The sequence below is a fragment of the Paenibacillus sp. USHLN196 genome, from assembly GCF_037144955.1.
Lineage (GTDB): Bacteria > Bacillota > Bacilli > Paenibacillales > Paenibacillaceae > Paenibacillus > Paenibacillus xylanexedens_C.
In genome coordinates this window covers 1-57,671 of the sequence record NZ_JBBCYH010000025.1, presented here as the reverse complement: position 1 = coordinate 57,671, position 57,671 = coordinate 1, and the positions used below count along the sequence as shown (strand labels likewise).

General features: G+C 39.1%; 52 protein-coding genes and 2 pseudogenes (1 of these 54 running past the window's edge). 45 read left to right on the top strand and 9 right to left on the bottom strand.

Going from position 1 to position 57,671, the window contains the following annotated elements:
* The 7 genes from coxB to WFI24_RS32440 all read left to right on the top strand — a co-directional run.
* On the top strand, positions 1-69 hold the final stretch of the coding sequence (coxB, locus tag WFI24_RS32470) for a cytochrome c oxidase subunit II (protein ID WP_145325548.1). 984 nt of this gene lie to the left of the window's left edge; the window shows 69 of its 1,053 coding nt (coding positions 985-1,053); its start codon lies off the left edge, out of view; the stop codon is at positions 67-69.
* Positions 70-140: 71 nt separating this feature from the next.
* Positions 141-1,991, top strand: a complete 1,851-nt coding sequence (gene ctaD / locus WFI24_RS32465; RefSeq protein WP_442956288.1) for a cytochrome c oxidase subunit I — start codon at positions 141-143, stop codon at positions 1,989-1,991.
* Positions 1,988-2,614 (top strand): cytochrome c oxidase subunit 3, encoded by a 627-nt coding sequence (locus tag WFI24_RS32460; protein ID WP_047840264.1) that lies wholly within the window; start codon positions 1,988-1,990, stop codon positions 2,612-2,614. The genes ctaD and WFI24_RS32460 overlap by 4 nt, the downstream gene beginning before the upstream one ends.
* 3 nt (positions 2,615-2,617) lie before the next feature.
* Positions 2,618-2,938 carry a cytochrome C oxidase subunit IV family protein gene (locus WFI24_RS32455; protein WP_076332731.1) on the top strand — a complete coding sequence of 107 codons (321 nt, stop codon included), beginning with the start codon at positions 2,618-2,620 and terminating at the stop codon, positions 2,936-2,938.
* Between the two features lie 108 nt (positions 2,939-3,046).
* The gene (gene ctaG, locus WFI24_RS32450) at positions 3,047-3,970 is read left to right on the top strand and encodes a cytochrome c oxidase assembly factor CtaG (protein ID WP_336765958.1); all 924 of its coding nucleotides are present in this window, start codon (positions 3,047-3,049) and stop codon (positions 3,968-3,970) included.
* A gap of 35 nt (positions 3,971-4,005) precedes the next feature.
* Complete coding sequence (locus WFI24_RS32445) at positions 4,006-4,470, top strand: DUF420 domain-containing protein (protein WP_336765957.1); 465 nt, start codon at positions 4,006-4,008, stop codon at positions 4,468-4,470.
* 142 nt (positions 4,471-4,612) lie between these two features.
* Positions 4,613-4,984, top strand: a complete 372-nt coding sequence (locus tag WFI24_RS32440; RefSeq protein ID WP_145325544.1) for a hypothetical protein — start codon at positions 4,613-4,615, stop codon at positions 4,982-4,984.
* 109 nt (positions 4,985-5,093) lie between these two features.
* Here the strand turns inward: WFI24_RS32440 and WFI24_RS32435 are convergent, their stop codons facing one another.
* Positions 5,094-5,366 (bottom strand): hypothetical protein, encoded by a 273-nt coding sequence (locus tag WFI24_RS32435; RefSeq protein ID WP_336765956.1) that lies wholly within the window; start codon positions 5,364-5,366, stop codon positions 5,094-5,096.
* Positions 5,367-5,545: 179 nt separating this feature from the next.
* Between WFI24_RS32435 and WFI24_RS32430 the strand changes: the two genes are divergently transcribed.
* The 6 genes from WFI24_RS32430 (at position 5,546) to WFI24_RS32405 (ending at position 11,426) form a co-directional block, all read left to right on the top strand.
* Positions 5,546-6,259 carry a hypothetical protein gene (locus WFI24_RS32430; RefSeq protein WP_336765955.1) on the top strand — a complete coding sequence of 238 codons (714 nt, stop codon included), beginning with the start codon at positions 5,546-5,548 and terminating at the stop codon, positions 6,257-6,259.
* A gap of 89 nt (positions 6,260-6,348) precedes the next feature.
* A complete protein-coding gene (locus WFI24_RS32425; protein WP_036613231.1) occupies positions 6,349-6,738 on the top strand; it encodes a GntR family transcriptional regulator in 390 nt (129 codons plus the stop codon).
* Between the two features lie 14 nt (positions 6,739-6,752).
* On the top strand, positions 6,753-7,649 hold the full coding sequence (locus WFI24_RS32420; protein WP_336765953.1) for an ABC transporter ATP-binding protein: 897 nt from the start codon (positions 6,753-6,755) through the stop codon (positions 7,647-7,649).
* Positions 7,650-7,669: 20 nt separating this feature from the next.
* Positions 7,670-8,572, top strand: a complete 903-nt coding sequence (locus WFI24_RS32415; RefSeq protein ID WP_036668607.1) for an ABC transporter ATP-binding protein — start codon at positions 7,670-7,672, stop codon at positions 8,570-8,572.
* Positions 8,565-9,860, top strand: coding sequence for an ABC transporter permease (locus tag WFI24_RS32410; RefSeq protein WP_336765952.1), 1,296 nt, complete (start codon positions 8,565-8,567; stop codon positions 9,858-9,860). Before WFI24_RS32415 ends, WFI24_RS32410 begins: the two co-directional genes overlap by 8 nt.
* Before the next feature lie 348 nt (positions 9,861-10,208).
* Positions 10,209-11,426 carry a TraB/GumN family protein gene (locus WFI24_RS32405; protein ID WP_336765951.1) on the top strand — a complete coding sequence of 406 codons (1,218 nt, stop codon included), beginning with the start codon at positions 10,209-10,211 and terminating at the stop codon, positions 11,424-11,426.
* A 364-nt stretch (positions 11,427-11,790) separates the two neighbouring features.
* Here the strand turns inward: WFI24_RS32405 and WFI24_RS32400 are convergent, their stop codons facing one another.
* Both WFI24_RS32400 and WFI24_RS32395 read right to left on the bottom strand, forming a co-directional pair.
* Positions 11,791-12,447 carry an endonuclease III domain-containing protein gene (locus tag WFI24_RS32400; RefSeq protein ID WP_336765950.1) on the bottom strand — a complete coding sequence of 219 codons (657 nt, stop codon included), beginning with the start codon at positions 12,445-12,447 and terminating at the stop codon, positions 11,791-11,793.
* Positions 12,447-13,064, bottom strand: coding sequence for a CarD family transcriptional regulator (locus tag WFI24_RS32395; RefSeq protein WP_336765948.1), 618 nt, complete (start codon positions 13,062-13,064; stop codon positions 12,447-12,449). Before WFI24_RS32395 ends, WFI24_RS32400 begins: the two co-directional genes overlap by 1 nt.
* Before the next feature lie 341 nt (positions 13,065-13,405).
* On the opposite strand from WFI24_RS32395, the gene gyrA reads away from it, so the two are divergent.
* The 11 genes from gyrA to WFI24_RS32340 all read left to right on the top strand — a co-directional run bounded on the left by gyrA (position 13,406) and on the right by WFI24_RS32340 (position 25,315).
* Positions 13,406-15,838 carry a DNA gyrase subunit A gene (gyrA, locus tag WFI24_RS32390; protein WP_336765946.1) on the top strand — a complete coding sequence of 811 codons (2,433 nt, stop codon included), beginning with the start codon at positions 13,406-13,408 and terminating at the stop codon, positions 15,836-15,838.
* 188 nt (positions 15,839-16,026) lie between these two features.
* The gene (locus WFI24_RS32385) at positions 16,027-16,272 is read left to right on the top strand and encodes a hypothetical protein (RefSeq protein WP_336765944.1); all 246 of its coding nucleotides are present in this window, start codon (positions 16,027-16,029) and stop codon (positions 16,270-16,272) included.
* Positions 16,273-16,373: 101 nt separating this feature from the next.
* Positions 16,374-18,911 (top strand): excinuclease ABC subunit UvrA, encoded by a 2,538-nt coding sequence (gene uvrA / locus WFI24_RS32380; RefSeq protein ID WP_336765943.1) that lies wholly within the window; start codon positions 16,374-16,376, stop codon positions 18,909-18,911.
* Positions 18,912-18,916: 5 nt separating this feature from the next.
* Complete coding sequence (locus WFI24_RS32375; protein ID WP_336765942.1) at positions 18,917-19,264, top strand: hypothetical protein; 348 nt, start codon at positions 18,917-18,919, stop codon at positions 19,262-19,264.
* A 507-nt stretch (positions 19,265-19,771) separates the two neighbouring features.
* Positions 19,772-20,872: a recombinase RecA gene (gene recA, locus WFI24_RS32370; protein ID WP_336765941.1), complete on the top strand. Its 1,101-nt coding sequence runs from the start codon at positions 19,772-19,774 to the stop codon at positions 20,870-20,872.
* A gap of 185 nt (positions 20,873-21,057) precedes the next feature.
* A complete protein-coding gene (locus WFI24_RS32365; RefSeq protein ID WP_336765940.1) occupies positions 21,058-21,975 on the top strand; it encodes a sigma-70 family RNA polymerase sigma factor in 918 nt (305 codons plus the stop codon).
* 64 nt (positions 21,976-22,039) lie between these two features.
* Positions 22,040-22,543 carry a CarD family transcriptional regulator gene (locus WFI24_RS32360; RefSeq protein WP_336765938.1) on the top strand — a complete coding sequence of 168 codons (504 nt, stop codon included), beginning with the start codon at positions 22,040-22,042 and terminating at the stop codon, positions 22,541-22,543.
* A gap of 110 nt (positions 22,544-22,653) precedes the next feature.
* Positions 22,654-22,893 carry a hypothetical protein gene (locus WFI24_RS32355; protein WP_336765937.1) on the top strand — a complete coding sequence of 80 codons (240 nt, stop codon included), beginning with the start codon at positions 22,654-22,656 and terminating at the stop codon, positions 22,891-22,893.
* A 254-nt stretch (positions 22,894-23,147) separates the two neighbouring features.
* Positions 23,148-24,434: a Y-family DNA polymerase gene (locus WFI24_RS32350; RefSeq protein WP_336765935.1), complete on the top strand. Its 1,287-nt coding sequence runs from the start codon at positions 23,148-23,150 to the stop codon at positions 24,432-24,434.
* A complete protein-coding gene (locus WFI24_RS32345; RefSeq protein ID WP_336765933.1) occupies positions 24,427-24,765 on the top strand; it encodes a YolD-like family protein in 339 nt (112 codons plus the stop codon). Before WFI24_RS32350 ends, WFI24_RS32345 begins: the two co-directional genes overlap by 8 nt.
* Before the next feature lie 88 nt (positions 24,766-24,853).
* Positions 24,854-25,315: a hypothetical protein gene (locus WFI24_RS32340; protein WP_336765932.1), complete on the top strand. Its 462-nt coding sequence runs from the start codon at positions 24,854-24,856 to the stop codon at positions 25,313-25,315.
* A 181-nt stretch (positions 25,316-25,496) separates the two neighbouring features.
* Here the strand turns inward: WFI24_RS32340 and WFI24_RS32335 are convergent.
* Together WFI24_RS32335 and WFI24_RS32330 are read right to left on the bottom strand one after the other, a co-directional pair.
* Positions 25,497-25,651, bottom strand: a pseudogene (locus tag WFI24_RS32335) (family 1 glycosylhydrolase); the annotation flags it as partial.
* Between the two features lie 703 nt (positions 25,652-26,354).
* Positions 26,355-28,505, bottom strand: coding sequence for an MFS transporter (locus WFI24_RS32330; protein ID WP_336765930.1), 2,151 nt, complete (start codon positions 28,503-28,505; stop codon positions 26,355-26,357).
* A 687-nt stretch (positions 28,506-29,192) separates the two neighbouring features.
* On the opposite strand from WFI24_RS32330, the gene WFI24_RS32325 reads away from it, so the two are divergent.
* The 6 genes from WFI24_RS32325 (at position 29,193) to WFI24_RS32300 (ending at position 34,264) form a co-directional block, all read left to right on the top strand.
* A complete protein-coding gene (locus WFI24_RS32325) occupies positions 29,193-29,567 on the top strand; it encodes an ArsR/SmtB family transcription factor (protein WP_336765929.1) in 375 nt (124 codons plus the stop codon).
* Positions 29,568-29,676: 109 nt separating this feature from the next.
* On the top strand, positions 29,677-30,471 hold the full coding sequence (locus WFI24_RS32320) for an SDR family NAD(P)-dependent oxidoreductase (RefSeq protein WP_336765927.1): 795 nt from the start codon (positions 29,677-29,679) through the stop codon (positions 30,469-30,471).
* Between the two features lie 909 nt (positions 30,472-31,380).
* Positions 31,381-31,527, top strand: a complete 147-nt coding sequence (locus WFI24_RS32315; protein ID WP_336765926.1) for a hypothetical protein — start codon at positions 31,381-31,383, stop codon at positions 31,525-31,527.
* A complete protein-coding gene (locus WFI24_RS32310) occupies positions 31,505-31,918 on the top strand; it encodes a hypothetical protein (RefSeq protein ID WP_336765925.1) in 414 nt (137 codons plus the stop codon). The genes WFI24_RS32315 and WFI24_RS32310 overlap by 23 nt, the downstream gene beginning before the upstream one ends.
* Before the next feature lie 555 nt (positions 31,919-32,473).
* Positions 32,474-32,908: a MarR family winged helix-turn-helix transcriptional regulator gene (locus WFI24_RS32305; RefSeq protein ID WP_336765924.1), complete on the top strand. Its 435-nt coding sequence runs from the start codon at positions 32,474-32,476 to the stop codon at positions 32,906-32,908.
* 15 nt (positions 32,909-32,923) lie between these two features.
* Complete coding sequence (locus WFI24_RS32300; RefSeq protein WP_336765923.1) at positions 32,924-34,264, top strand: MFS transporter; 1,341 nt, start codon at positions 32,924-32,926, stop codon at positions 34,262-34,264.
* Between the two features lie 233 nt (positions 34,265-34,497).
* Here the strand turns inward: WFI24_RS32300 and WFI24_RS32295 are convergent, their stop codons facing one another.
* Both WFI24_RS32295 and WFI24_RS32290 read right to left on the bottom strand, forming a co-directional pair.
* On the bottom strand, positions 34,498-35,958 hold the full coding sequence (locus WFI24_RS32295; RefSeq protein WP_336765922.1) for a glycoside hydrolase family 1 protein: 1,461 nt from the start codon (positions 35,956-35,958) through the stop codon (positions 34,498-34,500).
* Between the two features lie 19 nt (positions 35,959-35,977).
* The gene (locus tag WFI24_RS32290) at positions 35,978-37,870 is read right to left on the bottom strand and encodes a beta-glucoside-specific PTS transporter subunit IIABC (RefSeq protein ID WP_336765921.1); all 1,893 of its coding nucleotides are present in this window, start codon (positions 37,868-37,870) and stop codon (positions 35,978-35,980) included.
* Between the two features lie 390 nt (positions 37,871-38,260).
* Here WFI24_RS32290 and licT point away from each other — a divergent pair, with 390 nt between their 5' ends.
* The 8 genes from licT (at position 38,261) to WFI24_RS32250 (ending at position 46,828) form a co-directional block, all read left to right on the top strand.
* Positions 38,261-39,100 (top strand): BglG family transcription antiterminator LicT, encoded by an 840-nt coding sequence (gene licT / locus WFI24_RS32285; RefSeq protein WP_336765920.1) that lies wholly within the window; start codon positions 38,261-38,263, stop codon positions 39,098-39,100.
* A 1,024-nt stretch (positions 39,101-40,124) separates the two neighbouring features.
* The gene (locus WFI24_RS32280) at positions 40,125-40,277 is read left to right on the top strand and encodes a hypothetical protein (protein ID WP_336765919.1); all 153 of its coding nucleotides are present in this window, start codon (positions 40,125-40,127) and stop codon (positions 40,275-40,277) included.
* 519 nt (positions 40,278-40,796) lie between these two features.
* Complete coding sequence (locus WFI24_RS32275) at positions 40,797-41,054, top strand: DMT family transporter (RefSeq protein WP_336765917.1); 258 nt, start codon at positions 40,797-40,799, stop codon at positions 41,052-41,054.
* Positions 41,055-41,302: 248 nt separating this feature from the next.
* The gene (locus WFI24_RS32270) at positions 41,303-41,677 is read left to right on the top strand and encodes a hypothetical protein (RefSeq protein WP_336765915.1); all 375 of its coding nucleotides are present in this window, start codon (positions 41,303-41,305) and stop codon (positions 41,675-41,677) included.
* Positions 41,678-41,914: 237 nt separating this feature from the next.
* Positions 41,915-42,493 (top strand): hypothetical protein, encoded by a 579-nt coding sequence (locus WFI24_RS32265; RefSeq protein WP_336765913.1) that lies wholly within the window; start codon positions 41,915-41,917, stop codon positions 42,491-42,493.
* A 552-nt stretch (positions 42,494-43,045) separates the two neighbouring features.
* On the top strand, positions 43,046-43,807 hold the full coding sequence (locus WFI24_RS32260) for a TnsA endonuclease N-terminal domain-containing protein (RefSeq protein ID WP_336765911.1): 762 nt from the start codon (positions 43,046-43,048) through the stop codon (positions 43,805-43,807).
* Positions 43,804-45,879 (top strand): Mu transposase C-terminal domain-containing protein, encoded by a 2,076-nt coding sequence (locus WFI24_RS32255; protein ID WP_336765910.1) that lies wholly within the window; start codon positions 43,804-43,806, stop codon positions 45,877-45,879. The genes WFI24_RS32260 and WFI24_RS32255 overlap by 4 nt, the downstream gene beginning before the upstream one ends.
* A gap of 4 nt (positions 45,880-45,883) precedes the next feature.
* Positions 45,884-46,828, top strand: a complete 945-nt coding sequence (locus tag WFI24_RS32250; protein WP_336765909.1) for a TniB family NTP-binding protein — start codon at positions 45,884-45,886, stop codon at positions 46,826-46,828.
* 38 nt (positions 46,829-46,866) lie between these two features.
* Here the strand turns inward: WFI24_RS32250 and WFI24_RS32245 are convergent, their stop codons facing one another.
* Positions 46,867-47,193 carry a helix-turn-helix domain-containing protein gene (locus tag WFI24_RS32245; RefSeq protein WP_336765907.1) on the bottom strand — a complete coding sequence of 109 codons (327 nt, stop codon included), beginning with the start codon at positions 47,191-47,193 and terminating at the stop codon, positions 46,867-46,869.
* Positions 47,194-47,314: 121 nt separating this feature from the next.
* Here WFI24_RS32245 and WFI24_RS32240 point away from each other — a divergent pair, with 121 nt between their 5' ends.
* From WFI24_RS32240 to WFI24_RS32230, 3 genes are read left to right on the top strand one after another with little or no spacing between them, the layout of a single operon-like run.
* Complete coding sequence (locus tag WFI24_RS32240) at positions 47,315-47,707, top strand: hypothetical protein (RefSeq protein WP_336765905.1); 393 nt, start codon at positions 47,315-47,317, stop codon at positions 47,705-47,707.
* A gap of 34 nt (positions 47,708-47,741) precedes the next feature.
* Positions 47,742-48,734, top strand: coding sequence for a DGQHR domain-containing protein (locus WFI24_RS32235; protein WP_336765903.1), 993 nt, complete (start codon positions 47,742-47,744; stop codon positions 48,732-48,734).
* A 27-nt stretch (positions 48,735-48,761) separates the two neighbouring features.
* Entirely contained in the window at positions 48,762-50,540 is a 1,779-nt protein-coding gene (locus WFI24_RS32230) for a TniQ family protein (protein WP_336765901.1), read from the top strand.
* 87 nt (positions 50,541-50,627) lie between these two features.
* Here WFI24_RS32230 and WFI24_RS32225 read toward each other — a convergent pair.
* Positions 50,628-51,344 (bottom strand): annotated as a pseudogene (locus WFI24_RS32225) (IS3 family transposase).
* Between the two features lie 116 nt (positions 51,345-51,460).
* Between WFI24_RS32225 and WFI24_RS32220 the strand changes: the two are divergent.
* The 4 genes from WFI24_RS32220 to WFI24_RS32205 all read left to right on the top strand — a co-directional run bounded on the left by WFI24_RS32220 (position 51,461) and on the right by WFI24_RS32205 (position 57,096).
* On the top strand, positions 51,461-53,284 hold the full coding sequence (locus WFI24_RS32220) for a TniQ family protein (RefSeq protein ID WP_336765900.1): 1,824 nt from the start codon (positions 51,461-51,463) through the stop codon (positions 53,282-53,284).
* Between the two features lie 212 nt (positions 53,285-53,496).
* A complete protein-coding gene (locus WFI24_RS32215) occupies positions 53,497-55,044 on the top strand; it encodes an SIR2 family protein (RefSeq protein ID WP_336765899.1) in 1,548 nt (515 codons plus the stop codon).
* A gap of 370 nt (positions 55,045-55,414) precedes the next feature.
* A complete protein-coding gene (locus WFI24_RS32210) occupies positions 55,415-55,699 on the top strand; it encodes a hypothetical protein (RefSeq protein ID WP_336765898.1) in 285 nt (94 codons plus the stop codon).
* 176 nt (positions 55,700-55,875) lie between these two features.
* Positions 55,876-57,096: a TraB/GumN family protein gene (locus WFI24_RS32205; protein WP_336765897.1), complete on the top strand. Its 1,221-nt coding sequence runs from the start codon at positions 55,876-55,878 to the stop codon at positions 57,094-57,096.
* Positions 57,097-57,671 lie beyond the last annotated feature (575 nt).

Here is a 57,671-nt window from a genome sequence, read left to right as displayed (position 1 = left end):
GGGTTGACGGATGAAGAAATCGACGGAATTGCCGAATATCTGGCCAATTACAAATTGGACTATGAATAGAACAGCAAGGACGAAGAAGGGGGTACACAACCTTGGCTCATGCGCATAGCGTCAAGAGGTACAGGGGCTTGATGGATTGGATCACCACCGTCGATCACAAAAAAATCGCCATTCTTTATTTGGTTGCGGGTGGATTTTTCTTTGGAATCGGCGGCATTGAAGCCATTTTGATTCGGATTCAGCTGATGAAACCGATGAATAATTTTGTATCAGCACAGGTCTTCAACGAATTGATTACCATGCACGGAACAACGATGATTTTTCTTGGTGTCATGCCGCTTATTTTTGCCATTATGAATGCTGTTGTGCCTTTACAGATCGGGGCACGGGACGTAGCTTTTCCGTTTCTTAACGCGCTCGGTTTCTGGACATTCCTGTTTGGTGGACTGTTACTGAACTTGAGCTGGGTTATGGGCGGAGCACCGGATGCGGGCTGGACTTCATATACGCCGCTTTCGGGCAGTGAATATAGTGGAACGCATGGCGTGGATTTCTACACCATAGGCCTTCAGATCGCGGGTCTGGGAACACTCATTGGGGGCATTAACTTTCTCGCGACAATTATTACAATGCGTGCTCCAGGCATGTCATACATGCGGATGCCGATGTTTACATGGACGACATTTATTACATCTGCCATTATCCTTTTTGCTTTTCCTGCCATCACGGTAGGGCTTGTACTCTTAACGTTTGACCGTATTCTGGGAGCGAATTTCTTCGATGTCGCAGGTGGCGGTAACCCGGTACTCTGGCAGCACATCTTCTGGATCTTCGGACACCCGGAGGTATACATTCTTATCTTGCCAGCATTTGGTATTATCTCGGAGGTTATTCCGACCTTCTCGCGTAAACGGTTGTTCGGATACAGCTCCATGGTATTTGCTACCATCCTGATTGCCTTCCTGGGCTTCATGGTATGGGCGCATCACATGTTTACAACCGGTCTGGGTAATGTAGCCAACGCGCTTTTCTCCATCTCCACGATGTTGATCGCCGTACCTACAGGAATCAAGATCTTTAACTGGCTCTTTACGATGTGGGGTGGACAGATCCGTTTTACAGCGGCAAACCTGTTCGCAGTTGGATTCGTCCCAACCTTCGTAATGGGTGGCGTTACAGGCGTTATGCTGGCATCTGCTCCGGCAGACTTCCAGTTCCATGATACGTACTTTGTTGTAGCCCACTTCCACTACGTTATTGTAGGGGGGCTCGTACTTGGATTGTTCTCAGGATTACATTACTGGTGGCCAAAGATGTTCGGACGTATTCTCAGCGAAACACTGGGCAAATGGACATTCTGGACATTTATGATCGGGTTCCAATTAACGTTCTTTGTACAGCATTTCCTCGGTCTGATGGGGATGCAGCGCCGGATCGTTACATACTTGCCGAATCAGGACTTTGACCTGCTCAATCTGATCAGCTCCGTCGGTGCATTTCTAATGGGTGTTGGGGTTATCATGTTCCTCGTGAACATCGTGATCACAACGAGAAAACCAGCTGGTGCACCGAACGATCCGTGGGAAGACGGCCGTACACTGGAATGGTCTATTCCATCTCCGCCGCCGGAATATAACTTCAAGCAGACGCCGCTGGTACGCGGAATTGATGCTTATTGGAAGGAAAAAATGGCAGGACATACGGAGATGACACCGGCAGAACCTGTAGGTTCGATTCATATGCCTTCAGCAACACCATTGCCATTTGTGATGTCTGTGGGTATCTTTATCGCAGGACTTGGCTTGATGTTCAGCAAGGATGAATTTGGTAATGCGTTTATGAATGTCATCTTTAACAATTATATTGTAGTTATTATTGGTCTCGTGATCACATTCGGCGCAATGGCACTTCGTTCACTTTATGATGATCATGGCTGGCATATTGAACCGGAGGATCAGGATGAGAAGGGGGCTAGAACATGACAACCTCACATGCCGAACCGGTGAACGACAAATTGCCGCATGAACCGGAGAAAGCAACGCTGGAAGGACGTAACAAGCTTATAGCCTTCTGGTTGTTCCTTGGCGGCGAGACGGTGTTGTTCGGTACACTCTTTGCTACCTTCCTGGCTCTTCGTGGCCAAACGAATGATGGACCTACGGCGAATGAACTGTTCCACCTGCCACTCGTGGCAGCTGCAACGTTCATTCTCCTGGTCAGCAGTTTGACAAGTGTATTTGCCATTCAGGCCATGCATAAAGGCAAACGAGATGCACTGGCATTGTGGCTGGGTATCACAGTGGTACTAGGAATGGGATTTCTCGCACTGGAAATATACGAGTTCTATGAGTATGTGAAACATAAAGAGTTCGGCATGACCACAAGTGCATTCAGTTCAGCATTTTATACACTGGTCGGGTTCCACGGAGCCCACGTTGCTTTCGGTATTGTATGGATCGGAATCATTATCGGGCAACTGTTCAAAAAAGGATTGACGGTCGTAACTGCACCTAAAGTATACGTCTCCGCAATGTACTGGCACTTTATTGACGTGGTCTGGGTGTTCATCTTTACGGTCGTGTACCTGCTCGGAAAGGTGGGCTAAGACATGTCGGCACAGGATAAGACAGATCAACAACCTGTGAAACACCGTCACCGGACGGAAGGGCCACAGAAACACGTCGTGGTGTTTATCTTCTCCATTATTCTCACGCTGATTGCGTTTGCGGCTGCTTCTGCCGGAGGGGTCAACACAACCTTTACGATTATTATTTTGCTCGTTATGGCTATTCTTCAGGTATTTGTTCAATTAGGTTACTGGATGCACATGAAGGACAAAGGGCATTTGATGCCAATTCTGTTCATGGCTTTTGGCTTTTTCGTAGCCTTTACGTGCATCATTATGGCACTCTATTGGGTCTGGTGGTAAAAGAGATGGCGGCGGCGCATTGCCGCCGTCTTTTCCCCTTTTTGGGGAATGGAACTTCTCAGAAAGATATTGGCTACAATCAAATTAGGTCACGGGGAGGTTTCCCGTATGCTCGGGTTGCAATACTTTAGCTTCAACGACTTGTGGAGTCCGCTTATATTGGCTTTATTTCTGATCATTGCTGCAGGATACTTATTGCTTGTCGGACCGTTAAGTGAGCAAATAAAGGATGCAGAGCCAGCGACTGCTGCACAGAAAATCATGTTTATTACAGGGCTGTTCGTCCTGTATCTGGCTCAAGCGGGCCCCTTTAATCTGCTTGGTCACGTGATGTTTAGCTTCCATATGGTGAGCATGGCGTTCTCTTATCTGGTAGCCCCGCCGCTGATGATGAAAGGATTGCCGATCTGGGTATGGAGGAGAATCGTGCGCTGGTTGCCAAAACGTCAGCTATCGTTCCTCGCTCATCCGATCGTTGCGGCAGTGCTCTTTAACGGGCTGTTCTCGCTGTATCACCTGCCGATTGTACATGACTACGTTATGCTGAATTTTACCGTTCACCGGTTGTATTACATTGCACTGTTCATCACTTCCATGCTCATGTGGTGGACATTGCTGAATCCGTTACCAGAAGGCAGACAAGCATCGGGTTTATCCAAGATCGGTTTTATTTTCTTGAATATGGTGCTGCTTACGCCTGCGTGCGGATTGATTATCTTTGCGTCCGAGCCATTGTATCAGACATACAGCAACCCGGCGGTATGGGCTGAGGCAATGCGGTATTGTGTGTCCGGAGATTCTACGGCATTACTTCGCTCATTCGGTGGGCCTGCCTTCTTCAACTTTTTGTCTTCGGCAAAGGAAGATCAGCAGGTTGGTGGCATTGTAATGAAGTTTATTCAGGAGGTAATCTTTGCCTCCATGCTGGCTTATGTCTTTTTCCAATGGTATCGGAAAGAGAAACAGGAAGATGACGATGATTCATATCCCGCAGGAGGCACAGGAGGGCCGCTCAATCCGGCTGCCAAATAATTAAGGAAATGTTCTGACAAGAGGGGGAACACACGATGGATATATATTTTTGGCTACCCACGATCAGCACTTCTTTCATTGTGATTAGTGCAGTACTGGTGGGGATTGGGTGGGCACTGATTATTCGGGGCAAACGTGAGGCGCACCAGTCCGCCATGGTCGCAGGAGCAATTGCGGCTCTGATCTTCTTTGTGATCTATATGTCGCGCACGGTATTTGTGGGCAATACGGCTTGGGGCGGAGACCCGGATCTGGAGATCTTTTACCGGATATTCCTGATCTTTCATATCATTCTGGCTACTGTGGCTGCCATATTCGGGATCTCCACACTGGTGCTGGGATTCAAAAAGAAGTTCGGAACACATCGCCGTTGGGGCAAGTTCACGTCCATGATCTGGTTCGGCTCGGCACTGACAGGTGTTATCGTGTATGTCCTGTTGTATCTGTTATATCCTGGTGGTCATACACGTCCGGTATGGGAAGCAATTCTCGGCGTATAAAGAAGACATCTAACTATCGGCTTTCTTGGATGTATGCCACTCATTTCTTCTGAAAATATGAAAATGGACGAATCTAGCAGACGATTCGTCCACGCTTCCTCTCTCATTCATTCATAGAATGAGTTCGAGAGGGGGAAACAAAATGAAAAAAACAGTCAACGTCAGTCAAACGTATCCACGTCTTACGGTGTATTCAGAAGAGAACTACAGAGGGAGAAGCCGCATCTATCGCGGCAACACGGGTCTTCGTAACCTGGACAATATTTTGGACGGGGTGGAGAGCCTGCGCTTTTTCTCAACAAGTTCGAATGCAACACTGGTTGTGTTTACACGTCCTAACTTCCAAGGTGGATTCCGGGTCTTCCGAGGCAACACCAACTTGAGAGATTTGGATGATCTGATCCGTGGCAATGACGTGGAATCCCTGATCTCCACGAATCAGCGGTTGACTCTGGCCGAGATTCGTGCGATCCGCCGCAACCGCAGTTTGCCTAGTGGTTATAACCTCGTTTAATCGCAAGGCCTCTTCTTCTAACAGGTGCTAGAGAACGGCAAAGGGCTGTACCCGAATTGTGTTTACACAATAACGGGTACAGCCCTCTTTTTGTGATTGCGGAATGAGTCTAATCCCCGCCACCCCCACTGTCTCCGCCGCCACTATCTCCACCACTGTCGTTGCTGCTACCATGATTACTGTTGTGATGAGAATGTGTGCCTGATGAAGAATCCGCATCGTGATGTTTGAGATCCGGTGTGTGTCTGGCATGTCGTTCATAGGAGTCATCTCCTGTAATGACCGGATATCCCGAAGCAGAGTCCGTATAACCGTTGTTACGGCGAATGCGGTGTCTGCCTTTTTTGGCAGAATGACGATGAGGCTCATCCTGGAGGATCAACCAGCCAATCCATATCTACAACCCATCCTATCTTCCTGATTCAGGAAATTTAGGGGTTGACGGGATGAGAATTTGGTCTGTATACTGTGTATATTGATATATACAGTAAACACAGTAAACACAGTGAACACAGTAAGCAAGATGAGTGAGTGAATGACAGGTGAAAGGCAGGCATGCATATGAACGAATGGAAGCAGGCGTGGTGGTTGACCCGCAGCCAGACGAGTAAGGATAAGCTCCAATGGCTATGGTCTGCATTATTCATGATATACACTGGCGGCATGAGCGGTGTGATGTTTTTAGGACAACAACAGACAGATATCATTAATCCAGTAGTGGATTCCTTCTTTTTGATCATGTTGCCATTTCAAGGGTTCATGTTCTGCAGGCGCTCCTTCCGTTACATACAGGAGGATTCTTATACGCAGATGCTGGCCTACTATCGTAGAATTCCCATCCCTGAACAAGTGGTGATGTGGTCCAGGCTACAGCAGTCTCTGATGGCGTTTGCGTACAATGGTATCTTTTTCTACGGATCATTATATGTGGTTAACTTTCATGCCGAAGGATTCCGATGGGATCAATATCTGGCCTTTAGCCTCACCTGTACAGGTTATGGGCTTATGGTAACAGGGTTGTATATTTACGGAGAGTTTCTGCATAGTGGCAAGAAATACTTGGTTCTCAGTACGCTTTTTATACCCATCGCCATCGGCATATCCTTACTGATTCGAATGTCAGGCAGTTACGGATTGCGGTTTGTAATGGATGGAAGTAAATCATGGGGGCTGCTTTCCCCGATCATGTGGATTGCTCTGGTGGCTGGAGTAGTGGGATTATGGCTGTTTAGTCGCTTAACGCTGAAGAAGCTGGTTCGTCGGGATTTGAATTAAAATGAGATATAAGCTTATGTACGAATACAGGATGAAGCCGGCTCGGTCAGGTAACAGACTGGAGTGTACCGGAGGGCGAGGTGCAAGATGTGAAAATACCCATTCAAATTAATGAAAATAGCGCTGAACCTTTATACCACCAAATTGAAAATCAGTTAAGATCTTTAATAATTACGGGTCAGTTGGGGGAGGGAACACATTTGCCGTCCATTCGTGAGTTCGCCGGAGCACTGAATTGCAGTGTTATTACGGTTAGACGGGTCTATCAGGATCTGGAGAATGAAGGCTTGCTTCGTACGAAGCAGGGGACAGGTACATTTGTGGCACAAGTAGAAGCCGGCGACAGAGAAAATTATAGATTAAAGGCCGCACAGGAAGCGATGCAGGCAGCGGTGCAGTCCGGGAAATCGGTAGGCTGTACGGAAGAAGAGATGGAGAGCCTGTTCCGGGAAGTTCTGAAGGCTATTTACGTGAAGTAGGGAGTGATTCATACGTGGAACCCATAGCAATCCAGTTGAATGGCGTATCCAAAATGCGAAAACGCAGAGTTATTGGCCCAATTGATCTAACCATCCCGGAAGGGTACGTCATTGCCATTCTGGGGCATAACGGTTCGGGCAAAAGCACGCTTCTCAATATGCTGCAACAAGTGGTGCTGCCAGATAGTGGACAGATTACATGGTTTGGTACGGAGCATGAGGGAGCGCTCCCCATTGAACTGAGACAGCAAATCGGTTTTGTGGCTGATAATGCTGGGCTCGAGGAGAACCGGATTACTGCACAGGAAGCAGCCAATTTTCGAGCCTACTGGTATCCGCGCTGGGATATGGAGTTGTTCAACCAACTCATGAATGAGATGGATGTGCCGAATGATGTGAAGTTAATCAAGATGTCCAAAGGAGAAAGACGGAAATTCGAGATTGCAGCTGCACTCGCAGCTCGCCCGAGACTATTGCTTTTGGATGAGCCTTCGTCCGGTCTGGACCCCTTTGCCTGGAAGGTCATGGTTGAACAGTTTCGAAGCTTTATGGCAGGAGGAGATACCACGATTCTGATTGCCACGCACATTGCGGATGAAGTCAAGAGGCTTGCGGATTACATTGTATTGATGCACCGTGGTCAGTCATTGGGGATGGCTGAGAAAGATATCGTGCTCGATCAGTGGAAAGAGATCTGGTATGAAGGGGATCTGCGGCCCGAGAGTATTCCTGGCATTGTAGAGTCACATCTGGAAGAAAATGGTTTGATTCGCGTGATAACAACCCGAGTCACTGAGGCGCAGGAAAGACTGGAGCTGGCAGGCAGCCGGGTATTGAAAATCCGCAACCTGGAATTGGATGAAGTGTTGGCATTCTGGATTGCCGGGTATGCACCCGTACAGTGGAAATAACCGAAGGGAGACGATAAATGATGAACCGATTGGAATTGAAGCAAGTCGTCAAGCAATATGCAGACAAAACAGCCGTTAATGGAGTCACGCTCAATGTAAAAGAGGGGGAGATTTACGGATTGCTCGGAGCCAATGGTGCAGGTAAAACAACAACAATGCGCATGGTGCTCGGACTGATTCACCCGGACGGAGGGAATATCCTGTACAACGGCAAGCCCTATAATACGGAACTGCAACAGATTATGGGTTATCTTCCGGAAGAGCGCGGATTGTACCCGAAGGTGAAAGTCAGCGAACAGATTAATTACCTGGCACGACTTCGTGGCATGAATGGTAAGGACGCAGATCAGAGCCTCAAGTACTGGCTGAATCGGTTTGAGGTACCTGAGTATTACGATAAAAAGATCGAGGAGTTATCCAAAGGTAATCAGCAGAAAATGGGCTTTATCGCGGCTGTAGTGCATAGACCGCAGATTCTCATTCTGGATGAAGCGTTCAGTGGACTGGATCCTGTAAACGTGGAATTACTCAAGTCCACCGTCAAAGAATTGCGTGACGAAGGTACAGCAATCCTGTTCTCAACACACCGTATGGAGCACGTTGAAGAGTTGTGTCGTCAGATTACTATTCTGCATCGTTCCAACACGGTCGTACAAGGAGAGATCAAGGAGATCAAGAGCCGGTATCCGCGTGAACAGGTATTCCTGGGTACGATTGGTAGTGTGGAAGGACTCGAACAGTTGTCTGGTGTGAAGAAAGTCGAGCGGAATGAGCGCGGTTACTTGATACATATTAGTCAGGTGGAAGCGGCTCAAGAGATTCTAAGAACAGCCATGACTCAGACGACAGTGGAACACTTTGAACTGAAGGAACCAACGCTTAACCAAATCTTTATTCGTGAGGTAGGTGAGTCAAATGAATAAAATGGGGACGATTACGGGATTTACTTTTAAAAACAAGGTTAAAACGAAATCATTCATGGTGACGACCATTGTACTTGCACTTTTAATTTCTATAGGACTCAATGTTCCATATTTCATTACCTTATTTAATGGGGGTTCCATTGGTGGAGCTTCAAGCAGTAATCCTGTAAATATTGGTCTTCTGAGTACAGGGCAGCCTGAGGTTTCGGAGAAACTGGAGAGCTTCTCTTCAGCCCAAGGGGATCAGGCCTATCGATTCATCACCAGTGGTGACAAAGATGAGGCGGCTTTCAAAGCAGATGCAGAAGCTGGGCTTACCGATGGCTATCTGAAGTTTGAAGCTATTGCAGGGCAGGAGTTCCCTCAGCCGATTCTCTATTCAACCGAAGAGGTCTCACCTCAGATCATTGCATCCATTGAAGCTGCGCTGCAAAGTGTGAAGTTGGATGTGGTTGTAAAGGATGTGCTCACAGCGGAGCAGAAGGAACTGATTACTACACCTGTGAAGCTTACCGAGCAAAGTCTGAGCACAGATGAGAGTGGAGCCGGCACTGAGTCTGAAGGTGCAATGAGCCCGATTAATTATATTGTGGTGTACCTGTTGATTATCCTGCTATTCACCTCGACCATGATGACAGGTAATATGATTGCCTCTGAGATCACAGCTGAGAAGAGCTCACGTATTATGGAGATTCTGATTACTAGTGTATCTCCGCTCAGCCAGATGTTTGGTAAAATCATCGGTATCTTCATGGTGGGTATGCTGCAAATCGGGATTTTCGGCGCAGTGGTTGCCGGAAATGTCTTGCTGCCACATAACCGTGCAGTGCTAGGTGACTTCAATATGAATCTCACGGATGTGAATATTGCGGTTATTGTGTATGGACTCATATTCTACATTCTGGGTTACTTCCTGTATGCCGTGTTGTTCGCTGCCATTGGTTCAATGGTAAGTCGTACTGAAGAACTCGGTCAGGCTGTTCTGCCAATCACGATGCTGTCGCTCGTTTCCTTCTATATTGCGATCTTCAGTATTGCTACACCGAACATTCTGTTGTTGAAAGTCGCAAGCTTCATTCCGTTCACGTCGCCGACCGCGATTCTGGTACGAATCGGCGCAGGAGTTGCACCGACTTGGGAGATTCTAACTTCATTAGCGATTCTCATCGTATCCATTATCATCTTCGGATGGCTTGCAGCCAAAATCTATCGCACAGGTGTGCTGATGTACGGTAAACGTCCAACCTTTAAGGAATTGTTCAAAGCCATGAAGGCATATAAGATCTAAGATGAGTGCTGATTTATAGTGTTAACTTTAATTTAGAATGTCGCTAAGTTGATGGTATTCTGTCGGTAGTTTTAAATGAAAATGTCGGTTTTTCTTGATACATCAAGGTTTTTCAACAGAGCCTCCATGAAATGAGGACTAAATTAGATTTACGGTATTATGTCGTTTGTATAAATCTAAAGAACCTCAAATACTGACTGTGGCTGGTTTAAGGATTAGTGTAAGGAATTAAAATGAAAAGGTGTTGCTGTGTAACCAGGTAGGCGCATCTTTTCATCTTAATTCGTAGTGACTAAGATAATAAAGTTATATTTAAACTAATATTTTTCTTAAAGGAGAATACATAATATGAAAAACTGGAAACGTTCGCTTTTGTCTTTCACCATCTCGGTTGGTTTGCTCGTTTCCGCTGCGCCGGCCATGGCTTCACCTCAAGGGACTTCCGTTAAAGTCAATGACCAGGCAGTGGAGTACACTGTAGGAGCACCAATTAATAATAAGGGAACTACATTGGTTCCGCTTCGCTCCACACTTGACGCGATGGATGTGAAGCTAACAACTGCGACAGATGATACGATTTCGGCAGTAGTGGATGGCAAAACGATTACTCTCAAAAGCAAGCTTACACGCATTAATGGCGTAACGTATGCACCGATCCGTATTATTGGGGACGCTACAGGTTATGAAGTAAACTGGAATGCGAAGACGCGTACGGTTCTACTCGTCTCCAAAGGAACAGAAACAGCCGTGCAAACGGGTGGCCGCGGCTTCATGTGGGAAGTGGAGAGCAACGGAAACACGGTATATCTGGTAGGCTCCATGCATATTGCAGACGATAGCTTCTACCCATTGCGTGAGGAGTTTGAAGAAGCTTTTGCTGAAGCGGATTACCTGGGCGTAGAGATCGATATCAGCAAAGCAGCTGACGAGGCACAACAGAAGTTGATCTTGGATCTGGGATCTTACCAGGATGGAACAACGTTGAAGGATCATGTTTCAAGCGAGACGTATACCAAGCTAGGGGATATTCTGAAGAAAAACGGACTGGAGCCTAATGCGCTGGACGCATTCAAGCCTTGGGTTGCAGAGAGTACACTTGCTAGCCTGAAGTCGGCGACAGCTGGATATGAGGCTTCGGCAGGAGTGGATCTGTATTTCATTCAAAAGGCTATTGAGAGCAAACTGCCCATTATCGAGCTGGAATCTTATGAGTCTCAACTGGGCATGTTTAATGACTTCTCCAAAGAGCTACAAGAGGAAACGCTGAAAGCAACATTGGACAACTTTGATGTTCTTGATGATAGTGTAAACCAAATGGCTGAAATGTGGAAAACGGGCAATGACAAGCGGTTGTTGAACTTTACAAATGACTTCTCTGATAATGAGGAATACAACAAAGCAATGCTGATCGACCGTAACATTGGCATGGCCGACAAGATTAATGGATACCTGAAGAGTGATAAGAAAGAGGAATACTTTATTATTGTAGGGGCCGCTCACTACCTGGGCGAGCATGGTATCGTCAAGTTGCTGGAGGATAAAGGGTATAAGGTGGATAGAAAATAATATTGGTTTTATTCATCCATTATAAGTGAAAAAGATGAACGTGAACGCACCATATGTAAAGGTCGAGTGAAGCTCACGGCCTTTTTCTATATTCTGTTCCCTGTGGTTTTCTTCGTGGAATTGTTTTAAGAATCTACATGAAGTGCATTTAGCATTCCAAAAGTTAAATCGGACTCTCCCTGAATAGAGCTGCATAATCCACTCTTTAAGTGATCCTACAACTCTATTTTTATCTTTTTACAACTCATTGGAAGGAATCAACCACCAAGGCAGGCTTGTTATTCGGGATATCTTTTTTTGCCTTTCCGTTGATCTATCAACGCTATAAACTCCTACTTCGTGAAGCAACGCTATTATTAAACTGTTACTTCACTTCATTTTGATAGTGATCGCAAAAATCAGTTAATGAGCATTCTGAACATTTTGGCTTACGTGCGATGCAAATTTTCATGCCGTGTTGAATAATCCATTCATGGGCATGATGTTTGAATTTAAGTGGAGTTATTTGATTTATTGCATCTGCGGTGTCCTCTCTTGAAATTGTGTGTGTCATTCCCAGACGATTCACAACCCTATGAACGTGTGTATCCACAGCAATGGTTGGCTCGCTAAAAGTGAAGTGCATCAGGATATCCGTACATTTACGCCCAACGCCAGTTAAAGCAAGCAGTTCATCTCTAGTGCAAGGAACTTCTCCATTATGTCTTTCAATTAACTGTTGACACATTTTTTTTAAGTTTTTTGTTTTTCTATTGTAATGGGCTGCGGGTTTGATCAAGGAAGATAATTCTTCATCCTCAAGTTGAAGTAATTGTTGGGGGGTAGAGATTTTGTCATAAAGAGCTGTACAAGCGTCAATAGTTCTTTTTTCAGTAGTCATGGTAGAAATTGCTACGGATACTAATGCTTTAAAAGGGGTGCTGGACAAGCCCTTGGCAATCCAATCATTATCGGTTTCAACAAAAGTTGGTTGTGTTTTGCGCAATCGTTCATATATTAGAATTATTCTTTGCTGATCCATCAGTTCTTGTTCCTTCCTGTTATACTCTCCGTATATTCTATCCTAGTCTGTTTTCTAGTATTCTTTAAATTTTGAAGACTTATTTCACGAACGAGAGAGGTAAAATCGCTCTTTTTACCATTCAGTCGTAGGTCTATACTTTTTTTTACATTACTTTTTGCTTTCTCGAGGGGTAATTTTGCAACATACATAAGTTCATTTATGCACAGATCACAAGCTCTTTTTAGTGAATATTTGTCATGTGAAGTAAGTTTGAGTTCATACTTTGATGCGCATACTAAATCGCGAATTACCTCCGTTAAGTTGAAAATTTCTCCTGACTTCAACTTAGAATCTAAAAGTTTCCTTCTATCTGAAACAAGAACAGGTAATTTGCTGAATTTATTGAAAAAATGAATATGAGATGTTTCTAAAATGGATAAGCTAGAGAGAGGGCGGACTCCAAGTTGTTCCGCTGATTTCTGAGGAACTAAAATGCTCATCTTGAGCTCGCTAAAATAGAGTTTATAATAGTGCCTTTGTTGATTCTCGACCCAGAGTGTAACTTCTTCTTCTTCTAAAATCCCAACACCATGCAATGGATAGAAAAGTAATTCTCCAACCTTGATATCAATCATGTATTTTCCCTCACGTTCAGTCAGTCATTAACTTATTATAACATCCCCCTGTCAACCCCCATCCGGACAGAATTTTGTCAATATATTTTTTGAGCAATAACATCATTATCAAAAGTAAAAGAAACTTGAATTAAAAAAAGCTTGACTAGTACGACAATAAAAAGTGTATGCTTACAAAATAACTTGTAAGTATTGATCTTAGGTATAATTTGAAGTGACAAAGTCCAATGTAGCTTGTTATTCTCTTATACCAAGTAAATTGGTATGTTTACTATGAATTATTTCTCTATCTTAGTCACTTTAAAATTGACAATGTTTTAAAAGAAAAAGAGGTCATGAATATGAACAAACCTGATGGACAAATAGTAGAGCGTGACATCAGCACAGAAATGCGAGAATCTTTCATTGGCTATGCGATGAGCGTCATTGTAAGTCGAGCTCTGCCTGATGTGAGAGATGGACTAAAACCAGTACATCGTCGCATCCTGTATGCAATGTCTGAGCTTGGTATAACCTCTGATAAACCATATAAGAAATCTGCAAGGATTGTTGGAGAGGTCATTGGTAAGTATCATCCACATGGAGATGTCGCGGTGTATGAAACAATGGTGCGAATGGCTCAAGACTTTTCCCTCCGTTACATGCTTGTTGATGGGCATGGTAACTTTGGCTCTATAGACGGAGATAGGGCTGCTGCGATGCGCTACACGGAAGCTAGGTTATCTAAAATTGCCACGGAGATGCTACGTGATATCAACAAAGACACAATAGACTTTCAGCCTAACTACGATGGTGAGGAGCAAGAACCACTTGTGTTGCCTGCAAGATACCCTAATCTTCTTGTTAATGGTGTGGGTGGTATTGCAGTGGGAATGGCAACGAATATCCCTCCCCATAATTTAGGAGAGGTTATTGATGCTTTGAATGCCATGATAGATAACCCAAGCATTACTACGCTAGAATTAATGAATTACATTTCAGGACCAGATTTCCCCACAGCAGGTTATATTATGGGGTATTCTGGAATCCGGCAAGCTTATGAAACTGGTCGAGGCTCGATAACGATGCGGGCCAAAACAACCATAGAAGAAATTGAAAACAAGTCAAGAATTGTCGTGCATGAAATACCTTATCAAGTAAACAAAGCTCGTCTTGTGGAAAAGATTGCAGAACTTGTTCGAGATAAAAAAATTGATGGTATCACTGATCTACGTGATGAGTCCGATCGTATGGGTATGAGGATAGTCATTGAAATACGACGTGGTGTTAATCCAAATGTTTTACTAAACAACTTGTTGAAAAATACATCGTTACAAACTAATTTCGGCATCAATATGCTTGCAATTGTAAACAATGAACCTAAAATTTTGAGCTTACGAGAGATTTTACATCATTACTTACAACATCAAATCGTAGTCATACGACGTCGTACTGAGTACGAACTACGTAAAGCAGAGGCAAGAGCCCATATATTGATAGGTATGCGAATTGGTTTAGATCATATTGATGAAATCATAGATTTAATTAGATCATCTGCTTCAAGTGATATTGCTAGAGAAAGTTTGATTGAACGTTATAATCTAAGTCTTGATCAGTCACAGGCCATTCTTGATTTACGATTGCAGAGACTAACTGGTTTAGAACGGGAGAGAATTGAAAGTGAGTACAATGAGATTTCAGCAAAAATATCAGATTATCGTGAAATTCTGGCTAGTGATTCGCTGGTTCTAGAGATCATTCGAGAAGAAGTGATAAGCATCAAAGATCGTTTTTCTGATGCTAGACGCACTGAAATTTTATCAAATACTGAGGATATTCTTGATGAAGATTTGATCCCTCGTGAGGATGTGATCGTCACGATTACTCACACTGGATACATTAAACGTTTACCAGTTTCAACTTACCGTTCGCAGAAACGCGGTGGTAGAGGAGTTGTGGGTACGGATACCAAAAGTAATGATTTTGTAGAGCATCTGTTCATAACACATTCACATAGCTATTTGTTATTTTTCACAAATAAAGGCAAGGTCTATCGACTAAAAGCATATGAGATTCCTGAACTTGGACGTACAGCTCGTGGAACAGCAATAATTAACCTCCTTCAAATTGAACTAGGTGAAGTCATCAATGCAGTTATTGAGGTTGAGAACTTTGAAAGTAATGATTTTATTGTTTTTGCGACAAAACAAGGCGTAGTAAAGAAAACTTCTTTAAATGATTACAAGAATGTTAGAAAGTCTGGATTAATTGCTATCTATCTGCGTGACGAGGACTCACTTGTAGATGTAAAACTCACTGATGGCACAAAAGAAATAATATTGGGGACTACGAAGGGGATGTCCATTCGTTTCTCCGAAAAAAATGTGCGCGCAATGGGACGAACAGCGGTAGGGGTCAAGGGTATTGATCTAAACAAAGAAGATATTGTTGTGGGCATGGATATTATGGAACCTAATCAAGATGTTCTCGTTGTAACTACTAATGGATATGGTAAACGGACCCCGACAAAGGAATATCGCATTCAAAGTCGTGGTGGTAAAGGAATCAAAACGATAAATACCACTGAAAAGAATGGTCTGTTGGTTAGTTTAAAAGTGGTCAGCAGTGAAGAAGATTTGATGATTATAACTTCTAGCGGTACGCTTATTCGAATGAGTATGAAAAGTATATCAACGATGGGACGCTCCACTCAAGGTGTTAAGCTTATTAACACGCGCGATGATGACTCCGTGGCCACTGTATGCCGATCTAATCAATCTGAAACGGAAGATTAGTATTTATTTACAAATTCCATCAGAACCTAAGGTGGTAAAGGTGAGATGTCGATATTACATTGTTATCGTCCAACTTGTTCGTAACGTATAACAACGTTAAATCGACATATACCATACAAGTCAGTGGCACTTTAGAGCCATCATAAGGTCTTTTTACATCAAGCAAAGCAATAGAGGAGTACGTGATAATGAATAATTACAAATTTGAGATAAGTGTGAATGATTTCCTTCTTAAGGTACACTTTTGTGCTACTGAACAAAGCGGGCTTAATTATACTAAAAATTATATTTCTAGATTTCAAAGAGAAGTGGCTAACTTAGAAATGAAAGTTGAAATATACAAAAGAGATCAGCAAAATCAGCGTAGGCATTATAACCAAAAGCCATATTTGTTCACAAAAACACTGAATCAGAAGGCTTGCGTATCTGTTTAATTACATTCTCATATCCTATTACTAATAATTCGTGTACTAAGCTCAAGAAATAACACTTAGTTTAGAGCAATCTATTGTGTCTTTAAAAGGGAGGTTCAACAGTGCAAAATTATATTTATGTCAGAGGTGCAAGAGAGAATAATTTAAAAAATATCAACGTTGATGTGCCTCGTGATCAGATGGTTGTTTTCACAGGAGTGAGTGGCTCGGGAAAATCAAGCTTGGCATTTGATACACTGTATGCTGAGGGTCAAAAGAGATACGTGGAGTCATTGTCGGCCTATGCACGGCAATTTTTAGGCCAAAATACTACTCCAGACGTAGATTCCATAGAGGGACTTTCCCCAGCTGTGGCTATTGAACAGAAAACAACCTCACGTAATCCTCGATCAACTGTAGGGACTATGACAGAAATCTATGATTATCTGCGTCTTCTCTGGGCAAGAGCAGGTACACCGCATTGTCCGAATTGTAAAATAGAAATAGGCCGTCAATCTGTTGACGAGATTGTCGAGCACATTTTTCAGTTACCACAAGGAGCAAAATTTGCTGTACTGGCGCCAATCATCCGTGGACAAAAAGGAGAACACCGTGACGTATTTGATCAAGCACGAAAGGATGGCTTCGCACGTGTTCGTGTAAACGGAACACATTATACCTTGTCGGATGAGATAGAAATCGACAAGGGTCAGAAGTATACCATCGACATCGTTGTTGATAGGCTAACTGTCAGAGATGAGGATGCTCAACGCTTGGCAGACTCCATTGAATTGGCTCTCTCTCTTTCAGGAGATATTGTCACAATTTATGAGTATGAGAATATGCAAGAAACAAGCTTCTCTCAAAGCTACAGCTGTTCAAAATGTGGAACGTCACTTCATGAATTATCCCCGCGGTTATTTTCCTTTAATCATCAACTAGGGGCTTGCCAAACTTGTCATGGGCTAGGAATTCAACTCAAACCTGAGGATTATGAACACTTAAAGAATTCGCAGTTTGAAACCTATGGCGAGCTTACTACTCTATCTTGCCCGGATTGCCAAGGAGATCGCTTGTCCGCGCAGCCTCTTGCTGTCACGGTTGGAGGAATGAACATTGCTGAATTTTGCAAGTTATCCATTAATGATGCTATTGATGCAATAAATAATCTAGAGTTAAGAGGAGCCAAAAGCACCATTGCAAAGCCTATAAATGACGAAATAATTACTCGGCTTCTTTTTATGAAAAAAGTAGGTTTGACTTATTTAACACTTTCTCGTGTTTCAAGCACACTTTCTGGTGGGGAGAGTCAGCGGATTCGATTGGCTTCACAAATTGGCTCAGGTTTGGCCGGTGTGCTTTACGTCCTAGATGAACCTTCCATTGGATTACATCAACGTGACCATTCCCTCCTGTTAGCGGCACTACGTGATTTGCGAGATCAGGGGAATTCGCTCCTTATTGTGGAGCATGATGAAGAAACAATTCGTCAGGCAGACTGGATTGTAGACATTGGTCCTGGAGCAGGAAAACACGGCGGAGAACTTGTGGCGCAGGGCACACTGAAAATGATCATGAATGAGCCAAATTCTTTAACTGGTCAATATCTATCGGGTAAAAAAAGAATCCGTGTGCCTGAAAATAGACGTTCTGGAAATGGGAATACATTAGGGATAATTGGTGCGACCGAAAATAGTTTGAAAGGTATTGATGTCCACATTCCTTTAGGGACACTAACCTGTGTTACAGGTGTCTCGGGCTCAGGAAAATCTAGTTTAATCAATGAGATCTTGTATAAGAAATTAGCTGCTCAACTTAACCGAGCTCAGACAAGGCCTGGAAAACATAAAGAAATTGTAGGTGCTGAATTTCTCAACAAAGTAATCCACATTGATCAAAGCCCAATTGGGCGTTCGCCGCGATCTAATCCTGCGACATACACAGGTTTGTTTGACCTTATCCGTTCCCATTATGCACTTACAAGTGAAGCAAAAGTACGTGGGTACGAAGCGAGAAGATTCTCTTTCAATGTAAAGGGGGGACGATGTGAAGCTTGTGCTGGAGATGGTGTAATGAAAATTCGAATGCATTTTCTTCCTGATGTATTTGTTCCTTGTGAGGTGTGCAAAGGGAAACGATTTAACCGTGAAACTTTGGAAATCTATTACAAGGGAAAAAATATTGCGGATGTGTTGGCGATGACCGCTGAAGAAGCTGTAACGTTCTTCGAAAACATGCCGAAAATTCGTAAAAGAATTGAAGCAATTTGCAAAGTGGGGCTGGGTTATGTCCAACTGGGACAAGCATCCACAACATTGTCTGGAGGAGAAGCTCAGCGGGTAAAGCTTGCTGCAGAACTTTTAAAGCCAGCCACTGGGAAAACCCTATATGTGATGGACGAACCGACCACAGGCTTGCATGTAGATGATGTCAATCAATTGATAAATATCATGCATGAACTGGTCGATAGTGGGAACACCGTGATCGTCATCGAGCACAGCATGGAAGTGATCAAAAACGCTGATTACATCATTGATTTGGGACCAGAAGGTGGGATAAACGGAGGGGAGCTTGTTTGCGTCGGTTCACCAGAGGAAGTTTCCAGATGCGAAACAAGTCACACTGGGAGATTTTTAAAAAAAGTGTTGGAGGAGTCTTGAAAGCTATGGAACTGATTAGCCAAAAAGTAACGCATATTCGTTTCGGTGAAGGATTTATCGTAAACAAAACAGACAATCGAATCAGCATTCATTTTTCAGATCCGATAGGTCTAAAAGTATTCGTTTTTCCAGATGCTTTTGTACAGTATTTATGGATGGAAGATCATAACGTTCAAGAATATGTGATTAACCAATATTATCAAAGTCAAAAGGAAATTGAAGCTGAGAAACAACGGCAACATCAGCTTCAAAAAGAAGAAGAGGAACGACAAATGGCCGCCGAAATGGCTAGTAAAGCAACAACTCGTAAAGCTGCGGCATTAAAGAGAAAGGCACTAAAAAGAAAGACGTGAGTTTAATCACTGCCGCATGGAGATTAGGCAAGACATTTGCGTTTCAAAATTAAAAGTCCAAATGATCCACATGCATTTATTATGAGTTTTAATTCTGAGATTGTACGTGCAAGGTGCTCATATCCCTGAATGGCCTTTTAGTGCTGTATTAAGATGCGAATTTTGTTATCTAATACGGAAAAATTAATGAGAAAACGAAGAAGTTGATAGCTAGTCGCTAATCTAATAAGAAGAGATTATAGGCATATAATTCACAAAATAGACATAATTTACGGGCCATAACCTCTTGACATGCATGTGATATAATTAATTCATGAATTGATTACTAATGCTTGCCGGTATTTCTTCAGGTAAGAATGTCGCGATGCACAAAAAACATCAACAAAAAAACCAAGTATACAGATAAGTTTTGTGAAATATTTGACTTTATATCTTTACACTAAAAAAGGAAAAAATGCTTTTACTAACTTACTCAACTTTTGAAGATAACTTAAGGAGGGTTCAACTATGAACACTGAATTACCATCGACATCAAAGATTGAAAAACAAAAAATGTTAGAAAAGGCATTGGCGGAGATTGAGCGAACTTTCGGAAAAGGATCTATCATGCGCTTAGGTGAACATTCAACTAATAGAGTAACAGAAACAATTTCAACAGGTTCTATTGGTCTTGATCTGGCATTGGGAATAGGTGGTGTACCAAAAGGTAGGGTGATTGAAATATATGGTCCAGAGTCGTCAGGTAAAACTACTCTTGCTCTCCATGTCGTTGCAGAGATTCAAAAAGTAGGTGGAACGGGAGCATATATAGACGCAGAACATGCATTGGATCCAACCTATGCAAGAGCATTAGGTGTTGATGTTGATTCAATGCTTATTTCCCAGCCTGACACCGGAGAGCAGGCTCTAGAGATCACAGAAGCATTAGTAAGATCTGGCTCTGTGGATGTGATTGTTGTAGATTCTGTGGCAGCTCTCGTTCCTCGTGCAGAAATTGAAGGGGAAATGGGAGATGTCCATATGGGACTCCAAGCGCGTTTAATGAGTCAAGCATTAAGAAAGCTGACAGGTACAATCTCAAAAACACAAAGTATTATCATTTTTATAAATCAACTTAGAGAAAAAATTGGTGTCATGTTTGGTAGTCCGGAAGTAACTTCAGGAGGGCGAGCATTAAAATTTTTTTCCTCTATACGCCTTGATATTCGTCGGATAGAATCCATAAAAAATGGATCTGAAATTGTAGGAAATCATGTACGTGTCAAAGTTGTGAAAAACAAGTTAGCTCCACCATTTCGGATGACTGAGTTTGACATCATGTATGGTGAGGGTATCTCAAAGATGGGAGAACTTATCGATATAGGAATTGAACGTGGATTGATTCAGAAATCTGGTTCTTGGTTTTTTCAAGGAGAATTGAGACTTGGACAAGGGAGAGATTCAGCGAAGAAATATTTTATGGATCATCCTGATGAAGCTAAAACATTAGAAGATGAAATTCGAAAATGGGAGCACGCTTCTGTAGATGATAATGAGAAAAATTCAGTACAGGACAAACATCTATTATTGGATGCTAGGGATGATGTGGCCAAATTGAATAATGATTAAGTTCTGTGTGGGACACAAGATGTTATTCGTTAAAGCTTCTTGTAACTTCTTGATTTCGTGATTGAAGTTCAACTAAAACATCGATTAGTTCTTAAAACATGCGCTATAATAATTGAATTTTTTTGGTTTTGATGTATCTAAATGAACATCTGCAATGAGTAACATTATGAGAGTAAAGGGACCATATGAATAAAGAATATTTTAATGAATCAATTGCAATGAATGAAAATAATAAAGACATCCATGTCCGACAATTACGGAAAGAAAGTTCGATGAAGGATTCTCTACAATTTTATTTAGACAACATAGGAAAAGTACCGCTTCTTTCTAAAGAGGATGAAACAATTTTGGCAAGCCAAGTCAAACAAGGCAATGAAAAAGCTAAGCTGAAATTCATAGAGGCGAATTTGCGTTTAGTTGTCAATATTGCAAGCAAGTATAAATGGAATGACTTGCCTCTTCTTGATCTCATTCAAGAGGGGAACCTAGGTCTAATAAGAGCAGTTGAAAAATTCGATTTTCAGAAGGGTTTCAAATTCAGTACCTATGCGACTTGGTGGATCCGCCGAGCAATAGAACAGGCTATCGTAGAAAAAGGACGGATTATTAGATTTCCAACTCACATTGTTGAATTATTGAGAAGATGGCAAAAAATTTACCAAGTCTTTTTTTCAGAATTTGGTCGTGATCCTACTCTTGAAGAGATGGTACACAAAATGAACATGCCAATGAACAAGATAATTGAAATAAAAAAACTGGCTGAAAAACTAGTTTTGTCTCTAGACTTAGAGGTTGGGGTAGACAAGGATACAAAACTCGGAGACTTGCTTGAATGTACTAACGAAAAAAGTACCGTTAAACTTGTAGAACAAAAATTTCTAGAGGAAAGGATAAACAATGTTCTTCATACTTTGAGCGAGCGGGAAGAAGGTATAATTCGTTTTCGCTACGGATTTGATGACGGAGAATTGCATAGTTTTCAAGAAATAGGTGAGGTGTATGGTGTTTCGCGTCAACGTATTTACCAAATTGAAATTAAAGCATTAAAAAAAATAAGCGAATATTTTCGTGAAGAACGACTTCAGGACTTTCTTGAGGTCTGAGAGTTTGGTATTTAAAGAATTTAATTTATTATAGCAAATTCTAGGGATCTTATGGGGGTAAAACATGAATGGAGTCAAGACAGGAGAAATGGTTTTTTATCCATTTCATGGGGTAGGGCTCTTAAAAGAAAAAGTAACGCGTCCATGTGAAGATAAACAAAAGAATTACCTCAAAGTCTATTTTCATGAACTAAAAATGGAGATTTTCATACCTGTGGACTCGGCTGAACAGAAGGGAATAAGGGCACTGACAAGTCGAGAAACTTTAGAGAAATCAAAAAAACATTTCTTTAAAAAATACAATAAATTACCTCTTCTAGCCTCTGAAAGAAAGAAATCATTGGACCGAAAGCTAAAATCAGGAGAAGTCCTTAACATAATTGAGGTGATTCGAGATTTAGTCTGTGCATCTCAATATGATCTTAGATTAGGTTTCCAGGATAAACAGTTACTTGAAGTAGCAAGTAACTTACTGAAAGACGAATTGATGCATGTTCTCAATTTATCGAGTGAAGAAGTATCTGAAATTCTGAAGCGTACTATTAAGTCAAGATCAAAGAACAAATAATTATTATTGTTATGATCAAAATTGATTTGCTTAACGTATTTGTGCTGAATTTAGGTATCACTAAGTTGCAGTACACTAAGAGAATTTAAAGACAAGGTGGTAAGAAGCACATGAAACGTGTACTTTATGCGTGTATTGAACAAACCATACATTTTCGTTTGAAAGAGGATGCCGAGAGTGAGGTTGCACTACGGACTGTTCGAGCAGAATTAGAAGATTTCAAATCAACTTTACAACGAAAGAAAAAAAAATACAAAATTATTGAGGAAATCCATCAAATCGATGGGTCTATTATTGTGAAAATAAAAAGACAGCACAATAACTATGATTGCGGCAGTTACTTGGACTAGTTAGGCAGTGTCGAGAGTGATTGTTAGTTTACCTGTGTTTTACTATCAACTTAAAGAACGGAGTCTCTCAATAAAATTAAGTTAATCCTTTAGTCAGGGACTCTAAAAAAACTCTCAATATTTTATAACAGGACTATAAATATTCAGTACGAAGAGCAATAAACATTGTACTGAAAATGTGTCTTTAGGTTAATAACCTCCTTTTCCACGTGTCAGATAGTATTTTTCGTGGTATCATACAGGAACAAATGTTCTTGTTTAAAGGAGTAGAGAAAATGTTACCACCAAGACAAAAGTGGCCCAATCATAGTGTTCTGGCCATTGACGCAAAAAGTTTCTACGCTTCAGTTGAGCTATCTGACCGGTCTTTGGATCCATTGAAGACCAAACTTGCTGTAGTCAGCGATTTGTCGAAACGCGGTAGTGTAGTGCTCGCAGCATCACCCGAATTAAAACTCCAACACAATATCAAAACGGGTAGCAGGCTTTTCCAGATTCCTAACCGTGAAGATATCATATTGGCTCAATCCCGTATGGGAAGATATGTAGATGTATCTATGGGTATCATGGATATTTTATATAAATATGCACCATCAGAAGCTATACATGCTTATTCTATTGATGAGTGGATGATTACAATAGATGGTACTGAACATATGCATGGCTCGCATAAACAGGTCGCCATGAAGATTAAGCATGATATATACAAAGTGTTTGGAATTCCTGTAAGTATAGGTTGGGGGCAAAATAAAGTTGTCGCTAAGATAACGATGGACTTAATTGGTAAAAAGAGTGGTTATGCTGAATGTAGTTATGATCAAATTGAAACACTTCTGTGGCCACATTCAGTGAGGGACGTTTGGGGCATTGGAGGTCGATATGCGAGAAGACTCAATGCAATGGGAATCTATACACTGGGTCAATTAGCCCAGAAACCGCTACATGTGCTGCGACAAGAGTTTGGTCCAGCCATGGGAGAACAATTCTATTATCATGCAAACGGATTAGATTATAGTCCTGTTTTTGTTGATCCAATATTGGAGGCTCGTAAAGGGTTTTCCAATGGGATTACCTTCATGACTGATTACTCGTGGGAAGACACAAAAGTAGTTATTCACGAATTATCTGATTTACTTGCTGCTCGGCTTCGCTCTTATCATATGGCAGCTTTTACAGTGAATTTGTCAATGCGTTATACGAGTGATTATAATGGTCGGCGCTTTTCTCAATCGATCACTTTAGCATCCGCGACCAATTTATCCATTCATTTATTCGAAGCCTGTATGACTATGAATTCTAAGAATGAGATACCGGCACCAATTCGACAAATTTCCATGTCAGTAACGAATGTCATTCATGAATCAGAAATCCAGTTGGATTTATTTAGTTGGGAAGAGGATGACAAACAACGGGCTCTTGAATCAGCTTTAGACAAAATAGTAGCCAAATTCGGAACCACAGGAATCTTCCGAGCAACATCACTTACCAAGGCTGGTACCCTTCAAGATCGTGCTAAGAAAATAGGTGGACATTATGAGTAGAGAGTATCCTTTGCCGTATGACCGGGGAAATAAAAAATGGACTTCTCTTTTACTTTCAGAACATCGTGAACGTCTGTTGCAATGGAAAACGAGTCATGGAAAGCAGGAAAGACCTGTTCTTACCCCAGAACGCAGTAACGAGCTTGCATTTCTAATTCAAGAAGCATTTTACGAACAAAGTTATATCACAATAACTTATTTTAGTGATGATGAATATCAACAGTTACATGGCAAAATTAAAAATTGCAGGTTAGATATAAAATCAATTGAAGTAAGTAGTAAAGACGGTCCTGCCAGTATCCTTTTTAGTGACATCATTGATATCCTATAAAGAGATAAAAAAACATAAATTTTGTGCACGTGCCATTTTGATTATCTTTTACGGTTCGCAATTCAAATCATCTGAAAGCAGGGTATATATGATTCTCACAAGGAAAGAGGCCACAGTAATCGAAAAAATCCGCAATCGTAGCACTCGAAAGGAAATTGCTCGCAAACTAGGGATTAGCACGTTCGAGGTAGAGGATATAGTCAATGATCTGGTTCAGCGTTTAGCTATTCAGCGATCGGACAATGTAAAGGAAGAGTGTGAAGTTCTCTTGGACACGTATGAAATTGAGGATAACACTGAGAAAATATCTAAACAAAAAAAGACAATTGAAGTATTAATACCTGAAGGATATGAAGACCACATTAGAAAGCAATATGGGATACTTCCTCGCAGGGAAATTGCAAGACAACTTAATTTGAGTAAAGTAACACTGAATCTTATGATTATGCAGCTTGGGTTAAGGGAGAAGGAGATGCCAGAGCTTCATAATCAGCGCTTTTTCGAGCAGAATGAAGACCACATTCAAAGTGTCAACATTAAAGAAGTATAAAAGACTACACCTAGATTTTAGACTCTCTAAAATCTAGGTGTAGTCATACTCCTCCCAACACCAATTAAACAGAAATGAGATCATCCATACCAAGAAATTGTTGTGTATCAAATGTCTCTTGAAATAAACAACAGACTAAGGAATAGTCCTTGGTCTATTTCAGCTGTGAGAAAGTAAAAATTTAGAATTCTTCTCCGTTACTTTGAATAACTCTCTGATACCAGTAAAATGAATCTTTTTTACTCTGTTCAAGGTTCCACTTCCATCATCATTATGATGAACATAGACGTAACCATAACGTTTCGCCATTCCGGAAGTTAATGAACTGACAATGTCTTTTGCGCTCCTTGGTTGTCTTTTTTGATTTAATTAACAGTATTTTGACGTTCTTCGTCTGTACTTGATGGTGCCTCTGAAAAACTTTTAGCTCGATATCTACAAAACTACACATTCTATCAAGTAGCCTTGATTTAAAGCCTGAAGAACATTGATATAGAATAACATCCCAACTCGTCGTATGGTTAAAATGTCCTAGTTTATTTGTTATTTTTATGTAGGAGGTGAAACAAAATGGCTTTACCTGTTAAAAAAAAATTACTAATTTGGGCCTATAATCGAAGTGTTGAACGAGATAAGTTACACAAAAAGTTCAAGTTCTAAGATAAGTGGTGAGAAACAACCTACCATTCGGACAAGTTAGTTATGAGGAATTGATAGCGATTCGATTAAATAACACCAACGCTACCTATATCTCAGGGCAGAGTTTTGGAATGGATTACCAAGTGAAAAAAAGACGTGCATTGCACGTCTTATCTTATGAATTACTACTTGCGTTTGAACAGATCAGAACAGTCTCGACTGAAACAATGAGACATTCCGGCTCTGTTGGTTCAGAACAAGCTTACAACGAAATCTGGCCATGTTAAAAATACTAAGTTCGTTGTTTCCATAAGTATTCCAAAATTAAGCTAAAAGAGACTATGAATAGATGGTGAGATTACAGTTTAAGGTGACCAATATGTTAAATGTATGTGTAAATTTATAATTTGTCATTTCGGATACCAATATCTTTTATTAGGATATTGCCTTTGGTGGTTTGATCAAAAATAAAACTGATCTTGCCGATCCGTTCGGGCACCAAATTGGTGTTGGCTTTCATAAAATCATTGATATTGAAAGCAAAGTTTTGAAGTATCGGTTCCTTAATCGTTTGGAAAAATCCTAATGGTCGCTTGGCAAGAACTCCTTCAAACATCGGAAGAAGAGGAGAGAAATTGCTAAGTGGCAAACGACTTATGCTTCCATTATTATCTTCAACTGATATCGTTAAGTTAACCAAAGCGTCCGCTGCACTAACGTCTTGCTCGGTATCATGATTAGCGATGGAAAATACAAGAGTGCTTGTGTCAGATATATCAATTCCGGAATTTGGAAATATGACCTTATAAGCGGGCGTGGAAGAAACCGATGTGTTATCCCATTCCAAGAATACCGCACTATACTGCTCATCTGACAGTTCCATTTTTATTTTGTCTTCCTTCCAAACCTTGAGGTTGTCCCCTTCCAAACGTCCGCCGGGCAACGTTGTTGTCCCAGGATCCGAATCTTCTTCATAATTAGTGACGGTGGTGGTTTTTCCGTCCCAGTAATTGCTAATATACATCGTTTCGGGTAACCACTCCTTGCCGTATCCTAGATCTCGAAATACCATCCGGTATGAATCATTGTCCTTCAATGTAGCCTCAAAAAAGGACGATATCAAAACTTCTGCAGCTTGAATTTGTTGTTTCCCAGGAAGGATCTCTGAGTTATTGAACAACATGTTACCTACACCAGCAGCATCGCTTCTACCCCAAACCGTGTTGAATTGACCATGATTCGCACCATAAATGTACACATATGATTTGAAATAATCACTGTTTTCGGTAAAGCGTGTACGATAATACTGATTCGCCCCAACGAACGAATTGATGTCCATGTCTTGAGAGCCATGTAGGGACAAATAATTGATGTCTTGAAGCTCGATGGGTTGTCCACCGGGCTGATACTGCATGTCGGTACCCGCGATTGAGACAAGGGATTTAATATTAAAATGGTAATCAAATTTGATATTTGCATCCTCAGGATATGTTGTCATTTGGTTGTAGGCGGTTGCCGTAGTAATGGCCTCACCCCCTCGGGAATGTCCCATCAATGCAATATGCTGCATATCTACTTTGCCATAGAACGGATTTCCTTTAGACGAGTCCCACATTTCCCACGTTTTTAAATGTTCGAGCAACAACCAACCTCTTGCACGATTTTCACCTTCCAATCCGTCTAAAACAAATAGATCATCATACGGGGAAATATTCAGAAAATTCTCATCAATTGAAGCTAGTATATATCCACGACTTGCCAGTAATTTTCCCAAGTAGGCATACCCGGGATCAGAGAACTCAGTCGCAAGATGGTTACCATGTACAACGAGTACAAGCGGGAAGGGGCCCTCGCCTTCAGGATACCAAACCGTGCCATTTAGTGGCATCGCTTCTGGACCGAAACCAAAGGTGTTTGTACGTCTGGAAGACCAATTGTCGACAAAAGCCGATCCATCCACTGTCTCTGTCGTCAGATGTCCTTGGTTATCAAGATCTTTGCGATAAGTTGAATTGCTTGTATAGGTAATTGTATTTATACGAAATGTACCAGGTTCAGCTGGATTGATCATGGAGCTTGAGTAATTGTCCGCAGTTTTGACGGTTTGTAAAGGATACTGAACTTTAAAGTCGGCAAAACCTTCACTAGTGAGCCAATATCCCAGTACGCAAATGAAAATGAAGACCGCAGCAATTCCAGTGCTTGCCGTTACTTTTACCCACCTTGCGGCTTCGCGATACGAGCCCTTTATGAATCGATAAAGCAGGGCTCCAAGTAAGGAAAAGGAAAAAAGGATGCAAAAAAGGACGGATAACGTTAACGGCAAGGGGCCCAAAAAACTGAGATAGAGCAAACAAATAGAGGCCAGCAGGAACCATACATACCTAGAAGGCATTTTTTTAGCCCAATGCAGCCCGCCAGCAATAAGGCCCGTAACTCCCAAAATGACAAGGATCGATAATACTGTCCCGACGAAGTAGTCCTGAAACCCTCGTGACCCAAGGTAATAGGAAGCTTGCACTAAACAAATAAACAACGTAACAAGTGACACTCCGAAAATAGCTCCTTTCCATCCCAAGTGAAGGGGAGAGTTGCGTGAGAGTGGAATCTTGGATAGTCGTCTTCTGTGTACTTTCTTTTGATTCTTTGAGTTAATGTTAAACATGGTTGTACCGCCTTTCGAGTTATCGCCAGTCCGTTTATGGATGACCTTTACGCTAGAAAAGTCAATGCTAGAAATACTGAACAGTTCTTCGTCGAATTGTATAGCGTGTGAAACTAAGTGTTATGTATCGACCCAATCTCAAATGATGATTGCTTTAGATCAACACCTCCTAACATCCACCATTAATGAACAAAGAGTTTGCGTTTCGGTTAAAGTTTGAACTAAATCGCAAAGTAACTACTATTCATAATTCAGTAGTGTAGAAAGAATAATAGCATTCAGTACTGATTAATGCAAGATAGTGAATTATAAACTGATCTGCAATGCTATTGAAAAAAAGCCAATCAAATAGGAATAGCGAATGGATTAAAGATCTAAGTTAACGAGTTCGCTCCTGTGGTAGTTATGGAAGTCAGGGGGCAACCGATCAACGTGATCGGTTGCTTTTGTTCAACTAACGGGCAGATTAGTATATATAATATCTTTTTCAGCAGTCTTGCGTTTTAAAGTGTAACCTTTTATAATAACAAAGTAACCAAATGTTTAATCGTTTGAATTTATTGAGGTGTAAACATGGAAATTGATCAGAGTAGTATAGAGATACAAAGCGAATTGTTGGAAAAGAAACATGCTCTTCTGCAAGAGATTCGTCAATCCACAGAAATTTTTAAGGCGATGGCAGATCCTATTAGACAAGATATTTTAATGATGTTTATGTTAGTAAAACGAATGAATGTTGCACAAGTTGTTGAGAAATCTCATCTGTCAAGACCAGCAGTCTCCCATCATTTGAGAATTCTTAAGCAAGCAGGTATCCTGAGTTCAACAAAGGAAAGAACCGAGGTTTATTACAATCTTACTTTTGGTGACACGGTTATTGAGCGACTTAAAATGTTAGTACAAAAAGCTGAAAGTTTATTAGATGACCCTGCAAAAGTACATAAATAAAATATAAAAGGCTTTCTTTTTGATCCAATGAAGAAAGCTTTTTATTTAAATCTAATAATCAAATGATTAATCATTTGATTAATATAAAACAAAATTGGAGGCTGCATATATGAATTATGCAAATAAAACAGCCCTCGTCACAGGGGCTTCATCAGGAATAGGGGAGGTTTTCGCAAAGGAGCTCGCCAAAAAAGGATGCAATTTGATAATAGTTGCTCGGTCAGAAAAACCGCTCAATGAAATTGCAAAAAAACTACGAAAGGAATATTCAATTAAAGCTGTTTCTCTCCCGGTTGATCTTTCAGCTGGGAATGCAGCTGAAATAGTGCAACAAAAAGTTGAAAGTTTAGGGTTGGAGGTAAATATTCTAATCAATAATGCTGGATTTGGAACTTTGGGGATCTTCAATGAAATTCCTGCTGCACGTTTGAATCAAGAGATCCAATTAAATATAACTTCCTTGACTGAATTGACTCATAAATTTATTGGCTCTATGATTAAGCGAAATGAAGGTGTTATCATCAATGTTTCTTCGATGACAGCATTTCAGCCGGTACCGTATATGGCTGCATACGGTGCAACAAAAGCGTACGTCCTATCGTTTACGGAAGCCTTATGGGCAGAATATAGAGATAGTGGACTACGTATCGTTGCATTGTGTCCAGGAGAAACGAAGAGTTCATTTCATGCTGTATCGGGTTCTGCGAATTTGAAAAGCAAACGGATGGAGCCAATTGATGTTGTAAATGCAGCATTTAGGGCGGTAGAAAAAGACAGAGGTTACATAATAGCTGGAAAAAATAATTATTTAATGGCCCAATTACCCCGGTTTTTACCACGGAGTGTTGTTGTGAAATTTGCAAAACGTTTATTTCAATCAGCTTTGACCTCAAATAAACGTTAACCTAAGGGGAAACGTTAGCCCAATAATGCGGCATCGTTTCATACGGTTCTTTAGCAAATGGACCGCCAGATATGACTACTCTTTCTGTCAAGGCTCTTACGCTGGGGTAACAATCCTGACTTGGCAGGAAGATGCAATGGCAGAATAGCGTATGCAAGACATGAAAGCAGCTATTGAGATAGGGATCAATTCGAAAACGATGTTATCAAGCTACACGGAATTTGTTTATCGGAAATTCACCTTGCAGTGAAAGTTGTTAGTGCGCCTGAAAAAAAGGCAACATCGTTTTGAAATTTTAATTGCTACTCCTGCTGCGCTGATAACACCAATTTAATGACTTTGTTACAAGAGGAGTTCCGATTCAAAGTTAGTGGCCAACGTAAGTGAATTGATTATGTATCACGAGAACCATGCCAGGAGTAGACCTGGTTTTGAGGCACATGATCCTTTTCTTTCACAAGAATCGTGAAGTCAAACGGAACACGACTGGGTGTTTGTGTTGAGATTTCCAAGTTTTTATAATATGTAACACTTCATATAATAAACAATTCAAAACAAGCCAAACTATAATGGAGAAGCGAATTTATTTTTATAATGATAAATGCATCATTAATGTCTAATTGTCTAATTGAAATGGTACAATGTTCTTGTTTTATCCGTTTGCTCTCCAGCAAGCGGATATTTTAATTTTACAATCAGGAAGACATATAATAGATCTCATTAGCTAGTAGTTAATTGTGTCATATATAACTGAACCACTTGCGCTGACACAGCCTCGATATCGCTGTCTATTTCGTCCAATACGTAGGATTCAAGTACACCCATGGTTGCCATCCCCAAAAACTTCAAAAAAATACGCTTATCGATGATCGGAAGTGTTTCATCATTCAAAGAGAGAAAATTGGTGTTATGTTTGGTAGTCCGGAAGTAACTTCAGGTGGGCGAGCATTAAAATTTTTTTCCTCCATTCGGCTTGATATTCGTCGTATAGAATTCATTAAGAACGGGTCTGAATTAGTAGGAAACCATATTCGTGTTAAAGTTTGTAAAAAATAAGCTAGCTCCTCCATTTCGTATGACTGAATTTGACATCATGTATGGTGAAGGGATTTCAAAGCTGGGGGAACTTATTGATATTGGAATTGAACGTGGGCTGGTTCAAAAGTCTGGATCTTGGTTTTTTAGAGGCGAAATTAGGCTTGGGCAAGGGAGAGATTCAGCAAAGAAGTATTTCATGGATCATCCGGATGAAGCAAAAATTCTTGAAGATGAAATTCAAATGTTCGAGCAAAATTCTTATGATAATAATGAAAGAGATGAAGTGCAGGTTAAAGAAAATTTATTTTTTAATGGAATAAATGAGAAATCAGAAGTAAATGGTGTAGTTATGGATGATAAATATCTTCTTATAACAACGAAAATACGATCTAGGTATAGTGAGAATTAACCATATATCTTTGATATTGATAATAGGGATTAGTGAACAAGCAGTTATGCCTAAAAAAACAAAAGTGATCGAGATCTTGATCCCCGAAGAATACGAAAATTACATTAGAAGTCAATATGGGATAATCCCTCGAAGGGAGATCGCACGTCAACTTAACTTAAACAAGGTGACTTTGAATCTAATGATAATGAATCTTGGATTAGCAGAAAAGGAGCTAGTACAGCATAATAATCATTCAAGCAAAGTCAATAATGAGCATTATCGTCTACATTGAGAAATTGATCAGAAAATAATCATTCGTATACACTTAAGCGATATCACAATTGTTCAATGTTAGTTCCGCATATCAACCACCTAATCAATTAGGTGGTTTTAAAAGATGGAATAGTAATTTCAATAAAGACAGCTGGCTAATTACTAGTTGTCTTTTTGTTAAGGTAATGGGCAACTTAGTTCAATGACTTATAAGGAAAGGATTGTCATAAAAACATACATGTTATAACATGTATGTTATAACATTATTGATATTGATAAATCAAGGAAGGGTGTTATTGAATGAATTTTGAAGAAGCTATTGGTTTTGCAATGACGAAGACGTTAAGAAATATGAACGTACTATTTAACCATGAGTTCAAGCAATATGGAATAACAAGTGAACAATGGATACTACTAAAAAGTTTAGAAGAAAAGGATGGAATCTCTATAAAGGATCTAACCCATAGTGTAGAAAAGGATCAGGCTAACGTAACAAGAATCTTAGATTTATTAGCTAGAAAGGGCTTAGTCAAAAGATGTAATAACCCGAATGATAAACGGTCATCTCTCGTTTTTCTTACGGGTGAAGGGAGTCAACTTACTAAGCATTTGATCCCACTTGATGAAAAAGTTCAAGAATTTGCTTTGGAAGGTTTATCAGAAGAAGAATTATTACAATTTAAAAAATTGCTTTCTCAAATAAATCAGAATGTAAGACAATACTTAGATATTTAGGAGTGGTAAAAACAAATGAATGATAGAATTGTCATGCCAATCTGGATGTTTGGGATATTTATTGTATTAATGAATACCACGATGTTTAATGTAGCTATTCCTGGGATTATTGAAAGTTTTAACATTACAGCAGATCAAGGATCGTGGGTTATTTCAGGATACTCTATTGGCTACGCCTTATCTACCGTTGTATATAGCCGGTTATCAGATAGTATACCGTTGCGAAGACTACTATTAATCGGTTTGAGCATTCTGGGTCTATCCTCGTTATTTGGAATCTTAGCGAAAGACTTTAATACTCTAATGACAGTTCGAATTCTACAATCTGCGGGTGCAGGAACCATGTCTGGTCTTGGAGTGGTGATGGCAAGTCGTTACATACCATATGAGCGACGAGGAAGAGCTCTTAACATGATTTCAACAGGCAGTGCAATGGCCTTTGGATTCGGGCCTATCATAGGAGGCGTTATTAGTCAGTACTTCGGTTTTAACGGCTTGTTCACTATTTCCTGTCTGATTCTTTTGGTACTTCCGGTATTAGTACGTATGCTTCCTAAGGAAGAAACAAAACCTATAAGATTTGATACTTTAGGGGCAATATTAACGATTGTAAATGCAAGTACATTACTAATAGCACTCATGCAAAGATCCCTACTTTGGTTTATTGGAAGTCTTCTATCTTTTGCAGTGCATGTTTGGTATTTACGTAGAGAAAAAAAAGATACATTCATTAATCCAGAACTTTTTACTAGAAAAGAGTACCGAAAATTAACGGCAATTGGATTTTGTATATTAGTATTGAATATGGGTAATCTGTTCCTCATGCCGCTGGCCTTAGCCAATTTAGCGGGTGAGTCGCCAATAACCATAGGACTCATGATTGCACCGGGGGCTATTTTATCAGTAACGATAGGTCGTTTTGTGGGGCAGTGGATTGACCGTTACGGTAATATTACATTTTTGCTTATTGGCCAAAGCGTATTGGTTATTGTAGTAGCTACATTTTCTTTTTTTATACATGTTTCGCCTTTTGTTATTCTCTGTGGTTACCTTTGTTTCTCGCCCTCGTTCTCTGCAACATTGTCTTCATTAAATAATGAGGTATCCCGCATCCTGCCGAAACATTTAACCGGCTCGGGTATGGGATTGATGCAATTAATTCAATTTTTTGGAGGTTCGTTCTCCGTTGCAGTTTGTGGAATAATCTTGACGATGCAAAAGGATATACCACTTGAATTAGCTTATGAAAATGTGTATCGGTTACTACTCGTAGTATGCTTATTTTCTTTGGCCATATCAGTGTATTATAAACAAGCAGCAAGTAAACCTAAGAAACAGTCTCAGATGACAAAATGATCATAACTTCACATGGAGAGACCCAAAAATTTAATACCCAACTAAAACGAAAGCTCAACAAATCCAACAAAGCAGCTGACCAACGTGATCAGCTGCTTTTGTTCAGCTAACGGGAAACATTAGTTCAAAAAAAGCGATTTGTTGATTGCTCTTTTTCTTTAGCTAACAATACATCAGATAGGTAAAAGACCAAGAACATTGTTCTTGGCCTTTGTTCTAGTAAGATCAGGGATCTATAGTTCCTCACCGTTGCTTTCAATAACGCGTTGATACCAATGAAATGAATTTTTTTTCAATCGGTTTAAGGTTCCGCTTCCGTCATCATTTTGATCAACATAAACAAAACCATACCGTTTAGACATTTCAGATGTAGATGAGCTGACGATGTCAATGGCACTCCATGTTGTATAGCCGAGTAGATCAACTCCGTCTTTGATGGACTCTTTCATTTGTTGAATGTGTTCTCTGAAATAGTCAATCCGGTAATCATCATGAATTTGTCCATTCTCGTCAACTTGGTCAAGAGCGCCTACACCGTTTTCTACGATAAACAATGGCTTTTGATATCGGTCATAGAGCTGATTTAAGGAGTAACGAAGTCCGATCGGATCAATCTGCCATCCCCAGTCTGATGCTTTGAGATGTGGATTTTTAAAACCACCAACGAGGTTCCCTGCAGTCTGTTCGAGATGTTCAGGATCTGAACTGGAAATAAGGGACATATAGTAACTGAAACTCACAAAATCAACCGTACCAGCTTGCAGAGTAGCCTCATCCCCTTTTTCAAAAGTTACTTGAAAGTCTCGCTCAGCAAAGTAGCGTTCCATGTAGCTAGGATAATATCCACGTGCCTGAACATCAGTGAAAAAGAAATTTCGATATTGGTCATCGTGAACCATTTTCATAACATCTTCGGGTTTGGATGTAGCCGCGTAAGTTGTAAAGCGGGCGATCATACATCCTACCTGTGAACCTGGGATTAATTCATGTGCTAACTGAACTGCTAATGCACTGGCTATGAACTGATGGTGTACTGCCTGAAAGCAATCCTGCTCAAAATGTTCTGAACGATCCTTTAATAAACCTACACCCTTAAAGGTAGAAAATACAGATGCATTGATCTCATTGAAAGTAATCCAGTATTTTACCTTTGAGTATCTTTTAAATAAAGTTTCGGCATATCGTACATAGAAATCAATGAGTTTGCGATTTTTCCAACCACCATAATGTTCGACTAGGTATAGAGGCATATCGAAGTGGGAAATGGTTACAAGTGGTTCAATGTTGTGCTTTTCAAGTTCAGCAAGAACACTATCGTAAAAAGCTAATCCAGCCTCATTAGGGGTCAATTCATCTCCTTGCGGGAAGATTCTTGACCAACTAATAGAGAAACGAAATACTTTGAAGCCCATTTCAGCAAACAACGCGATGTCTTCTTTATAGTGATGATAGAAGTCTATTCCGTATCGCTTAGGATAATTCTCAGCGGATAAATCCTTTTGAGCTGCTGCAAGGATCTCGTTATTTATTATTTTGTGATTATTGATTGCTTTGCGATTTAAGTTTTTGTTATAAGGAGTAACATCACCGACTGATAGTCCTCTGCCATCTTGATTAAAGGCACCTTCTGCTTGGGAAGCAGCGATGGCTCCACCCCATAAAAAGTTCTCTGGAAAATTGTTTTTCATGTTCATTTACCTCCATACCATTATGTTAAAGAATAATTGACAAGATGTGTTCACCCTGAGAGACTGTACCACTATTACGGGTAGGTAGAACATCAAGGAACTCCATTGTATTGGTAATAATCACAGGTGTGATAGTTGGAAATCCAGCTTTACGAATGGCTTCAATATCAAACTCGGCTATGAGTTCTCCTGCCGTCACTTTTTGCCCTTCATGTACAAGCACATTAAAATGTTGCCCTTGTAATTTAACAGTATCCACGCCGATGTGTATCAAAAGTTCGACTCCATCATTGGATTTAAGAGCAATGACATGCTTAGTTCGGAAAACAGTTTCGACTGTTCCATCAAAAGGCGCAAACACTTTGCCTTCGGTTGGCTGGATAGCGATCCCCTTACCCATAGCTTCCTCTGCAAATGCAGCATCTGGTACTTCATTGAGAGGAATAATTTCTCCTTTAATAGGACTTTCTACTGGAATTGAAACTTTAGAAGAAGGGATTGTAGCCTTTTCTGTTATTGTAGTTTCTTCCTTCTTCTCTATGTTCTCAACGATGTTATCCTTTTTTGCTATCCCGAAAAAGTATGTCCCAACACATGCAAGCGTTGCAGAAATGATTACGCCGATAATAATGTACACAAAACTATCTGCTTCAAAAATAGGTAAAGTAAACAGGCCTGGAGGTGCATATGCTGTTGATTTAGCGTTGAAAAAGTATAGGAAGGCCGAACTGACTGCTGAAGCGCCGAGTGCAATGAAAAACGGTCTTTTATATTTCAAGTTAACCCCATACATCGCTGGCTCTGTGATCCCTAAAAAAGCCGGGAAAGATGTGGAGGCAGCTAATGATTTAGCTGATTTGTTCTTAATTGCAAAAAATACTCCCAGAGCAGCGCCTGCTTGTGCCATGTTAGCTGTCAAAGCACTTACCAATATATAAGATGAACCTGTTTGTGCTATTTCTTGAATTTGCAATGGTGCCAGAGCATAGTGCATTCCAAGCATAGTTAGTAGTGAACGAGTAGCACCTAATAAGATTGCAGAAAATACGCCTCCAGTTTCATAAAACCATTGAATAAATTCAGCAAGTCCTTCCCCTATATATGTGCCCAATGGTCCAAGAACGATCAGCTGTAAAGGAACCATTACAAGAATGACAACCATTGAAGTGAAAAAGATTTTCAGGAAGTGGGGCATGATTTTATCTACTTTACGATGGATGTAACTCATCACCCAAACTGATAGAATTATCGGAATAACTGACGATTTGTAATTTACAAATAGTACAGGCAGAGTAAATAAATCTAATGATTTAATCCCGGTTTCTGAGATAGCTTTTGCACCATCCATGATAGTCGGATACATATAGGCTCCTGCTAGTGCAAGAGCGATGTATTCGTTAGTTTTAAATTTTTTAGCAGCGCTTACAGCAAGGAAAAATGGAAGGAAATAAAATACTAAGTCACCGATCATATTGAGAAATATAACGATGTTTGATTCATTTTCGAGCCAGTTAAAATTGACCATTATTGAAGTTGCTGCTTTGGTAAGACCACAAGCAACGAGAACTGGCAAAATAGGAGAAAATACTCCTGCTATAGTTTCAATCACAGCATTAACGGAGCCTTTGAAACCTAATTTTGACTTTTTACTTTCCTGATCATTTGAACTAGGAACATTAACCATGTTACTAAGCTCATCATGAACGGACTTTACTCTCGCACCAATTACAATCTGTGTTTGACCGCTTTGATTCTGAGCTTTCAGAACACCTTGAAGTTTGCTAATTGATTCTAAGTCAGCTTTTGAATCATCTTTCAAATTCATTCGAATTCTTGTTGCACAATGCGTCAAATTGGAGATGTTTTCTTCACCGCCGACTTTTTGAAGAATACTCTTCGCGAGCTCCTTGTCTTGCATAGTGGTTCCCCCTTGTTACTTAGTAAGGATTGTTTTTAGCATAAAAAAAGCCCAAAAGCAGCGTAAATACTGCCTTTGGGCATGCCTGATCGAGTCAGTAACAATCCATAGAATGCACTATAAATCCTTTTTTTTGTTTTGTAAAGCCCCTTAGAAATCTCTCGCTTCTTGCCAATCAGGATAGTTATTACGTCATTTCCATTCTTTGATATTGATATGAGTTATGGATGTTGACATTAATAATAAGCGATGATATTCTCTAAATTAGCTAGGATTGTTACTGACTCGATCAGGCGTGCCCTATGCATTTAATTCACACACAAAAGTCTATTTGGTGTCGAGTTAAATGATAGGGCTTTTTTATTTTCGTAAAAGAGAGGGATATATCCAATGCGCGTGAAAAAAGTATTTAATAACAATGTTGCTTTAGTTGTTGGCCATAACAATAAAGAAATAATTGTTATGGGAAAAGCCATTGGATTTCAGAAATACCCTGGTGATCTTATTGACGAAACTGTGATTGAAAAAACGTTTGTTTTGGAAACTCTAAGTAATAATGAGAGGTTGATTAGCCTTTTCAATGAGATTCCTTCTGAGGATATTGATCTGGCCCATGAGTTAATTGAAGAGGGCAAGAAGGTATTGGGAACATCACTTAATGAAAATATAATTATTGGGCTTTCTGATCATATAAGTTTTGCATTAAAGCGCGCGAAAGAAGGGTTATTCATATCAAGCCCTTTGGAGTGGGAAGTCAGGCAGGCCTACCCGAAGGAATATGCCTTTGGTAAATATGCTACTTCTCTAATTGCAGAGAAGACAGGAACTAAGCTCCCTGATTCCGAGATTGCCCTCATCGCGTATCACTTCGTAAATGCTCAAATGGAACTGGGATCGTCGATGGATAATGATTTAATGCGTAGTGTGCTAATTAAAATATTGGATATTGTACGATATCACTTTCAAATTGAACTGGATGAAGATTCACTGAATTATGCAAGATTCGTGACGCATCTCCGGTATTTTATCAAGCGTCAGACAAACGGTGAAAAATTAACTAGTAGTGATCATTTATTATATGATGTGGTTAAAAATAATTATCCAAAGGCATTTCAGTGTGCGTTGAAAATCAAGCGCTTTCTTTCGACAAGTCATGAATGGGAGTGCACTAATGATGAGTTGTTGTATTTAACTGTTCATATTCAGCGAGTAAGTAATCGTACAGAATGAGAGTTATATTATTGGAAAATGATATTTATTTCTTCTAATGAAGACTTAGCTCTTATAATGAAGGGTAATATGGATTTTGGATAAACTATAAGGTAAATTGCTCTATTAGGGAAAGGATCTCGATATATTGAGGTCTTTTTTGTTATAGAAACATTAATATGAACCACATAATGAAATTTTCTGTGCTTGTTGACAGACTCTAAAATGAGAGAAAGATGTTCTTCATACTGCAAAAGATTAGTTGAACTGTTGCAGATGCTCAAGAAGAAAAATGTTTACGGCATCATTTTTGTAGCCTCTACCTTGATCGCGTAGGAGCTGGGTCAGTTGGCCAAAGATTATAGCATTGTGCAATGCTCGGAATACGAACAGAACGCATACAGTGTCTCGGTCGATAATAGCAGGCAGCCTTTAACGCAGTTCCCCATCTCTTGTCGCTTCATTACACGATGCGCTAACCAAAGTATGAGCTTGGAAGAACAGCAATGGAGGCACTACTCAAAAGCTTGCAGGGAGAAGTGATCGTGAACAATAAGTTTCTGTTGCCGCATGAAATCGTCATTCGGCAGTCTATGGGAAGGTTTCCTGCACCCCTCCTATTTGTTGATGAAATGAAAATAAATCTATTCGACTACTAAGATGTGATAATTGATCTAGAAGTGAGTATTCCGGAGAAGGATAACAGAAAGGATACTATGGAATATACGCAGAAGTCTGAATTTACTTACATAAATATAGTATGATAGCAGCTGAAGGGCCATCTTAGAATGTAATCCTACGGGATTCGTTTTTATGACCATACTGAATAATATAAAAAATAGTATTAAGGGGAAAGAACATGAACAGCGAAAATTATGTGGAATAACCTAACTTTAGACTTTTCAAGGTAATAACTAGTACATATTATATGAGAACATCTATGATAGTGTTGAAATTTTCTAGCGACATGCTATGAACGAAGTATGTTTTGGGAATTTAATGTTCCTGTGTAAGTCAGAACAACTCAATTGAAGAAGAAAATGTGGTGGACGACTATCTCGATGTAACTGATCGGCTTATTGACGATTTGATTAAAAGACAGCTTATTACAGATGACGGGATAGAAATATTTGATCCGAATGAACCTGAGGCATTCATTCGGCGGCTGAGAAGCAAGTGGATGGAATTATTAAGCTAACGGGAAACGTTAGCGTTACATCAACTAGATAACCGGCCAGCTTTTGTTCTACTCACGGACGGCATAATAGAAGAAATATGTACGAGGGACAAGAAATAGTCCATTTAAAGTCGCTATTTAAGCGGCTCTTTTGTTTTGCAGTATAAGTTCTTGCCCGCTCAATTGATAAATAGATGGTTACCTAAAAAGATTGAGATTGTCATTTTGTTACTAAATTTTACGGAAGGAGAGATCGAACCTTTGACATCTAATTGTAAAAGAAAAAGGAAAAGTTCACTGGATGTGTTTACTGAAAAGTTAAGAAGTTAGCCACCGTCAAAGTTAATTTAATATTTTGCAAAAAAAACCGTCTCTACGGTATAGTTAATTGAGAGGGGAATCATCAAACTTGCATATTTATTTTAATGACAAGTTACCCTAAACTAAGCTATTGATGAGATGGTCTGGAAGTGACGTATTTAATTCTTGCTGTTTCAATTGTTTCTGAGGTGTTTGGAAGTTCTATGGTGAAAACATCCGATGGATTTTTTTAAAAAAAATTATATCCAAATATTGGTACAAAGCCGGTATGGGTTTAGCTTTTTTCTTCTTTCAATTGTTCTTAAGACCCTTCCATTGGGAACGGCATATGCTAATTGGGCTGGGGCTGGTAATGTGCTCACAGCATTGGTCAGGAGTATTGATATACAGAGGAAAATTGAGTGTTCAAAAGATTTTAGGATTCATCCTCGTGGTCATGTGAGTTGTAGTTTTGAAACTCGAAACAAATTATTTTAAGGAGAATTCATGTTGAATATAACCAATAAAACAGGAAAAGTAGCCGTTTCTTCCAATCAATGAGATTGGGTGTTATCTGTTCTAGAAGAAGCGAGTTATATAAATGAGAAGTAATTCAAAGCGTAAAAACTTGTAGTAGATCCAAATGAAATGGATAAGTTTACCCTGGGATCTGTATCCAATCAAGCTGGAGTCAGTAAGGCGGCCTTCTTCATCATTTTCCTAACAAAGATGCTCTTGTTAGAGCGATGATTGATGAATATTCAGAAGCCTTTATAAACGGTATAAGGGAGAAAGCAGATGAAGATCCAGTTTCCAATGGAAAATGGCATCGTGCCTATCTTGAATCCACGATACTAGATGGTAATTCTTCTAACAAAATTGTTTCTGCGTATACAGCGGCTTTGTTTACAGATCCGATTACGCTTTCAGCTTTAAAAGATGAAATTAAAAGTTTATACGAAGAATTGAGCAAGGATGGATTGGATGAGGTTACAGCTGCGATCATAAGATTGGCTATTGAAGAATTATGGTATTCGGAACTATTTAGAGTAGGGAATTTGAACAATGAAATGAAAGAAGAAGCATCTGAACGATTAGCTTCGATGATCAATAGTAAATAAATAACATTCACATCTTAGAGGAGCGATACAATGTTGATAATTATTGGTTTTAGCATAGTCTTAATTACAGGAATTAGTCTGATATTATGGTGGGTAAATAAAATATCGAAAGAGTAAGAATCACTATTCAACAACTAAATAATCTGCCTTTACGAATATGAGCGTTTGATGAATTTAAATAAAGAATAGACCAAGGAAATAATCCATGGTCTATACTGCGTTATCGAATACATGCGATTGCCTGCACAACGGGCAAACCAATATAACATCGATAAAGCTGCTAAAGAGTTACTGCTATCGGCGAATTGGGTTGCTCCACAAAACGAAAAGATCCCAACGGGTAAGGAAATTGTTGAGCATTATCTTAAACCTATGGCTGCGCTACCTGAATTAAGTCCAAATGTACATTTGAAATCGAAAGTTACTGCGATCAGTCGCAAAGGGTTAAGCAAAGTGAAAACATTTGAAGGAAACGTAAAAGGGTTTTCAATAGGATGTAGAGACAATCCTATAGTTGATAAGGAAGATCCGATTTGGAGGAAAAACGATAATAATTGTAATACATTCAAATTAGCTGAACTTTACAATGCTCATAAGGACTATGCTACAGAGTTATTAATTAAATCAAGAATTTATAATGAGGAGCAGATAAAAAATTTGCTTATCGCATTTCCTGATTTGTTTCAGAATGAATCAGAGGTAGCAAGATTAGTACTTGGAACATTGCCTGGTTCTGAATTAGAGTCAATTGATCGAGTTCTTTCAAAATTCACTCAGGATATATTAATGGAATTGAGAGCACTCTCTAAGTATTGAACGGATCATTTTTTAATAGTTATTTACTTACTGATGGGAGAACATAGACGGAGGTGTCAAATGAATATTCGAAATCACAGATGATATGATGGAAAAGATCGATAATGGAACTGTTGTAAACCCGCTGATGTAACTGGTTCTAAATTCGAATTTACATTTATTCCGAACAGGCATGGGTCTCGTAGTGGAAGTGAAGTGTGATAATAATAGAGTACTAAGTTTATTGGATAATTTCTAACCATCCTTCCATAATTAACTTAGGTCGAAGGAGCAGCTACAACTGCTCCTTTTTTTTCATCAAAAAATTCGAATAGCAATAAGTTCTCGGTCTTTTTTTGTTGTTTCACTACTCAAAAGCCCTACAGGATTAGGAATTGTATTACCGGTAATACTGACGATATATGTACTAAATCGGTTTTCGTTCTTTAGTTTGTAGAAGCGAAATTGAATATAGTAATTATAGAATAGAGATAATACTGTTCCAATTTATGTATTTTATGATATTGTTTTGTATAGAATGGGGTTTCTATCAATCATAAGGTGAGGTGGTATATGAATTGGAGTAACACCGACTGGGCAAAGATGGATCAATTATACTATCCCAAACGAAAAGTAGACAATACCATGAGTCGTTATTTTGGTTTCAATATCGGCTCCATACGAAGTCAGAAAATGAATATAAAAGTAGAGTATGAATCTCTAACCGAATGTTTGTTTTACTATTTCCTCGAACTTGACCCTAAAACCGTTCGGTATTATGTACAACCTGTTAATATTCCTGTTTCAGTCCTAAGTAATCAGGAAATGAAGGTGTACAACCATGTCCCTGATGTCCTGGTATATCGTACTGATCACCAACCCATGCTATTTCAGGTTAAAGCGAAAGATCTCCAAGAGGGCGATAAGAATTATGCTGCATTTCTTAGGCACAATCTAGCTTGCGAAGAATATGCTAGGTTAAAGCAATGGAGCTACTCTATCATATATCCAAGATCTACTGACGGTATAGTAATCTCCAATGTTAAAAATATTATTCGCTACAAAAAGAAGAGAAAACATTTTTTAGAGTTAGTTCCACAACTATTGTACAAACTCCCTTATTTCGAAAATTGTACAATAGATAGACTCGTGAGTAGTTTTGAGAGTGTTTGCGAGCGAAAATATATCATTCCCCATGTTTATCATTTAATAGCTGAAGCCCAGATTTGGATTAATCTCTTTGAACCGATTCACGCTCACAGTGAAATTAGACCTGGAAACTCATATGTCATGTTAGAGGAGACCATGCTTTCTGAAGAAAGGGGTTCTATATGAGACGTTTAGCGCTGCGGTTCAACGATGAATTCGAACTTTACGGCAAAAAGTACGTCGTATTAGAATTAAATTTCCCAAATGTAATCATTCAACCACGTACTGGTGAATTAGTAGCCGAAGAGGTCAACTACTACGATTTAATACAGGAACGTGGATTTAAATTAGTGAAGATGAAGGTTCCAGTTCAATCAAATAAAGATTTTTTTAATAAATCACAGCTTAATGGTTTTCTTGACTCTTTGCCAGAAAGCAAAAGAGAGAAGATTGACCACAAGTATGAGATGATTCAGCCTATATTGTTACTTGAGAGAGCAAAGACAGGTGACCAGAGGGCAATTACAAGATTTCAAGATAAGTACGGAACGGAATACTTGAATAGTGAAGAGATGAACGCAAAATCGATAACCCAGAAACAACTAATTCAACGTATTGCAAATAAATTTGATGTATCGACGCGTACCATAGAAAGAGATTTGAGTAAATACAGAAGAGACGACCAATTTAATGATTCGGGTTTACATGGTCTCATCTCCGAAAAACTGAAAAATCCATATAATCGAAAAGATATGAGATCCATTGAAATTTGTCATCCTCGAAAGAAGGAAAAGGTACTATGTACTATTAGGACCTATTTGGATGAGGGATATGTATCGATCATAAAAGAAGTAATTGAGCATGAATATCTTACCAAAAAACAAGCGAGCAAATCTGAGATAAAAGAAATTCTTGAAGTCAGGTGTGCTAGAGTGGGGCTGCCTCCCTTAGGTTATAACACCGTGTATGCTATGTTAAATCGTTTGGATGAAGAGACGGTTTTGCGAATGCGTAATGGAACTGTTGCATCGGAGATTTATGATCCTATTACAGGTCAGTTTTCTAATTCAGAAGCAAAATCACCGCTCCACATGGTTCAAATCGATCATACCGAACTAGATATTATGGTCGTAGATAAAAATACATTGGAGGTCATCGGGCGCCCATGGCTTACGTTAGGAATTGATGTATACAGCCGTTGCGTATGGTGTATGCACCTCTCGTTTGATAGCCCCTCGGCCAATAAAGTTCGAAAAGCAATGGAGCAGGGGATATTCAAGAAAAGAGTTAAAGATAAATATGGAACGATTCATGAATGGGAAGTCTTTGGAGTACCTGACATCATATACTTTGACAATGGTAAAGAATTTAATAATCAGGAAATCAAATACTTAATTGATAATACCCTTGAATCTCAGGTCATGTTTAGACCGGTTGCTACTCCGCGTTGGGGCGGGACTATTGAGCGATTATTTGGAACGGTAAATACGAAGTTAATACATCGGTTGGCGGGAACCACAAAACATAGCGTGGAGGCTAAAGGAGATTATGATTCAGAGGGAGAGGCTATCTACACATTGGAAGACATTACTGAGTTAATGACTCGATATATCACAGATATTTATCATCATGATATCCATTCGTCGCTTCCATTTGACTGTCCTACACCATACTTGCAATACCAAAGAGGGCTCAATATTGGGGGACAAAATGATTACATTGATGATGAGGATGAAGAGTTATTCCATATATCTCTTTTACCAACGAAGGACCTTGCGTTTACAAGGCTGGGAGTACGTTTGGATAATGTATATTACAATGACGTTGAACCAGGCAAAATCATTCAAATTAATGGGCCTAAATATAAAGTTAAATTTGATATCGATGATATATCACATATCTATGTGTTAGATCAGTTGTCGAATGAATATATAAGAGTACGTGCTGTCAATCCCTCATATGATTTTCTGAAAGGAATGAAGAAAAAAACATATAAAATGTTACTGAAGAATTCTCGTGATAAAACACAATCAGCCGGAGTCATTCCTAACGAGGCTGAGCTCCTTCAGTCTAAAGATGAATTAATGAGTAGAACGGCTGAAATGCAGAAAACGAATAAAGGTAGAAGGAGGGTAATCAACCTAGGATTAGAACAATTCAATGAAAAATTAAAACCCGGTAAAAGAATATCCTTTAATAGTGATGATGAGTTACTTCGTTTAGTACAAGACTTGAATCAGCAACTTGATCAGAGGTGATCCTATGGAAAAAAACAAGTACATTGAATTTCAAGATCGGGTAATTAATCTCTACATTGAGCATCCGGAAGTTAAACAAATATGGAAATCACTTGATTCAAAGAGAATGTGGAGAGGCAGGGGGATTGACAACTTCAATTCGCCTCATCATATGTTTCTAATGGGGAAATCGAGAGTAGGGAAAACCCAAGCTGTCAAGCGCTATGCTAAGCAAAGTGTTAAACAGAGCGAGACAAGCTTCTATTATGATGAGGAAGGTTCAAAAATAAAAATAATTCCTGCCGTTTATGCAGAAATGCCGGATAAATTCACCCCGAAAGAGTTTTATAATAACATCATTGAGGGGCTTGGAGCGATTAAGCTATATGGAAGGGTCGAAGTTGGTCAGATAAAAGACAGAGCGCTTTACCTTTTAAAAAAACATAGAACAGAAATGCTCATATTAGATGAACTAAATTATCTGTTGCCTTACGCCAATAAAACAAGAGCACAGGCTATGGAACTCGTAAAAGGGCTTGCAAACAAATCGGGAGTTTGTTTGATTTGCGTAGGTACTCCAGAAATTGAAGTTTTAAGAACGATGAATGAGCAGTTTATAGGTCGTTATCCACCGCGAACGATACCGCGATTTGAAGAATGTGACGATAGTTTCATCTCATTACTTAATAAAATCGAGTTAGAATTAGCTTTAGAAAAGCCTATAGGTTTAGCAGATTCTGCTTTAGGGTATCCACTTGTTTTACACAAGCTTTCGCTTGGCTTTATTGGTTGGCTTGTGCCTATGTTACAGAATGCAATGGATATAATAGGGGTAATGGAGCCGGATTTTGATGATTTCAATATACTAAATAGGTTAAATGGAAACATTCTTATTGAAGCTCAGAGAAATATTGTCGGAGATATAACAAAAAACGATATACAAAAAATACTACGAGGTAAGGCTAATTAAATCAGTAAATAATCGCCAATTTTATGGCGATTATTTTTTTATCCTTTTTCAAGATTATAAATTTCAGTTGCAATGTTATGTAATGCTTTCTTTCCTGCGGGGCTGAGTTGCTGCTGCAGTCTGATTAATGTGGAAGAAGCTTCATCATCAGGGTCAGTCGTTGTACCAAATAGTAGATAATCAGTGCTCACTTCAAGAGTAAGGGACATTTTAATAAGTAAATCAATACTCGGCAAGCCTCGTCCGCCTTCAATTCGTTTGATATTTTCGTCAGATGTTTGGAGCGCTTGAGCAAAATGATTTCGGTTGTGAAATTTGCTTTTCCTAAGCTCTTGGATTCTATTTCCTGTATCTTTAAAGTCCATAGAAATTCACCTCATGCCAATAATAGACAATGTAATATAAAACAAGTAGGGTATACAAAGTAACTATAATATAGGTATAATAAATAACGTTAAGTCATCAACAATAAAGGAGAATTATCTCATGAGTAGTCACAACAAGGTGAATTTGCTTGTTTTGATCGACGAATGCCATAGTCGGAAGGTACTCAGGATTGATAGATATATACTACATCAAAATCGTTTCTTTATTTTGGTTACAGACGAAGAATCATTTGAATTATTGAGATTAGATTACGGTCAGGAAGTCAATGAATTAGTTAGCTTATCTGTGGAAGAGGCGGAAGAGATCATCTCTATTAACGGTATTAATCAAGAAATCATTCATGTACGAGCAAGATATAGAATAGTTGGTTTGTTATATACGGAGGTAATAAGCGAAGAGGGTTCAAAATCTTATCACTTTAAGACTTCTCACAGTGATAAAGATATTGATTTAGCTTCAATTCTCCCTCACATTGGTGACTTCAACAGTTAGTTCTGGAAAAACAACAAGGAGCTTGATGACAACTATGAATTCCAGTTTAGTGAAACAAATCGTTATTGAAAACGTGCTTGTATGTAAGATGCGTGGAAAGGTAACTTATCAAAGTTCATTTTCAGCACATGATGCACTGTCTCTAACCTACGTGAAGTCGTATGATGACCCCTCAGGTAAGGGGTACCAACGTCCGGTCGATATTCGAAGATGTAATGAGTTTTCTTTTTATTTATCCAAGGGGGATGATGCTTTGTTTACACCCTTGTTACTGAATGCAGCATCGAATTGGGAATTCGTGGCTTATGACAAGCAGCGTCCTTCATTCGGTCGATTAGTTTGTAAGGCTAAAGCCTCTTTAATGGATGGACAGCATAGGCTAGGCGGGATTAAGCGATATATCCAAGAAACGAATTCTGAGCTGAATGTTCCTTTTGTAGCGTTTCATTACTTGGATGAGGATGAGGAAATCCAGTTGTTTAACATCATTAATACTAAGGCTAAGGGCATAGGTCCATCATTGAGTAAATATTTAACCAGGCAGTCTGATGACAGTAGTTGGATTGCCACAGAGCTGATCGTAAGAGGGGAAAGTCCCTTTTATCATATTGGTAGTATTGTCGGCAAGCGAAATAAAGGAAGACATATTACATTGCAAAACCTGTACCGAACTGTCACATATCTAACGAAAAAAAATAAGACATCTGGGCTTGCAAAAGAAGCAAAGCTTCACCTCGCTCTACTTTACTACAACACGATTAAAGAAATCTTTTATCCCCAGTGGATTGATTACAAAGGGCAGCGTCTAACTCATATCGTTTGTTTGGATGCGTTGTCCATTGCAGGGGCGGAATTATTTGAAAGTTGTATAAGTGACGAAGGGAAAGTGGATTACAAAATGATAACTAAAAAGGTGAACACTTTAAAAAGTGTAGATTGGTCCATTGATGGTCCCTTGAAATACATTAAAGGGATTTCTGGTTCCAAAGCTCTCGCAGTCGATTTAGTGGAGGAAATGAGACTTTAAAAACTTGTGCGAATAGGAGGTGCTATTGTGACTACAGAAACCCTTGGTTTGTCTGTGAAAGTCACACCTCAGGAAGATGAATCTTTAAGTAGTTTTATCCTTCGTACAGCACGTAGTAACGGGGCCAGCATCCATTGGCTTATGAATAATTATAGGACTAGGAACTCAGATCAAATAAAGATATCAGATATTTCGCGCTTGGATGTATGTCCTTCTAACGTGCTTGATATCGGATTAATTGAGGAACATCTTTGCCTGGAGATAGGCTCGCTAAGCAAATTAAGCCTTCAGAATATAATGGAAAAATTCAAGGGTGATGGGCGGCCTGAAAATAGCCGGATTATGAGAGGGATGATTCGTAGAAATTTCCACTACTGTCCTGTGTGTTTATATGAGAGTGACTACTATTCGTTACTGTGGAGAATAGAATCCATTAATTTCTGTTTTAAACACTATGTTAAACTAATATCCGTTTGTGAATCTTGCAAGCGTTCAATAAGTTATAGCTCAATTGAACAGATCGGATATTGCCCATACTGTAAAAGTAAAATGGCAAGTGCGTTTGGTAACTCCGAGAAAATTGATTTGCTTGAATTGTCAGAAGAGACACGTAAACGTGATATTTTAAAAGAGCTACTATTAAATGAGTCATTCAATGTGGATAGCAAAGATATAGCAATGAGGATTCTTTATGTGTCATCAAAAAGAGAGCTATTAAGTGGTTTTTATAAGCAAATTGGAATTCAGGAAAACTACCTGCTACAGTTTGCACGTAGTAGCATGAATCACAAACGTTCTATTCATTTAAATACACTTATTCGATTTTTATGTGAGTTAAAACTTACTTTTAAAGAATTTATGAAAATTGATGTAACCAGGGAGTTTAAAGAGTTTATTCTAAATAATAATGTGGTACGGAACAGTACCAGATACTTTTGCCAGGCACCCTGGTGCATTTCTTATCAGAAAACTGGTTCTCTTCGATTCACAGGAACTAATGTAAAGGGTAAGGGGAAACAACGATTGAAATGGTACATGTGTTGTTATGAATGTGGTTGTGAGTACGCGATTGTTGAAGATACATTAATAGAGCGATCATACTTTATAAAAGGGTACCTTCGACTTAAGGACAAGGATATATCCCAACTTTCAAAGAAAGAGATATCCTTAATCACGTGCCTAACAAAGTCGCAGATTCGGAGACTTTATGCTTATCTAACGGGTAGAGGATTAACTTGTACCAGCGGTTATAAATACGACGATCATCTTGTGGTTGATTTTGTGGATGCACTAACAGCCGGAGAAAGAATATCAAACATTGTAAAGTGGCCCTGCTGGGATAATGAAGAGCATTACTTTGTTTACAGGTATCATACTCGTGTCATACAAGCATTAATTATGAAGAAGAATAACCAACCTCATCGTAAGAACAAAAATGATATTAAGTATGAATTAGCTACCGCTTGTAAACAACTCATACAAAGTGATATGAAGATTACTAATCATGAAATATCCAAAACCTTAGGAATTACAGTACAGACCCTGACAAAGTGGGGGCTTCATGAATATATTAAGAAAATTAAACACACACAAAAGGTACTTCAACGTAGAAGAAAGATTGAGATTTGGATGAAGCAAATAGAAGTGTTTTTCCGTGATGAATGGGACATGGATATGGGGATGAAATTGATATATGAGAGGTTACATCTTAGTCAGAGTTATCTGTGTGGTTATGCTCCAAAAGTGAATACATTTATAAGGGAAAAAAGAATACAGTTATCGCGTAATGGAAAAACTTATAAGTAATGAACTCGTTGAGTTTGTTACTTATAAGTTTTTTTTGCTGTATACTGGATTGTCAATAGAAAATTAGACAGCTTTTTTAAGGGCTTCTTAGCGATACTGAACTGGTTTCATATATCTCAGTGTTCCGTGAATTCGGTGGTGGTTAAACCAGTTTACATGGTCATATAATTCCAGATGACGAAGACTCTGAAAGTTCACCTGGTGAATTAACTCTTTTTTCATGATTTTGTAGGTCGCTTCTGCCACCACATTATCGTAGGGGCAGCCCTTTTGCAAAGAGATCCATAATCCTGCCAATCTTGCGTCTAGAAATGCTGAAGCCTTGATCCTGAAGCTTGATCTTGATCTTACGGGTGCCGTAGACTTGTCGGTTTTTGTGAAAAATATTCACAATGGCTTCCGTGAGATGCTCTTCTTTAGGCTGATCTTTTGGTTCATAATAGAATGTACTTCTTGCCATCTGCAGGACGTCACACATTGCTGATATCGATTATTTATCACGGTTATTTTGGATAATAGCTACTTTCGTCCCATGATCAGCACGGCTTGCTTTAAAATGTCATTCTCCATTTTCAAACGCTGATTCTCTTTTCGTAAAGCATCCAGTTCATTTTCCTCGGGTGAACGATTATCCTATTTATTAAAGGAACCTGAGGTCTGGGACTGTTTGATCCAACAATCTAAAGTGGAGTCTGAGAGATAATACTCCTTCACAATGGCGGTTCTGGGTTTTCCGATTTCATAAAGCTGAACCATTTGTTTTTTGAATTCTGCTGTAAAAGTACGTGATTGTTGTTTAGGCATTGTAGGGATCCGCTCCTTAGCATGATAGATGTATTCTACAAGCCCTTATTTTTCTGTCCAACTTAGTGTAGACGATTCAATACCCATAGTTTAACTAAGAAAAGGTAGGAGATTTTATGGATGGTACATTAACTATTAAAACGAGGCCTTATGATGGTGAATCATTGACGGCATTTTTAATGCGAACTGCAGTGAGAAACAAAATTCCATACCTTTCATTAATTGACAGTGTAGACATCAAAAGAAGTAAGGGTTTTCATTTAGATTATAATCCGAAATTCGTAACAGATTTAACTAAACTGTGCTGGTTACTTGAGATAGATAGAAAAGAATTCAAAAGTTGTTCTTTAGGCTCAATTATTGAATTATTTCTGGACGAGGAACAACAATTATCACATTCTTATTTGGATTTCTATTATCAAATGTTGGATACGTCATATCGCAAATTTTGTCCATTGTGCTTGAAAGAAAAAAATGCATATATGCTTTTCTGGCAGATTAGTGATATCAAAGTTTGTTTAAATCATGGAGTTGAATTGACAAGTAAATGTCCCTCTTGTCACCAGGATCAGCCATATCTTAGCCCATCTTTAATAGAAAGAGAATGTTACTTATGCAAAGAAAAGCTCTCGAAAAGTAATCATATCAACTTCAAAAAAATTGTTCTATCAAGTGAGCAATCAAGATTGTACCATCTATGGAATAGTATATTAAATAATGAGTATAAACCTAAAATGTATAATGGGATTTCCAAAAGTGAAGATATTGCACTAAGGATCTTATATTTCTGTTCAGATAACAAGGAAAGGTATGTGTCTTCAGATGTGAAGTTCTTGACACCTAGTGGTAAGTGGAGATTATCGTCATTTGTGAAAGGAGGAAAAGAGTATAAACCAACTATGCATTTAATTTTGAACGTTTTAAATAAATCAGGGTTAGAATTTTCTGATTTATTCGAAAAAGAAATACCAATAACCTTTATTACCTCAGTAAAACAACTCAATCAACATAGGAATTGGTATTCGGAAATACCACTTTGTCAATCTCCTTGGTGTAATTCTTATAACACGAGTAACACTATGATAAGAGCAAAACCTCTTTCATGGGAAACCGAAAAATATTTTAAAGCTTATATGTGTACTTGTTGTTATGTGAAGTATGGGCGAAAAACAAACGGGGATTACTGTGAAATTGGTGAATCTTACATATGGGCTTATAATAACATTTTGACTATATTCAGGGAGAGATATTCGGAGTTGAAGATAATGAATATTCTTAATTGTTCTAATTTGAAGGTTGTGAAATATAGTGTTTATTTTTCTGTTCAGGGCCTCCTTGATAAAGTCAATAATATTCCAATAGATCCTGTTCGCGCTCCAGTCGATTATTTTAAAAGAACGCGATGTAGAAACGTAATTCCTCTCATGCAAGCTTATGGGTGGGGGATGAGAGAATACTTTTACTATCTTTATAATAAAGAAGTACAGTTGTATCTCTATGCCAAACATGAGTTGATTAGAAACGACAGGGAAAATACTCGTGAAAATAAGTATAAAGATCAATTACCTGACAGGGAAACTTTGATGAATTTAGCAAAGGGATATATAGAGGAAAAAAATGAGGTTGGTGAAGTCATATCCGAGTATCGGTTATACCGAAATATGAATACTTATCGAAGAACTTTATTAAAGTACCATCCTGAAGTGGTTGAATATGTAGAGAAAGAAAAAGAAGCACAAAAATTAAATAAGGCTCGTTCTATTGAAGATGAGCGAATTGAACGTATCAAAGAAGCATTTGATATTATAATAACTCATGGAGAATATCCGTCCATGGTACGGGTTACTGAAGCTAGTGAGGTATCTAAAAAATACATTCAAACACATCCAAGGGTTAAAGAAGTATTTTTAGATTTGAGGAGGAAATATATTGAGGAATGAGAACAACGTTCTAGAACTTTGTTCTGTTATACATGCTGTCACACTATTTCCATTTTTAGGGCCTTTTGCTGACTTTGCTGTATCGAGTATCAACGTATGCGTAATTATGTGAAAATCTATGGATCTAATTTATCTGTTCCTTAGATCTAGTTAATGTTAGACTCATTTTAAGTACAATTTTACCAATTCACTATACAAGGAATGGTGATTACATGAACATAGGCCAATTCATCTCAAACTTTACTAATCATCCAGTACTCTTTGTTGGCACAGGAATGAGTCTGAGATACTTAGAAAACTCCTATACCTGGGATGGTTTGCTATCATATATCTCCAGAACTATTAAAGGCTCAGACGAATTTTATTATGATATTAAATCAAGACACGAAAGTAATGGGATTTTCAATTATCCCAACATTGCCAAGGAGTTAGAAACAGTTTTTAATAAAACCTTGATGGATGATAGAGATGGAGCCCTGAAAGATATAAATGATCAATTTTATGAGAATATGAAAAGTTCAATCAATATAAGTCGATTTAAACTGTACATCTCCAAACTTTTAAAGGAGTATCAAATTAGGGAAATGCTGTCTGAAGAAATAAACGAGTTAAAAAAAGTACGTAAGAATATTGGTTCAGTAATTACAACTAATTATGATAGTTTCATTGAAGATGTATTTGAATTCAAACCTTTAATCGGAAATGACATATTATTAAGTAATCCATACGGTTCAGTTTATAAAATACACGGTTGTGTAAATGATTCAGGTAAAATAATTATCACTGAAGAAGACTATAGTGTTTTTGAGGAAAAATACGAATTGATTCGAGCGCAGCTCTTATCGTTGTTTATTCATAATCCTATTATTTTTATTGGCTATAATATTGGCGACAACAATATTAAGAGTATTTTAAAAACAATTTTCACGTATATTAATCCCAACACCCCAGAAGCTGAAAAAATAAGACAAAACTTCTTACTTGTTGAATATGAAAGAGGTTCACAGAATACAGAAGTTGTTGCCCATGATATCGACATGGATGGTTTTGCTACACTACGTATAAATAAGATAAAAACTGATAATTTTCTAGAGATTTATAAGCATCTCTCTAATCTAAATTTACCTATCTCGGCTATGGATATTCGTAAGGTTCAATCAGTAGTGAAAGAGATTTACTCAGGAGGGAATATTGAAGTTACCATCACTGAGGATATAGATAAACTAAGAAATGGAGAAAAGATATTAGCAATTGGATCATTCAGAACAATTAAGTACGAGTTCCAAACAACATCAGAACTAATGGAAAACTATTTTAGTATAATTGATGAATCAAATCATCAGTTATTAGCTTTAATAGACAAACATAAAATACAAAGTTCTCAACACTTCCCTATATTCGGATTTAATCTAATTCAAACATCCTTGGGATCTGCAGAAGGATTAAAAAATAATCAAAAAAGGAAGATTCAAAACATAATAGAAAGCACTGCAGACTTTGCAGCAGAACATCAATCGATTAATAGCATCTTAGAGGATGAAAACATACCGCAAACCAAAAAAATGTCAGCCATTATCTTTGGAATTCTATATGAGAGGATTGATCTCAGTAGCGTTGAAGATTTCCTAAGAGATTATCAAGACAAAAAGACCACGAACTATAGAAAGCTACTTTGTGTTTATGACTACAAAAAATATGCAAAACAGGATGAGCTATTAGAATCGGTAATTGTAATTGAAAATCAAGAAGTAAATGTATAGTTATAAAAGTCAAATACAAACGTACATGTAGTAATGTTAGAACTTCAAGAAGTCTACATACCAAATGGATGTAGACTTTTTGCTTCAAAACGAAAAGGATCTTTTGTAAGCCATACACCAATTTTACTCAATCAACTCTATTAATGTTTATAAAGCCAAATGAGGAAAGTCGGCAAAATCACGCTTTAAGGAATTTATATGGATTGAACTCAAAGAACGACATTATAAAATAAAGAAAGCGACAGATATTATGTAAAACCTCATGGTGAAGCATCTCATTTTACCGACAATATAAAATAAAGATTACATTATAGAAGAGTGTGGGTTGAGGTCTTATTAAATCGAGTTCGAGTCCAGGAGGAGAGGGTTGATGATCATGCAACCGTTAAAAGGGTTCTATATACAGTTTTTGAGGGAACCTCTGTGGTTTAAAGCATTGATTCTGACTACATTGCTACTTTCAATAGTATTTAGCAGTTCAGCCTTTTCAGAGCAGGGCAACTACCAAAGCATCTCTAAATCAGCTATCGCTATTTTCTTCGTCGCATATGGAGTAAAGCTGCGGGGTAATCGGAAGGTTTCTATAGCGTTCTTTTTCCTGGCGCTGATCAGTATCTATTTATCATGGAATAGCTTAAACTTTGCGAATATCTAGTATTGAACCTATATGACGGTTTCGTTTTTATTGTTTCTTATCTAATGAGAGATGAAGGGAGAAAGTGCTGCTCCGTTTTTGGAGTGGCACCAATTCCTACCTTTGTCCGTAGTATCTAAGCATGTCCATTCTATTAAAATGATTGGCAACTATATTCAATAAAGGAGAATACATATATGAAAAATTGGAAACGCACGCTCTTATCTCTTACAATCTCGGTAGGTTTGCTCGCATCTGCGGTACCGGCAATGGCAGCTCCACAGGGAACTTCCGTCAAGGTCAATGATCAAGCTGTGAAATATGCTACAGGAGCGCCGATCCTGGAGAAAGGCACAACACTGGTTCCACTGCGCACTACGCTGGATGCTATGGACGTGAAGCTAACGACTGCGACAGATGATACGATCACGGCTGTGGTAGATGGCAAAACAATTACACTCAAAAGCAAACTCACACGCATCAACGGTGTAACTTATGCTCCAATCCGCATCGTTGGTGATGCAGCGGGTTATGAAGTGCGCTGGGATGCTGCAACGCGCACAGTGTTATTGGTATCCAAGGGCGGAGCAACCGAAACTGCTCAAACTGGTGGACGCGGCTTCATGTGGGAAGTTGAAAGCAACGGCAACACGGTCTATCTGGTAGGTTCAATGCATATTGCCGATGAGAGCTTCTACCCACTGCGTCCGGAGTTTGAGGAAGCTTTTGCTGAAGCCGATTATCTCGGCGTAGAGATTGATATTAGTAAAGCTGCTGACGAAGAGCAGCAAAAGCTGGTTCTGAGTCTGGGTTCGTATCAGGATGGAACAACACTGAAAGACCACATTTCCAGCGAGACGTATACCGAGCTTGGCGATGTATTGAAGAAAAATGGTCTGGAGCCTAATGCTTTGGATGCATTCAAGCCTTGGGTAGTAGAAAGCACACTCGCAAGTTTGAAGTCGTCAACGGCAGGATACGAAGCGTCAGCGGGAGTAGATTTGTATTTTATCCAGAAGGCGATCGAGCGCAAACTCCCAGTTATTGAGTTGGAGAGTTACCAATCTCAACTTGGCATGTTTAACGACTTCTCCAAAGAGACACAAGAGGAAACACTAAAAGCAACAATTGAAAACTTCGATGTACTGGATAGCAGTGTGAATGAAATGGCTGAGATGTGGAAAACGGGTAATGACGAGCAACTGCTTGAGCTGACAAATAGCTTCTCCACTAACGAGGAGTACAACAAAGCAATGCTGGTTGATCGAAATATCGGTATGGCGGATAAAATCGATGGCTACCTGAAAAACGGCAAAGGCGAGGAGTATTTCATTGTTGTCGGCGCGGCACACTATCTGGGCGATCACGGGATCGTGAAACTGCTTGAGGATAAAGGATACAAAGTAGAACGTAAATAAATATAGATTATTTAAAAGATAACCCTATCGTCTCGAATATGAGTATTGAGAGGGTTATCTTCTATATATAGAAGAAAGACAGATTAAGTAGAAAAGATTACTGCGAGATAATACAATTGAACCTAAGATTTAATCCTAGATTCAAGGTCCGTGATACAGTTAAAATGTGGATTTATTATTTTAATAATTAACTCTTTACAAGTACTTGTTCTACATGGTATATTATTAGTCCGGCCAAGAAAACACGGTTACACGGTGCGGCAAGCGAATAAAATAAGGTTCGAAAGAAACTTAAAAAAAGATCTTGCAAAGTTGGTTCGGACATGATATTATATAAGAGTTGCTGAAGGGAACGGCGTTCGGTAACAAAACAAGTTTGATCTTTGAAAACTGAACAACGAGTGAGTGAACATTCTGCTTGCAGAATGAACGCGAAAGATCGAGATAAGCCTTGGCTTGGATCGACTGGAGCACAAATGAGATGTTTAATCTCGTCAGATTCAAAATGAGCTTATCGCTCTTTTCAATACTTTATTGGAGAGTTTGATCCTGGCTCAGGACGAACGCTGGCGGCA

Coding starts and splice junctions, on each gene's coding strand:
- ctaD (WP_442956288.1), top strand. CDS start 141: ATGGATTGGATCACCACCGTCGATCACAAAAAAATCGCCATTCTTTAT.
- WFI24_RS32460 (WP_047840264.1), top strand. CDS start 1,988: ATGACAACCTCACATGCCGAACCGGTGAACGACAAATTGCCGCATGAA.
- WFI24_RS32455 (WP_076332731.1), top strand. CDS start 2,618: ATGTCGGCACAGGATAAGACAGATCAACAACCTGTGAAACACCGTCAC.
- ctaG (WP_336765958.1), top strand. CDS start 3,047: ATGCTCGGGTTGCAATACTTTAGCTTCAACGACTTGTGGAGTCCGCTT.
- WFI24_RS32445 (WP_336765957.1), top strand. CDS start 4,006: ATGGATATATATTTTTGGCTACCCACGATCAGCACTTCTTTCATTGTG.
- WFI24_RS32440 (WP_145325544.1), top strand. CDS start 4,613: ATGAAAAAAACAGTCAACGTCAGTCAAACGTATCCACGTCTTACGGTG.
- WFI24_RS32430 (WP_336765955.1), top strand. CDS start 5,546: ATGAACGAATGGAAGCAGGCGTGGTGGTTGACCCGCAGCCAGACGAGT.
- WFI24_RS32415 (WP_036668607.1), top strand. CDS start 7,670: ATGAACCGATTGGAATTGAAGCAAGTCGTCAAGCAATATGCAGACAAA.
- WFI24_RS32410 (WP_336765952.1), top strand. CDS start 8,565: ATGAATAAAATGGGGACGATTACGGGATTTACTTTTAAAAACAAGGTT.
- WFI24_RS32405 (WP_336765951.1), top strand. CDS start 10,209: ATGAAAAACTGGAAACGTTCGCTTTTGTCTTTCACCATCTCGGTTGGT.
- WFI24_RS32400 (WP_336765950.1), bottom strand. CDS start 12,447: ATGGATCAGCAAAGAATAATTCTAATATATGAACGATTGCGCAAAACA.
- WFI24_RS32395 (WP_336765948.1), bottom strand. CDS start 13,064: ATGATTGATATCAAGGTTGGAGAATTACTTTTCTATCCATTGCATGGT.
- gyrA (WP_336765946.1), top strand. CDS start 13,406: ATGAACAAACCTGATGGACAAATAGTAGAGCGTGACATCAGCACAGAA.
- WFI24_RS32385 (WP_336765944.1), top strand. CDS start 16,027: ATGAATAATTACAAATTTGAGATAAGTGTGAATGATTTCCTTCTTAAG.
- WFI24_RS32375 (WP_336765942.1), top strand. CDS start 18,917: ATGGAACTGATTAGCCAAAAAGTAACGCATATTCGTTTCGGTGAAGGA.
- recA (WP_336765941.1), top strand. CDS start 19,772: ATGAACACTGAATTACCATCGACATCAAAGATTGAAAAACAAAAAATG.
- WFI24_RS32365 (WP_336765940.1), top strand. CDS start 21,058: ATGAATAAAGAATATTTTAATGAATCAATTGCAATGAATGAAAATAAT.
- WFI24_RS32360 (WP_336765938.1), top strand. CDS start 22,040: ATGAATGGAGTCAAGACAGGAGAAATGGTTTTTTATCCATTTCATGGG.
- WFI24_RS32355 (WP_336765937.1), top strand. CDS start 22,654: ATGAAACGTGTACTTTATGCGTGTATTGAACAAACCATACATTTTCGT.
- WFI24_RS32345 (WP_336765933.1), top strand. CDS start 24,427: ATGAGTAGAGAGTATCCTTTGCCGTATGACCGGGGAAATAAAAAATGG.
- WFI24_RS32340 (WP_336765932.1), top strand. CDS start 24,854: ATGATTCTCACAAGGAAAGAGGCCACAGTAATCGAAAAAATCCGCAAT.
- WFI24_RS32325 (WP_336765929.1), top strand. CDS start 29,193: ATGGAAATTGATCAGAGTAGTATAGAGATACAAAGCGAATTGTTGGAA.
- WFI24_RS32320 (WP_336765927.1), top strand. CDS start 29,677: ATGAATTATGCAAATAAAACAGCCCTCGTCACAGGGGCTTCATCAGGA.
- WFI24_RS32315 (WP_336765926.1), top strand. CDS start 31,381: ATGTTTGGTAGTCCGGAAGTAACTTCAGGTGGGCGAGCATTAAAATTT.
- WFI24_RS32305 (WP_336765924.1), top strand. CDS start 32,474: ATGAATTTTGAAGAAGCTATTGGTTTTGCAATGACGAAGACGTTAAGA.
- WFI24_RS32300 (WP_336765923.1), top strand. CDS start 32,924: ATGAATGATAGAATTGTCATGCCAATCTGGATGTTTGGGATATTTATT.
- WFI24_RS32295 (WP_336765922.1), bottom strand. CDS start 35,958: ATGAACATGAAAAACAATTTTCCAGAGAACTTTTTATGGGGTGGAGCC.
- WFI24_RS32290 (WP_336765921.1), bottom strand. CDS start 37,870: ATGCAAGACAAGGAGCTCGCGAAGAGTATTCTTCAAAAAGTCGGCGGT.
- licT (WP_336765920.1), top strand. CDS start 38,261: ATGCGCGTGAAAAAAGTATTTAATAACAATGTTGCTTTAGTTGTTGGC.
- WFI24_RS32275 (WP_336765917.1), top strand. CDS start 40,797: ATGGATTTTTTTAAAAAAAATTATATCCAAATATTGGTACAAAGCCGG.
- WFI24_RS32270 (WP_336765915.1), top strand. CDS start 41,303: ATGATTGATGAATATTCAGAAGCCTTTATAAACGGTATAAGGGAGAAA.
- WFI24_RS32260 (WP_336765911.1), top strand. CDS start 43,046: ATGAATTGGAGTAACACCGACTGGGCAAAGATGGATCAATTATACTAT.
- WFI24_RS32255 (WP_336765910.1), top strand. CDS start 43,804: ATGAGACGTTTAGCGCTGCGGTTCAACGATGAATTCGAACTTTACGGC.
- WFI24_RS32250 (WP_336765909.1), top strand. CDS start 45,884: ATGGAAAAAAACAAGTACATTGAATTTCAAGATCGGGTAATTAATCTC.
- WFI24_RS32245 (WP_336765907.1), bottom strand. CDS start 47,193: ATGGACTTTAAAGATACAGGAAATAGAATCCAAGAGCTTAGGAAAAGC.
- WFI24_RS32240 (WP_336765905.1), top strand. CDS start 47,315: ATGAGTAGTCACAACAAGGTGAATTTGCTTGTTTTGATCGACGAATGC.
- WFI24_RS32235 (WP_336765903.1), top strand. CDS start 47,742: ATGAATTCCAGTTTAGTGAAACAAATCGTTATTGAAAACGTGCTTGTA.
- WFI24_RS32220 (WP_336765900.1), top strand. CDS start 51,461: ATGGATGGTACATTAACTATTAAAACGAGGCCTTATGATGGTGAATCA.
- WFI24_RS32215 (WP_336765899.1), top strand. CDS start 53,497: ATGAACATAGGCCAATTCATCTCAAACTTTACTAATCATCCAGTACTC.
- WFI24_RS32210 (WP_336765898.1), top strand. CDS start 55,415: ATGATCATGCAACCGTTAAAAGGGTTCTATATACAGTTTTTGAGGGAA.
- WFI24_RS32205 (WP_336765897.1), top strand. CDS start 55,876: ATGAAAAATTGGAAACGCACGCTCTTATCTCTTACAATCTCGGTAGGT.